65 protein-coding genes, 1 pseudogene and 1 riboswitch (1 of these 67 only partly in view) are annotated in these 56,322 nt (G+C 36.9%); of the genes and pseudogenes, 16 read left to right on the top strand and 50 right to left on the bottom strand.

Annotation, left to right across the window (positions count from 1 at the left end; all coding sequences use genetic code 11):
• A protein-coding gene (locus tag ACQVV1_RS23825) for a NifU family protein (RefSeq protein WP_000431159.1) crosses the window boundary here: on the top strand, positions 1-88 show its final stretch. Its footprint begins 149 nt before the window's first position; the window shows 88 of its 237 coding nt (coding positions 150-237); its start codon lies beyond the left edge, outside the window; its stop codon occupies positions 86-88.
• A 194-nt stretch (positions 89-282) separates the two neighbouring features.
• Positions 283-498 (top strand): hypothetical protein, encoded by a 216-nt coding sequence (locus tag ACQVV1_RS23820; protein WP_016136920.1) that lies wholly within the window; start codon positions 283-285, stop codon positions 496-498.
• Between the two features lie 57 nt (positions 499-555).
• On the opposite strand, the gene yutH is transcribed toward ACQVV1_RS23820, so the two are convergent.
• Positions 556-1,557 (bottom strand): spore coat putative kinase YutH, encoded by a 1,002-nt coding sequence (gene yutH, locus ACQVV1_RS23815; protein ID WP_242256502.1) that lies wholly within the window; start codon positions 1,555-1,557, stop codon positions 556-558.
• Between the two features lie 120 nt (positions 1,558-1,677).
• Here yutH and ACQVV1_RS23810 point away from each other — a divergent pair, with 120 nt between their 5' ends.
• Positions 1,678-2,169: a phosphatidylglycerophosphatase A family protein gene (locus ACQVV1_RS23810; RefSeq protein ID WP_000665104.1), complete on the top strand. Its 492-nt coding sequence runs from the start codon at positions 1,678-1,680 to the stop codon at positions 2,167-2,169.
• A 112-nt stretch (positions 2,170-2,281) separates the two neighbouring features.
• On the opposite strand, the gene ACQVV1_RS23805 is transcribed toward ACQVV1_RS23810, so the two are convergent.
• The 3 genes from ACQVV1_RS23805 to ACQVV1_RS23795 all read right to left on the bottom strand — a co-directional run bounded on the left by ACQVV1_RS23805 (position 2,282) and on the right by ACQVV1_RS23795 (position 6,609).
• Positions 2,282-2,761: a GNAT family N-acetyltransferase gene (locus ACQVV1_RS23805; protein ID WP_242256501.1), complete on the bottom strand. Its 480-nt coding sequence runs from the start codon at positions 2,759-2,761 to the stop codon at positions 2,282-2,284.
• Between the two features lie 502 nt (positions 2,762-3,263).
• Positions 3,264-5,837 carry an FtsX-like permease family protein gene (locus tag ACQVV1_RS23800; protein ID WP_431169595.1) on the bottom strand — a complete coding sequence of 858 codons (2,574 nt, stop codon included), beginning with the start codon at positions 5,835-5,837 and terminating at the stop codon, positions 3,264-3,266.
• A complete protein-coding gene (locus ACQVV1_RS23795) occupies positions 5,821-6,609 on the bottom strand; it encodes an ABC transporter ATP-binding protein (protein ID WP_242256497.1) in 789 nt (262 codons plus the stop codon). Before ACQVV1_RS23795 ends, ACQVV1_RS23800 begins: the two co-directional genes overlap by 17 nt.
• A gap of 197 nt (positions 6,610-6,806) precedes the next feature.
• Between ACQVV1_RS23795 and ACQVV1_RS23790 the strand changes: the two genes are divergently transcribed.
• Positions 6,807-7,388 (top strand): NAD(P)H-dependent oxidoreductase, encoded by a 582-nt coding sequence (locus ACQVV1_RS23790; protein ID WP_048534641.1) that lies wholly within the window; start codon positions 6,807-6,809, stop codon positions 7,386-7,388.
• 34 nt (positions 7,389-7,422) lie between these two features.
• Here ACQVV1_RS23790 and ACQVV1_RS23785 read toward each other — a convergent pair whose 3' ends face one another.
• From ACQVV1_RS23785 to ACQVV1_RS23770, 4 genes are all read right to left on the bottom strand, one after another.
• Entirely contained in the window at positions 7,423-7,953 is a 531-nt protein-coding gene (locus ACQVV1_RS23785) for a DUF5673 domain-containing protein (protein ID WP_242256495.1), read from the bottom strand.
• A 115-nt stretch (positions 7,954-8,068) separates the two neighbouring features.
• Entirely contained in the window at positions 8,069-8,833 is a 765-nt protein-coding gene (locus tag ACQVV1_RS23780) for a TIGR01457 family HAD-type hydrolase (protein WP_063537924.1), read from the bottom strand.
• 109 nt (positions 8,834-8,942) lie between these two features.
• Positions 8,943-9,575 carry a helix-turn-helix transcriptional regulator gene (locus tag ACQVV1_RS23775; RefSeq protein WP_000503346.1) on the bottom strand — a complete coding sequence of 211 codons (633 nt, stop codon included), beginning with the start codon at positions 9,573-9,575 and terminating at the stop codon, positions 8,943-8,945.
• Between the two features lie 79 nt (positions 9,576-9,654).
• A complete protein-coding gene (locus tag ACQVV1_RS23770; protein ID WP_000274001.1) occupies positions 9,655-10,095 on the bottom strand; it encodes a DUF86 domain-containing protein in 441 nt (146 codons plus the stop codon).
• A 147-nt stretch (positions 10,096-10,242) separates the two neighbouring features.
• On the opposite strand from ACQVV1_RS23770, the gene glpX reads away from it, so the two are divergent.
• The 3 genes and pseudogenes from glpX (at position 10,243) to ACQVV1_RS23755 (ending at position 12,367) form a co-directional block, all read left to right on the top strand.
• The gene (glpX, locus tag ACQVV1_RS23765; protein ID WP_000439090.1) at positions 10,243-11,214 is read left to right on the top strand and encodes a class II fructose-bisphosphatase; all 972 of its coding nucleotides are present in this window, start codon (positions 10,243-10,245) and stop codon (positions 11,212-11,214) included.
• Between the two features lie 16 nt (positions 11,215-11,230).
• Positions 11,231-11,497, top strand: a complete 267-nt coding sequence (locus ACQVV1_RS23760) for a DUF3055 domain-containing protein (RefSeq protein WP_000392613.1) — start codon at positions 11,231-11,233, stop codon at positions 11,495-11,497.
• A gap of 370 nt (positions 11,498-11,867) precedes the next feature.
• Positions 11,868-12,367, top strand: a pseudogene (locus tag ACQVV1_RS23755) (DUF1062 domain-containing protein).
• A 45-nt stretch (positions 12,368-12,412) separates the two neighbouring features.
• Here ACQVV1_RS23755 and ACQVV1_RS23750 read toward each other — a convergent pair.
• A complete protein-coding gene (locus ACQVV1_RS23750) occupies positions 12,413-12,724 on the bottom strand; it encodes a YutD family protein (RefSeq protein ID WP_002003766.1) in 312 nt (103 codons plus the stop codon).
• Between the two features lie 115 nt (positions 12,725-12,839).
• Here ACQVV1_RS23750 and ACQVV1_RS23745 point away from each other — a divergent pair, with 115 nt between their 5' ends.
• Positions 12,840-13,415 carry a YhcN/YlaJ family sporulation lipoprotein gene (locus ACQVV1_RS23745; RefSeq protein WP_063222124.1) on the top strand — a complete coding sequence of 192 codons (576 nt, stop codon included), beginning with the start codon at positions 12,840-12,842 and terminating at the stop codon, positions 13,413-13,415.
• Positions 13,416-13,453: 38 nt separating this feature from the next.
• Here ACQVV1_RS23745 and ACQVV1_RS23740 read toward each other — a convergent pair whose 3' ends face one another.
• A complete protein-coding gene (locus ACQVV1_RS23740; protein ID WP_242254733.1) occupies positions 13,454-14,185 on the bottom strand; it encodes a MerR family transcriptional regulator in 732 nt (243 codons plus the stop codon).
• A gap of 85 nt (positions 14,186-14,270) precedes the next feature.
• On the opposite strand from ACQVV1_RS23740, the gene ACQVV1_RS23735 reads away from it, so the two are divergent.
• A complete protein-coding gene (locus tag ACQVV1_RS23735) occupies positions 14,271-15,086 on the top strand; it encodes a YhfC family intramembrane metalloprotease (RefSeq protein WP_142332700.1) in 816 nt (271 codons plus the stop codon).
• 22 nt (positions 15,087-15,108) lie between these two features.
• Here the strand turns inward: ACQVV1_RS23735 and ACQVV1_RS23730 are convergent, their stop codons facing one another.
• Positions 15,109-15,555 (bottom strand): hypothetical protein, encoded by a 447-nt coding sequence (locus ACQVV1_RS23730; protein WP_373605299.1) that lies wholly within the window; start codon positions 15,553-15,555, stop codon positions 15,109-15,111.
• Positions 15,556-15,685: 130 nt separating this feature from the next.
• Between ACQVV1_RS23730 and ACQVV1_RS23725 the strand changes: the two genes are divergently transcribed.
• Together ACQVV1_RS23725 and ACQVV1_RS23720 are read left to right on the top strand one after the other, a co-directional pair.
• Positions 15,686-16,240, top strand: coding sequence for a histidine phosphatase family protein (locus tag ACQVV1_RS23725; protein WP_242254735.1), 555 nt, complete (start codon positions 15,686-15,688; stop codon positions 16,238-16,240).
• Between the two features lie 74 nt (positions 16,241-16,314).
• Complete coding sequence (locus tag ACQVV1_RS23720; protein WP_063222129.1) at positions 16,315-16,794, top strand: YbaK/EbsC family protein; 480 nt, start codon at positions 16,315-16,317, stop codon at positions 16,792-16,794.
• A gap of 20 nt (positions 16,795-16,814) precedes the next feature.
• Here the strand turns inward: ACQVV1_RS23720 and lipA are convergent, their stop codons facing one another.
• The gene (gene lipA, locus ACQVV1_RS23715; RefSeq protein WP_000166375.1) at positions 16,815-17,711 is read right to left on the bottom strand and encodes a lipoyl synthase; all 897 of its coding nucleotides are present in this window, start codon (positions 17,709-17,711) and stop codon (positions 16,815-16,817) included.
• A 189-nt stretch (positions 17,712-17,900) separates the two neighbouring features.
• On the opposite strand from lipA, the gene ACQVV1_RS23710 reads away from it, so the two are divergent.
• Positions 17,901-18,884: a M23 family metallopeptidase gene (locus ACQVV1_RS23710; RefSeq protein WP_063222130.1), complete on the top strand. Its 984-nt coding sequence runs from the start codon at positions 17,901-17,903 to the stop codon at positions 18,882-18,884.
• A gap of 36 nt (positions 18,885-18,920) precedes the next feature.
• On the opposite strand, the gene yunB is transcribed toward ACQVV1_RS23710, so the two are convergent.
• The 24 genes from yunB to ACQVV1_RS23590 form a co-directional block, all read right to left on the bottom strand.
• On the bottom strand, positions 18,921-19,652 hold the full coding sequence (yunB, locus tag ACQVV1_RS23705; RefSeq protein WP_242254738.1) for a sporulation protein YunB: 732 nt from the start codon (positions 19,650-19,652) through the stop codon (positions 18,921-18,923).
• 54 nt (positions 19,653-19,706) lie between these two features.
• Positions 19,707-20,009: a YunC family protein gene (locus ACQVV1_RS23700; protein WP_088098274.1), complete on the bottom strand. Its 303-nt coding sequence runs from the start codon at positions 20,007-20,009 to the stop codon at positions 19,707-19,709.
• Between the two features lie 65 nt (positions 20,010-20,074).
• The gene (locus tag ACQVV1_RS23695; protein WP_098555377.1) at positions 20,075-21,466 is read right to left on the bottom strand and encodes a bifunctional metallophosphatase/5'-nucleotidase; all 1,392 of its coding nucleotides are present in this window, start codon (positions 21,464-21,466) and stop codon (positions 20,075-20,077) included.
• Between the two features lie 570 nt (positions 21,467-22,036).
• The gene (gene sufB, locus ACQVV1_RS23690; RefSeq protein ID WP_001118824.1) at positions 22,037-23,434 is read right to left on the bottom strand and encodes a Fe-S cluster assembly protein SufB; all 1,398 of its coding nucleotides are present in this window, start codon (positions 23,432-23,434) and stop codon (positions 22,037-22,039) included.
• A 48-nt stretch (positions 23,435-23,482) separates the two neighbouring features.
• Positions 23,483-23,914 (bottom strand): Fe-S cluster assembly sulfur transfer protein SufU, encoded by a 432-nt coding sequence (gene sufU / locus ACQVV1_RS23685; protein WP_000009523.1) that lies wholly within the window; start codon positions 23,912-23,914, stop codon positions 23,483-23,485.
• The gene (gene sufS / locus ACQVV1_RS23680; protein ID WP_001020767.1) at positions 23,904-25,124 is read right to left on the bottom strand and encodes a cysteine desulfurase SufS; all 1,221 of its coding nucleotides are present in this window, start codon (positions 25,122-25,124) and stop codon (positions 23,904-23,906) included. The genes sufU and sufS overlap by 11 nt, the downstream gene beginning before the upstream one ends.
• Entirely contained in the window at positions 25,124-26,416 is a 1,293-nt protein-coding gene (sufD, locus tag ACQVV1_RS23675) for a Fe-S cluster assembly protein SufD (protein WP_000152177.1), read from the bottom strand. The genes sufS and sufD overlap by 1 nt, the downstream gene beginning before the upstream one ends.
• A gap of 15 nt (positions 26,417-26,431) precedes the next feature.
• Positions 26,432-27,217 carry a Fe-S cluster assembly ATPase SufC gene (gene sufC, locus ACQVV1_RS23670; RefSeq protein ID WP_000929163.1) on the bottom strand — a complete coding sequence of 262 codons (786 nt, stop codon included), beginning with the start codon at positions 27,215-27,217 and terminating at the stop codon, positions 26,432-26,434.
• Positions 27,218-27,456: 239 nt separating this feature from the next.
• Entirely contained in the window at positions 27,457-28,263 is an 807-nt protein-coding gene (gene metQ, locus ACQVV1_RS23665; protein ID WP_242254740.1) for a methionine ABC transporter substrate-binding lipoprotein MetQ, read from the bottom strand.
• A 72-nt stretch (positions 28,264-28,335) separates the two neighbouring features.
• The gene (gene metQ, locus ACQVV1_RS23660; protein ID WP_063222139.1) at positions 28,336-29,148 is read right to left on the bottom strand and encodes a methionine ABC transporter substrate-binding lipoprotein MetQ; all 813 of its coding nucleotides are present in this window, start codon (positions 29,146-29,148) and stop codon (positions 28,336-28,338) included.
• 23 nt (positions 29,149-29,171) lie between these two features.
• Positions 29,172-29,837 carry a methionine ABC transporter permease gene (locus ACQVV1_RS23655; protein ID WP_000359556.1) on the bottom strand — a complete coding sequence of 222 codons (666 nt, stop codon included), beginning with the start codon at positions 29,835-29,837 and terminating at the stop codon, positions 29,172-29,174.
• On the bottom strand, positions 29,830-30,855 hold the full coding sequence (locus ACQVV1_RS23650) for a methionine ABC transporter ATP-binding protein (RefSeq protein WP_199677985.1): 1,026 nt from the start codon (positions 30,853-30,855) through the stop codon (positions 29,830-29,832). Before ACQVV1_RS23650 ends, ACQVV1_RS23655 begins: the two co-directional genes overlap by 8 nt.
• A 177-nt stretch (positions 30,856-31,032) precedes the next feature.
• Positions 31,033-31,140, bottom strand: a riboswitch (SAM riboswitch).
• Between the two features lie 125 nt (positions 31,141-31,265).
• Positions 31,266-31,610: a hypothetical protein gene (locus tag ACQVV1_RS23645; RefSeq protein WP_098555379.1), complete on the bottom strand. Its 345-nt coding sequence runs from the start codon at positions 31,608-31,610 to the stop codon at positions 31,266-31,268.
• Between the two features lie 154 nt (positions 31,611-31,764).
• Positions 31,765-32,073: a thioredoxin family protein gene (locus tag ACQVV1_RS23640; RefSeq protein ID WP_002008881.1), complete on the bottom strand. Its 309-nt coding sequence runs from the start codon at positions 32,071-32,073 to the stop codon at positions 31,765-31,767.
• Between the two features lie 3 nt (positions 32,074-32,076).
• Positions 32,077-32,421, bottom strand: coding sequence for a toprim domain-containing protein (locus ACQVV1_RS23635; RefSeq protein WP_000640869.1), 345 nt, complete (start codon positions 32,419-32,421; stop codon positions 32,077-32,079).
• Between the two features lie 81 nt (positions 32,422-32,502).
• Positions 32,503-32,979, bottom strand: a complete 477-nt coding sequence (locus tag ACQVV1_RS23630; protein WP_431169592.1) for a hypothetical protein — start codon at positions 32,977-32,979, stop codon at positions 32,503-32,505.
• 56 nt (positions 32,980-33,035) lie between these two features.
• Positions 33,036-33,419 (bottom strand): glycine cleavage system protein GcvH, encoded by a 384-nt coding sequence (gene gcvH / locus ACQVV1_RS23625; protein WP_000026896.1) that lies wholly within the window; start codon positions 33,417-33,419, stop codon positions 33,036-33,038.
• A 41-nt stretch (positions 33,420-33,460) separates the two neighbouring features.
• The gene (locus ACQVV1_RS23620) at positions 33,461-33,826 is read right to left on the bottom strand and encodes an arsenate reductase family protein (protein WP_000218969.1); all 366 of its coding nucleotides are present in this window, start codon (positions 33,824-33,826) and stop codon (positions 33,461-33,463) included.
• 527 nt (positions 33,827-34,353) lie between these two features.
• The gene (locus tag ACQVV1_RS23615) at positions 34,354-34,596 is read right to left on the bottom strand and encodes a DUF3937 family protein (RefSeq protein ID WP_242254742.1); all 243 of its coding nucleotides are present in this window, start codon (positions 34,594-34,596) and stop codon (positions 34,354-34,356) included.
• A 623-nt stretch (positions 34,597-35,219) separates the two neighbouring features.
• On the bottom strand, positions 35,220-35,609 hold the full coding sequence (locus ACQVV1_RS23610; protein WP_141439223.1) for a hypothetical protein: 390 nt from the start codon (positions 35,607-35,609) through the stop codon (positions 35,220-35,222).
• Between the two features lie 116 nt (positions 35,610-35,725).
• Entirely contained in the window at positions 35,726-35,989 is a 264-nt protein-coding gene (locus tag ACQVV1_RS23605; RefSeq protein WP_088020159.1) for a DUF4176 domain-containing protein, read from the bottom strand.
• A 14-nt stretch (positions 35,990-36,003) separates the two neighbouring features.
• Positions 36,004-36,195 (bottom strand): hypothetical protein, encoded by a 192-nt coding sequence (locus ACQVV1_RS23600; protein ID WP_141439222.1) that lies wholly within the window; start codon positions 36,193-36,195, stop codon positions 36,004-36,006.
• 15 nt (positions 36,196-36,210) lie between these two features.
• Positions 36,211-37,059 carry a WXG100 family type VII secretion target gene (locus ACQVV1_RS23595; RefSeq protein WP_088020157.1) on the bottom strand — a complete coding sequence of 283 codons (849 nt, stop codon included), beginning with the start codon at positions 37,057-37,059 and terminating at the stop codon, positions 36,211-36,213.
• A 562-nt stretch (positions 37,060-37,621) separates the two neighbouring features.
• Positions 37,622-38,149: a hypothetical protein gene (locus tag ACQVV1_RS23590; RefSeq protein WP_088307956.1), complete on the bottom strand. Its 528-nt coding sequence runs from the start codon at positions 38,147-38,149 to the stop codon at positions 37,622-37,624.
• A 143-nt stretch (positions 38,150-38,292) separates the two neighbouring features.
• Here ACQVV1_RS23590 and ACQVV1_RS23585 point away from each other — a divergent pair, with 143 nt between their 5' ends.
• Positions 38,293-38,940 carry a phosphatase PAP2 family protein gene (locus tag ACQVV1_RS23585; RefSeq protein ID WP_242254747.1) on the top strand — a complete coding sequence of 216 codons (648 nt, stop codon included), beginning with the start codon at positions 38,293-38,295 and terminating at the stop codon, positions 38,938-38,940.
• Positions 38,941-38,996: 56 nt separating this feature from the next.
• On the opposite strand, the gene ACQVV1_RS23580 is transcribed toward ACQVV1_RS23585, so the two are convergent.
• From ACQVV1_RS23580 to ACQVV1_RS23540, 9 genes are all read right to left on the bottom strand, one after another.
• Entirely contained in the window at positions 38,997-40,010 is a 1,014-nt protein-coding gene (locus ACQVV1_RS23580; protein ID WP_000666170.1) for a PTS sugar transporter subunit IIC, read from the bottom strand.
• 22 nt (positions 40,011-40,032) lie between these two features.
• Positions 40,033-40,983, bottom strand: a complete 951-nt coding sequence (locus tag ACQVV1_RS23575; protein ID WP_431169591.1) for an L-lactate dehydrogenase — start codon at positions 40,981-40,983, stop codon at positions 40,033-40,035.
• A 242-nt stretch (positions 40,984-41,225) separates the two neighbouring features.
• Positions 41,226-41,477: a spore coat protein gene (locus ACQVV1_RS23570; protein WP_001002988.1), complete on the bottom strand. Its 252-nt coding sequence runs from the start codon at positions 41,475-41,477 to the stop codon at positions 41,226-41,228.
• Between the two features lie 13 nt (positions 41,478-41,490).
• Positions 41,491-41,676 carry a hypothetical protein gene (locus tag ACQVV1_RS23565; protein WP_001180555.1) on the bottom strand — a complete coding sequence of 62 codons (186 nt, stop codon included), beginning with the start codon at positions 41,674-41,676 and terminating at the stop codon, positions 41,491-41,493.
• A gap of 812 nt (positions 41,677-42,488) precedes the next feature.
• Positions 42,489-43,037 carry a TetR/AcrR family transcriptional regulator gene (locus tag ACQVV1_RS23560; RefSeq protein ID WP_071715985.1) on the bottom strand — a complete coding sequence of 183 codons (549 nt, stop codon included), beginning with the start codon at positions 43,035-43,037 and terminating at the stop codon, positions 42,489-42,491.
• A 3-nt stretch (positions 43,038-43,040) separates the two neighbouring features.
• Positions 43,041-43,763 carry an MBL fold metallo-hydrolase gene (locus ACQVV1_RS23555; protein ID WP_431169589.1) on the bottom strand — a complete coding sequence of 241 codons (723 nt, stop codon included), beginning with the start codon at positions 43,761-43,763 and terminating at the stop codon, positions 43,041-43,043.
• Positions 43,764-43,909: 146 nt separating this feature from the next.
• Entirely contained in the window at positions 43,910-45,694 is a 1,785-nt protein-coding gene (locus ACQVV1_RS23550) for an acyl-CoA dehydrogenase FadE (RefSeq protein WP_000416287.1), read from the bottom strand.
• 265 nt (positions 45,695-45,959) lie between these two features.
• Positions 45,960-47,132 (bottom strand): acetyl-CoA C-acetyltransferase, encoded by a 1,173-nt coding sequence (locus ACQVV1_RS23545; RefSeq protein WP_001206342.1) that lies wholly within the window; start codon positions 47,130-47,132, stop codon positions 45,960-45,962.
• Positions 47,133-47,153: 21 nt separating this feature from the next.
• A complete protein-coding gene (locus ACQVV1_RS23540) occupies positions 47,154-49,535 on the bottom strand; it encodes a 3-hydroxyacyl-CoA dehydrogenase/enoyl-CoA hydratase family protein (protein WP_431169588.1) in 2,382 nt (793 codons plus the stop codon).
• A gap of 235 nt (positions 49,536-49,770) precedes the next feature.
• Between ACQVV1_RS23540 and ACQVV1_RS23535 the strand changes: the two genes are divergently transcribed.
• Together ACQVV1_RS23535 and ACQVV1_RS23530 are read left to right on the top strand one after the other, a co-directional pair.
• Positions 49,771-49,917: a YuzL family protein gene (locus ACQVV1_RS23535; RefSeq protein WP_236803902.1), complete on the top strand. Its 147-nt coding sequence runs from the start codon at positions 49,771-49,773 to the stop codon at positions 49,915-49,917.
• An 87-nt stretch (positions 49,918-50,004) separates the two neighbouring features.
• On the top strand, positions 50,005-50,844 hold the full coding sequence (locus tag ACQVV1_RS23530) for a D-alanyl-D-alanine carboxypeptidase family protein (RefSeq protein WP_242254751.1): 840 nt from the start codon (positions 50,005-50,007) through the stop codon (positions 50,842-50,844).
• Between the two features lie 22 nt (positions 50,845-50,866).
• Here ACQVV1_RS23530 and ACQVV1_RS23525 read toward each other — a convergent pair whose 3' ends face one another.
• From ACQVV1_RS23525 to ACQVV1_RS23510, 4 genes are all read right to left on the bottom strand, one after another.
• The gene (locus tag ACQVV1_RS23525) at positions 50,867-51,784 is read right to left on the bottom strand and encodes a proline dehydrogenase family protein (protein ID WP_098555391.1); all 918 of its coding nucleotides are present in this window, start codon (positions 51,782-51,784) and stop codon (positions 50,867-50,869) included.
• A gap of 310 nt (positions 51,785-52,094) precedes the next feature.
• Positions 52,095-52,340 (bottom strand): YusU family protein, encoded by a 246-nt coding sequence (locus tag ACQVV1_RS23520; protein WP_063222157.1) that lies wholly within the window; start codon positions 52,338-52,340, stop codon positions 52,095-52,097.
• A 48-nt stretch (positions 52,341-52,388) separates the two neighbouring features.
• Positions 52,389-52,691, bottom strand: coding sequence for an MTH1187 family thiamine-binding protein (locus ACQVV1_RS23515; protein ID WP_001018860.1), 303 nt, complete (start codon positions 52,689-52,691; stop codon positions 52,389-52,391).
• A 77-nt stretch (positions 52,692-52,768) separates the two neighbouring features.
• Entirely contained in the window at positions 52,769-54,769 is a 2,001-nt protein-coding gene (locus ACQVV1_RS23510) for a methyl-accepting chemotaxis protein (RefSeq protein ID WP_242254753.1), read from the bottom strand.
• A 188-nt stretch (positions 54,770-54,957) separates the two neighbouring features.
• Here ACQVV1_RS23510 and ACQVV1_RS23505 point away from each other — a divergent pair, with 188 nt between their 5' ends.
• Positions 54,958-55,716, top strand: coding sequence for a TrmB family transcriptional regulator (locus ACQVV1_RS23505; protein WP_098555395.1), 759 nt, complete (start codon positions 54,958-54,960; stop codon positions 55,714-55,716).
• A 30-nt stretch (positions 55,717-55,746) separates the two neighbouring features.
• Here ACQVV1_RS23505 and ACQVV1_RS23500 read toward each other — a convergent pair.
• Positions 55,747-56,322, bottom strand: a 576-nt coding sequence (locus tag ACQVV1_RS23500) for a SpaA isopeptide-forming pilin-related protein (protein WP_431169587.1), incomplete at its 5' end; no start/stop codon positions are given.

Genomic DNA, 56,322 nt, shown 5'->3' with positions numbered 1-56,322 from the left:
AAGTTCTACAATCACACTAAAAGCTGGTATCGAGCGCGCGTTACTTGAAGAAGTACCAGGCGTTATCGAAGTAGAACAAGTATTTTAATCTAAAAGCGGAAGCGGCTCGTTCAAAGTCACTTGCTAAAAAGAGACCCCAATGGGTCTCTTTTTTTATTCAAATATCACTTATGCGTTAACATCATAAAACAAAATTGGAAATCCTTCTCAAAAAATGCGATAATTGATACTATATAATGAATCGTTCACACATATAAAGTAAAAAACATAGGGGGACGACACATGCCAAAAATGGGGAACACTTTTTTAACAATTCAAGAACTAGAAAAGAAAAAAGAGTATTTATTAGATCTTTCATCCGTTATACCAACATGGAATGCGAGCTATCAATTTTTATTTAAAGAAATCCAGCAAGAATTATTAAGTAAAGTAAATGAAAAACTCGAAAAGCATCAATTCGTTTTAAATATATGTGCAGATCAACAGGTAGGGGCATAATGTATTACATACAATTGTAGTATAAAAAAAGAGACCTCAATCGGTCTCTTTTTTATTTTAAGACAGCCAATCTAATTTCCTAATCCCGAGCTTATCGACTGGTAAACGAAGTGAGCCATAAAAATGCTTCATAAATTGCTCAGAGCGGTTCACATCGTGTAAAATGGCTTCTAAGCGATCTCTATATATGCTTTTTTGTTCTTCGTTTCCAGTTTGGTAATAGCGTTCGACTGTTTCAAAATAGTGAAGCGGGAACAAGAGTCTTGCAAATAATAGGCGCCAACCAAATGAGGATAGTGAATAATTTCGTTCGTAATCTGTAACAAATTGAACGATTGTTTTCTCCCAGTCTTTCTTTTTTTCTATCATCATATAGCGAATCAATTCTGCCATATCTCGAGTTGGGTGATCATACACCCAGTCAAAAGGAAGTTTGAGACGCTTCGTTTGATGCCATAATAAAGGTGTGAATCGTTCTTGGCAAATTGTTGCTGCATCAGTTAATTGCGGCGTATCATCCATTTCTGTATCAACAACATATTGAATTGCATTTTCTGCAACTCCTAAGTAATACGGGAAGGATTCAATAAACAATTGATCGAATACGTCTGTAGGGTGGTTCATCACTTGTGATTGCCAAAACTTTTCTAATTGATCGAGCCTTTTTTCCCATAACGCTTTCCATTCACCAATACGGCTTAATTGCTCAACTTCTTCTGGAAAGAATGCACCTCGTTTATGGAATATAGAAAGCTCACTTCCTAATGACGTAGCATGTCGTTCTAACGCACGCATACCTTTTAATAAGCAGTAATTTTGTTCTTCTATCTCGCTTACATAGTAGCCGTGTATAGTCGGAACGAAAGTCGCTACAGTTAAATCCCCTTGCTGGTTCATATAGTCACTGAGCTTTTTCATCTCTACAAGTACTTCTTCCTCCATTTCTCCAATTGGAACAAGTACATAAATTTTGTTGCGAATCCAAAAGCTTTTATAGGGGCCAAGGGGGATTAATTCTTTAACATGCATGTGATAATGCTCATAAATATGATGAATCATCGCAGTCGCCACCTATGGTTTTTCTTTATATATATGAGCTTGTGCTCGCCTTTCATTCCTATGCACATGATAAAGCAACGAAACGTATACAAATACTAAAAAGAAAAAAAGGTGATAAACATGAAAGAATCAAATCAACTACAAGAAAGAGCATTACAACTATTACAAGAACGCGGTGTAACAATTGACGATATTGCTGAGCTTGTTCATTTTCTTCAAAAAAAATATCATCCAAATTTAGAGATGTCAGAATGCCGTTATAACGTTGAGCGTGTATTATCAAAACGTGAAGTACAAAATGCACTGATTACAGGTATCGAACTCGATGTCCTTACTGAAAAAGGAATGTTAAGTCAGCCGTTACAAGATATCGTAAAACGTGATGAAGGCTTATACGGAATTGATGAAGTGATCGCACTTTCTATCGTTAATGTGTACGGTTCTATCGGTTTCACGAACTTTGGATATATCGATAAATTAAAACCTGGTATTTTAGAATACTTAAATGATAAATCATCTGGAAAGGTGCATACATTCCTTGATGATATCGTTGGCGGAATCGCTGCCGCTGCTTCAAGCCGCTTAGCGCACAGAGCTGAGCATTCGGAATAAAGTAAAACTTTAATCAGTGGGGGTTTTGTTCATCCCCCACTGATTATTAGCCTTCACCAATCAGGCTTTTACGGGCAGTTGATGTGGGATGAAATATGAAAGACCGTCAGTTTCATACTGACGGTCTTTTGTATTCCATGAGCATAAATTCTCTCCCGCGGCTTACAAAAATAGGGCCTTGTTGAAAACCTATGTGTTTATAAAGCGTAATCGCTCTTGTATTAAATGTCGCTACACTAAGTCGAAACGTTTTCGGCTTATATTCTTTAACAGCAAAGGCTATCCCAGCTTGAAAAAACATTTTCCCCAGCCCTTTCCCTGTTAACGCTGGCTTCATGCCAAGTCCGATATCAATTACATCTTCTCCACCATATAAATTTGCATCACTTCCACCGGGCACTTGTGCATTTTCTCCAAAACAAAAATAGCCGATAAACTCCCCATTATCGTTACAACAGCCATAATACGTTCCATCTAATAATTCTTCTATTACTTCTTTCTCACCTGAAAAATCATACAAATTATAAGGTTCTTCGTACGTCCACGTATTTATCTCATTTGCTTCTTCTACCGTTAACTTATGTATATCCATCCTTCTCTCCCCTTATCAAATATTCTATATATACTCATTCATTTTTCGTGCCTCATTTCCCTCTAATTGCAATATGCAGAATTACATACGCACAGCCATTAAACAAGTGGTACAATTTATTTGAATCGCTGTTGCTACACTTCTTGATTAGAGAAAAGGCGTTAACACGGAAATTAGCGTCTTATCAACCTCAAGCAATTGGCACATTTTGTCATCTTAAAAGACACTCGAAAGAGTGTCTTTTTTTCTATATCCAACAAGGACTTACTCATTTCAAAGTATAAATACATAAAATAATGTAAATCATTACACGCATAAATCACTTTCTAAAAGTTATAAAGTAGATTCAAAATAAAAAAGCACTCTTAACTAGAGTGCTTTTTACTTTCAAACAAGGAGGCTACATATATGGATAGTACTCTCGTATTTAACTTCGGCATTGGTATTGTCATCATTTTATTCGTCTTCTTTGTTCTTTGTATGAGCGGGGTATAGCAATCTTTTATGCTGATAACTCCTTTAAAGTATCACTTAATTTAAAATTTCTTAATTGTAATGACGCAATCAATGCTGCTCCTGCTCCAAGCACCACACTAGCAAAAGCTAATATGCAAACTTGATTATACGGAATGATAATAACCGTTAGATCTAAGCTTGATAACACAATATAACTAAACAAAATCCCGCCAAAAATGCCAATACAACCAGCTATCGCTCCAAGTAAAGTTCCCTCTAATAAAACGATCCGTCTCATTTGCTTCGGAATAGCTCCTACCGCACGAATCATACTAATTTCAGCACGTCTTTCATGTAAACTTGAGACAATCGCATTCATTAACCCTATACCAGAAATAATAAAAACAATTACGACTAACAAGCGAATTAACATCATCATTTGCGATAATAACTCCTCCTGTTCTTTTAATAACTCATGACTATTAATAACCTCTACATTCTCTTTATTATTTGTAATTTGTTTTACTTGCTTCTTAATCTCTTCAAATGATTGATTAGAATTTGTCATAACTTGAATTGCTTCATATCCTTGCACGTGAAACTTATCACGAACCCATTGTTCATTTACGAAAATGTCTAATCCTCTTCCCCTTAATCCTTGCTCAATAATCGAAACGACTTTAATCGTTTGTTTTTCTTTCCCTTTTCCTTGTACTTCAATCGTATCATGCAACTGAATCCCTAATGTTTTAGCAGTTCTCTTCGTAACGACTCCCTCACCATCTTTTAATGGCTTATTTAAATCTTGTCCTGTAATCACTTTCGCTTTTGTTACTTTTTGATAAGCAACAATATCATTCCCCACAACCTCTATCACATCATATTCAAAATCATCTTTCCTCACATTTTCATACCACTCTTGATCCGCTTTTTTAAAATCATAATTTATAAGTTTCGCTGTAAAGTCAGTAACATTTGCTACGCTCTCTTCTACACCATCAATTTTTTTAATCTGCTCCATCCAACTAAATGGTAATACTTCAGTACTTTGCGATTCTATTGGAATTCTTATTACTAAATCAGCCGGTAAATGTTTTTGTAACCCATCTTTCATGCCTTCGTAAATAGAGTTTATATACATCGTCCCAACAAGCGCTAACATAAAACCAAATGCTAATATAGCAACTGACACAGCTGCCTTATTCCGATAACGAATTACATTCCGGCTACTAATTGTCGTTTCAATTCGTAATATCATTTGAAGTGGTTTTGCAATTACTGGTGCTATCATACGAATAAATAACGGAATCGCAAATAACAAACCGACCGCAAATAACAGCGCACCTATCGCACTTGGATTAAAACCGATATACTGCTCTAATATGTTACCCGTGAGTCCAATAACAGTACCAATGATTAGAATGCTAAGGCTAAAAGCACTCCATCTCTTTTCTTTTTTCTCATTACTAGGAAGACCTGGCCGAAGTGCTTGAACTGGCGGAATCTTTCTAACCATGAAAGCAGGTATAATGGCCCCTATGATAGACATAACTATCCCTAATAAAAACGTAATGAGTAAAATCTCGCCTGAAATCGAGAATGATGCTTTCCCTGCTTCCTCAATATTCACCCATTTGTTAATGAATGATGCTGCAATTGTTTGCGTACCTGCTCCAAGAATAACTCCTGCTAGTGATCCGATTGCCCCAATACATAAAGCCTCTAATAAAACGACTAATATAATTTGATTTGGATTACTACCAAGTGCACGTAATAATGCCCATTGCTTAAATCGACTTCTGACAGATAAGAAGAAACTTCCCATTATTAAAAGGGCTACAACAAATAAGGCAATACCACCTAAACTAAAAATTAATGGCTTCAGTACATTTAGTCGTTCAAATGCCTTATCTACATAAGTACGTTGGTCCACCTTTATATTTTCAATCTTTTTATGTACATCAAAAGTAATTGCTTCTTTCACATTTACATCTTGTACTTTCACTTGAACGAGATTGAATTGATTTGGTAAATTTAATTCTTTTTGAAGCCAATGGATTGGAAAATAAGCACTATGTCCCATTGACGCCATTAACGGTGGATTTAAAATACCGACAACTTTCACAGTCTTTTCACCATGCTGCGGAAATGGCAGTTTAATCGTATCTCCTACCCGTATATTTTCACGATCTATATACCCTTTTGTCAGTGCTACTTCAGCACCTTCTTTCGGATATCGTCCTTCTAATATTTTATAAGAATGCATTTCTGGAGAATCTTGCTCAACACCCCAGTAAGATGGCTTTCCCGATAATTCTTTATAATGTGGAAAAGGATACGGTATAAGTGCTTTTGATATTTTTTCAGCATTTTCTAAGCCATCTATTCCTTTTAAACTTTCATTATTTAAATACATATCGTTTTTTATATAGCCAAATTGTAAATTATAATCTCCATACCGACTTACTACTTGTTCCTTCACACTTTGTTCTACTGATTGATTACCAAGTAATAACATCGTTGCTAACATAACACCTAAAGCTGCACCGAGAGCAATCAACATATTTCGCAGCCAATTTTGTTTCATCGATTTTACCGCGTATTTAATTACCCATCGCATCACCTTTACCTCCTACTTTAAAGTGACGATTCATAATCTCTTGAATGTGAGTAACTTGTTGCGGGATATTTCGAAATTTCCATCTTTTACTTTCAGCATGTTCATGAATCACTTCACCATCTAATAAGAAAGCAACTTTATCCGCATGGGCCGCTACGAATGGGTCGTGCGTTACAATGACAGCTGTTTGTCCTAGCTCATCACACGCATTGCGAAGTGCTGCGATTATATTTTTGCTATTTTCTGAATCTAATGCCCCTGTTGGCTCATCCGCTAATAGAATAGCCGGCTCATTTGCAAAAGCTCTTGCGATCGCAACCCTTTGCTGTTGCCCACCAGATAACTGTGCTGGTAAATGCTTTTCTTTTCCCTTCAATCCAACAAGTTCTAATAAACGAGTTGCTTTCACCGTTGCCTTCTTTTGCGAGACATTATCTAACAGTAACGGCAACCCTACATTCTCTTCTGCGCTAAACACTGGAATCAAATTAAACTGCTGAAAAATAAAACCGATTTTATGCCTTCTAAATAAAGCGAGCTCTTTTTCTTTTAATGTTGAAATCTCTGTACCGTCAACTCGAATACTACCTACCGACGGAATATCTAATCCACCTAACAACTGAAGTAAGGTCGTTTTACCCGATCCACTTGCCCCCATAATACAAACGAAATCTCCTTTTTGAATTTGAAGATTAATACCTTTTAATATCTTTACTTTACTATCCCCAATATCAAATGATTTTTCTAACCTTTCAATTTCAATAATATTCATCCCCATATCCCCTTCTCTCTCTATTTACCGATCTATATATTCTATTCAGAAATGCAAAATCCCTACTATTTTGTATTTTTTTGTCACACACTAATATTTCTCATGTCAGAAAAGTTGACTCTCATAATAAAAGTAACCATAATAGTTACACGAATACATAAAAGCTATTCACATATCCACAAATAGGAGGAAGAACAATGAAACATGTAATCGTTTATGCACACCCAAATACAGAAAGCTTCAACCATGCGATTTTAGAAACGGTAAAAAGTGAATTAGAAGGAAAAGGTCACGAAGTACGCGTTCGCGATCTATACGAATTAAACTTCAATCCAGTATTAGGCGCTTCCGATTTCATCTCATTTTCTCAAGGAAACACACCAGAAGATATTAAAGAAGAGCAAGAGCATATCTCTTGGGCTGATAGCATTACATTCATTTACCCAGTTTGGTGGGCGGGACTTCCTGCTATTTTAAAAGGATACGTTGACCGTGTATTTAGCCACGGCTTCGCTTATGCTTACGGTGAAAATGGTATCGAGAAGTTATTAAGCGGTAAAAAAGGCTTACTATTATCTACAATGGGAAATACGAAAGAAGCATACACAGCAGGCGGTATGTTTGACGCAATGAAGAAAACAGCTGATGTTGGTATTTTTGAATTTACAGGCATTGAAACAATTGAGCACACATTCTATACGAGTGTTCCTTCTGTGGATGATAATGTGCGTAAACAATATCTTGAAGAAGTTAAAGATGTTGTGAATCGTGCATTTTAATAAAAAAACTCCGGCTTTAACAACCGGAGTTTTTTTATTTCATCATTAATTTCGGAATATACCTTTGAAGAATGCTTTCTAATTCATTCATATCTTCCTGTCTAATAAGTAAATTCACATTGTCATTCATTTTTTCTCGCCCGCGATATAAAAATATATTTTCTTTTGGATTTTCCCATGTTGATGTTTTATAGCCTTTCAATTCTTCGTATGAATAAAAGTTTAGTCCGTCTACTACACCTTTTTCATATATTTGTACACTTTTAATAAGATGGATGGCTATTAAAGTCATAAAACAACTTGCTACAGCATGAATACCTAGCTGAATGAGAAACTGTTCAACTGTATCAATATCGCCACTTACGTATCGAGCATATATATACATACATTGTCCAATGAAATATGCTGGTCCAAGTAATGCAACCCAACGTCTTTTCACCCGAGGATACATTGCAATGCGTTTTCCTGCGCTTTTTTTCATTTCATTTATTTTATATATCTTCCATAGAATAAAAAACAAAACACATAATGTAAAAACAAACATAATACATGACATCCAGTACATTCTTATTCTCTCCCCTTACATCACTACATTTAAATTTTACATTTTATATACTTATAGTACATATGCAATTATGCATAAAAAAAACAGGTAACCTCTTCCGGTTACCTGCATTTCATTACATCTTCTCAATCCACTCCGTCAAGTTATGCACAACTTGCGTTGGTTGAACTTCATATTCTGTTAACTTCTCCACAGTTGTGACTCCTGTGTGGACAAGAAGAGTATGCATGCCAGCATTTACTCCTGCTAAAATGTCTGTATCGTAGTTATCCCCAACCATTAATGCTTCATTCTTTTCTATGCCAAGCACTTTCAAAGCTTGTTCCATAATGATTGATTCTGGTTTTCCGATAAAGATTGGATCCACACCTGTTGATACTGCTACAACTGATGTTAATGAACCGTTACCTGGTAATAATCCGCGCTCAGTCGGAATGGCAATGTCTCCATTTGTGGAAATAAACGTTGCGCCGTTACGCACAGCAAGACAAGCTTTTGCTAATTTTTCATATGTGATGTCACGATCTAAACCGACAACAACGAAATCAGGATTTTCATCCACAAGTTCAAATCCTTTTTCCACAAGTGCATCATGTAAGCCTTCTTCACCAATCATATATACAGTTGCGTCTTGTTTACGTTCGTAAATGAAGTTTGCTGTTGCCATACTCGTTGTGAATACTTGCTCTGCTTTCGCTGGAATATCGAAACGAACAAGCTTTTCTGCCACTTGTTCTGGTTTGCGAGTTGAATTATTCGTAACGAATAAATATGGAATGCCGCGCTCTCCTAATGCTTTTACGAAGTCGCTCGCTTCTTCAATTTGTTCTTCTCCGCGATACATCGTACCGTCTAAGTCAATTAAGTAACCTTTATACATCGATTATGTCTCTCCTTCTATGCTAACGTTCTCACCTTATCATACCACTCTTATATTACCCGCTTTTTGCAAAGAAAAAAACGCTTTACCTTAAAGCGCCCCATAACGTTCATTTTTTCTCTTTTACTTGGTAAGAACAACTACAATCGCCCTCGCACATGTTTGCTAGCGTCTTTACATCTGCTCCTGCAAATAAACGCTTATACATTTCTTTTTCATCTTCACATACTTGCGGGAATCTCTCGGCAATTTCCTTTAACGGACAGTTTTGTTTTTCAATTACAAAAGAGTTCTCTCCGTCTCTCTTAATTTGAACCATATAACCATTTTTCTCTTGCATAGCTGCTATCTCTTGCACTTTATATGCTAAATTCTTTTGATTACTCACTCTCTTTTGCAACTGTTCTTCCATTCGCTTCGTTCTCTCTTTTAAAACGTAACGAAGTATTTTCTCATCACCCATTCGAGCTAAATCTTCTAGCATATCAATCGCAAATTGCTTATACTCCTTCGGGAATGTATCTTCTCCCTTTTCGCTTAATCCATACAAATAAGTTGGTCTTCCGACATGTTGTCTTACCATCTTAGAATAGATTAAACCATCTTTCTCGAGATTACTTAAATGTCTACGGATTGCCATTTCTGTAATCTCTAAAACGTCAGCCAGTTCCGCTACCGTGTGCTCTCCCTTTACTTTCAACAATTGCACAATTTCATCTTTCGTCGTACGTGCTTCCCCCATGCTTCAACCTTCTCCCTTTTCTTTCTCACATACAATATAAGATCCCCAAAAAGGTACCTTGGGGATCTTATAAGCATAATTATTCTGGTACAAATGCAGATACAGGCCCTAATTCCTTTTCTAAATAACTGCGAATATTTGCTGGGTATTTCTCTACCACTGCAATATGTTTTTGAATCGTCTTATATAATTCATCATGATTCATTTGAATATAATCTTGCGTAAGCATTTTTCGAAGAAGGATAATTTCTTTCATTCCTTGTCCATCTTCTGCACTTATCACTCGCTCGTCCATTAAAATATCAATAATATCTTCATAGCTTCCTGGATCGCGCATAATAAATCCATCAATCATCGCATTCCCTACATCTAATACACAATCAATAATTAGATGAGCTATACGTTCTAATGCGTAAAATTCAAACTCGGTTTCATATATCTTTTTCTCTTGAAATGTACTTGTTGCTCGTTCTAAACATACTAGCATTTGTTCTATTTTCTTTCTGTCTACAAAATACATGAATGTCACCTACCTGGAAATTAAAGCATTTACATTTTAATTGTAACGCTTTCTTCTGAAAAAATCGACAATTTTTCGAATTCACCTTTTCTCCGTTATTTGTTATAGTTATATTTGTATGATTTTTGAAATTGGAGGAATGGAATCTTGGAACGTGAACTCGCACTAGAAATTGTCCGTGTAACAGAAGCAGCAGCATTAGCATCCGCACAGTGGATGGGCCGCGGAAAGAAGAATGAAGCAGATGATGCAGCAACTACAGCAATGCGTGATATGTTCGATTCAGTAAACATGGCAGGTACAGTTGTAATTGGTGAAGGAGAACTTGATGAAGCACCGATGTTATATATTGGTGAAGAACTAGGAACAGGTAACGGTCCAGAAGTAGATATCGCCGTTGATCCATTAGAAGGTACAAACATCGTTGCAAAAGGTCTTGCAAATGCAATGGCAGTTATCGCAATCGCAGATAAAGGAAACCTTCTTCATGCTCCTGATATGTACATGGAAAAAATCGCGGTTGGTCCAAAAGCAGCTGGTAAAATTAGCTTAGATGATCCAATTGAAAAAACAATTGAAATTGTAGCAGAAGCTAACAATAAAAAGATTCGTGACCTAACGGTTATCGTTCAAGAACGTGAACGTCATCAAGATATTATTGATCGTGTTCGTGCTAAAGGTGCACGCGTAAAATTATTTGGTGATGGTGATGTTGGTGCGTCAATCGCAACAGCACTACCTGGAACGGGTATCGACTTATTCGTAGGTATTGGCGGAGCTCCAGAAGGCGTTATTTCTGCAGCAGCATTAAAATGCCTTGAAGGTGAAATGCAAGCTCGCTTAGTTCCAATGAACGAAGAAGAAGAAGCTCGTTGTCGTGAAATGGGATTAGAAGACCCTCGTCAACTTCTTATGTTAGACGATTTAGTATCTGGTGATGATGCAATCTTCTCAGCAACTGGTGTATCTGCTGGTGAGTTATTAGATGGCGTGAAATTCCTAGGCGGAGATTTAGCTGAAACATACTCTATCGTAATGCGTTACAAAACAAGAACAGTACGATTCATTAAAACGCATCACCATTTAGATCATAAGCCACACTTAAACTTAGATATTTAATAAAGGAGCCATGTGTATGGAAGAACGTTTCTTTCTGTACGACGATACTGTCGCTACAAAAACGCGTTTCGTTAGCTTTATGGGAGAAAATGAGCGTCATGATTTAGCGCTTTTATACTCTGATCGTCATTACGGTAAAACAATTGTCCTTGATATGCAAAGTAATAAATTTGCAATCATCGGTCCTGACGATTTAAACGAACCAGGCTACTTAGAGCACGCATTTTCTATGACTGAAGAAATTGCAGAAGAACTACGCTCATTTTTATTTGAACTTATATAATTTATCTCAAACACCAGCTATTTTAGCTGGTGTTTTTTCACTTTGAGTATTTAGAATTTTCAAACCTTTATGTTATAATGAAGGATAAATCTATTTGGATAGAAAGGACGTTATCTACGTATGCCAACAACTACTTTGTAATGGACCAGCAATTGGATAGCATTACTCTCAAAAAAGCTCCGTGCTTTTTCAAGGGAGTAGTCTGCCCATTCCCATTACAAAGGAACGTAACGCATCTGTAGTATGATGTTTACGGAGGTTCCTAAGGGGACCTCCTTTTATTTTTGTCTTTTTCTCATGTCTTCATACTACAAGACATCCAAATAGCTGTATTACGTTCCTTTACCACTACTATAAGAGGTGAAGGAAAATGCAGAAAGTACAACTTTCTTGGAGTTTATATGAAAACGAGCAAAACACAATCGAAAAATATTGTAAAAATTGCAGACGCTCTACCCTATTTACTGACACGAATATTCGTAGGCATAACGCCAACGGAAAAAACATATACCGCTTTGCCATTTATAAATGTCCAAAAGACCATACGTGGAATCAAAAACTTCGTATTTATAAAGCATTTACTGATCACGTTGAAACAGTCGATATGACGCAGCAGGATCAACCAGAAACAACTACTACCACTTCTCCATTACGCAACATAAAGAAAGTGGCATAGCCGAAATCACGATCGTATTAGACGTCGTTTTCGGTTCCCACCGCATCGATAAAGCCTTATCCACATATATTTCCGACTGGAGCCGTACACGCATTGTGGATAAAATTAAAAATGGGGATATTCAATTAAACGGAAAACAAATGAAATCAAATACAATACTTTCTGAAGGCGATCATATCTCGATTTGTTTATAAGCGAGAATATGTAAAAAATCCTCTTACAATCGTAAGAGGATTTTTTTATTTCTTCACTTTTCGTAATACGAAGTGTGCACAACCGAAGTTACAGTACTCGTATAAATACTCTGATAAAGTACTAATTTTCGTATCATATGTCGAACGTTGGTTACTATCATCAAAGAAACCGCGCAATCTAAGTTGCTCATAACCCCAGTCCCCAACGATGTAATCATATTTATTTAAAATTTCTGCATAACGCTCTTTAAATGCTTCTTCACTAAAACCATCACGAAAGTTTTTAATTACTTCGTACTGAACATTATTAATGCTCACCGTAGCATGCATCTCTTGCTCTTGCTTTTGCTCCATCATTAACTTCCTCTCTAAGCATTCTTCTTTTTATCGTATCACAAAGCATACCAACCAACAATTTCAAATACAAAAAATTGAAAATTAGTGCATGCTATGGAGAAGGAGGTGATACATCGTGAAAAAACAAATTATACTTTCTCTCCTCACTCTTTCCTTATTTGCAGGCTGCCAAACAAACAAAGCCGAAATGGAACGTGAAGAAGGAAGTCGTGTTCTTGTTTCTAATAAAAACGACATGTATCATACGGAAAATACAAATACACGGCTTACAAGGGTCGGCTATTCATCTAAACAAAAACATGAAGTATCTAACAAACAAGTAGGAGCCATTAACCGCGAGAAAGTCGCTGAAATGATTACAAGCATGACAGTCAAACTTCCCGACGTTGCAAATGCTGCTACGCTCGTTACCGATGATGAAGTATTTGTTGTATACCGTGCAAACACAACAGATCCAAAACTCGTAGCAGATCAAGTATATAAAACTGCTTTGTCCATCGTCCCTCGCTATTATAAAGCATATGTATCAACAAACCAAAAGTTGATCTCTCAAATTCAAGGCCTTCAATCTGGTGCATTAAATGATACAGAATATACGCAAAGCCTCGATATGTTAAAGCGTGAAATGAGTAAAAATCCTCATTTGAACAATACAGAGAATCAAACTTTAAATAATATGATAAAAAAATAAAGAAGGTGGAGAAAACCTCCACCTTCTTTATTTTTTTACTATTTCTTACGATCTGCATAAACCTCCATCGCATCACACATAAACTGCGCTAACCCTTCGCCAAACTTATCGATATTTTTCGTAAAGCGCTCATCAGCGACGTACATTTGGCCGAGGCCCTTAAAAGCATCTAATGAGTATTCACCGAAGTTTTGCAAGTAATCGTACCATACTCCAATTGCTTCCTGCGCCTCTTTAGAATCAGGTGCGCCGTGTCTAAGCACCGCTAAATTTCTGTAAATAGTATTAAACTCTTCTTGATTATCTTTTGACATACCTTTCGCATATTCATTGGCTTTATCTACAGCTGCGTCTCCCCATCTTTCACGCGCTTCTTCTTCGTACGGATTATGGCTGAAATCGAAGCCTTCAAATTTCTCTTTATTCGTCATTTCAATCTCTCCTTTTGTATGCTGAATTGTTTTATCAATCGTCGCAATCACTTTATCTAACCTAGCACGCTTTTCAAGAAGCATTTTCTTATGAAGCTGTAGCGCTTCTTCACGATCAAATGATGGACTCATGATAATTTTTTTAATTTTTTTCAAAGGGAAGCCTAGCTCTTTAAAAAATAAAATTTGCTGCAATGTCTCTAAATTTTCATTGGAATACAGACGATATCCAGACTCTGACGTCTCATCTGGGGTTAACAACCCAATTTCATCATAATGATGCAGTGTGCGCACACTAATTCCAACCAAATTAGCTACTTCTTTTACCTTCATTGTCATGTGTATCTCCCCCTTAGTACATACGATAAAGTATGACGCAACGTTAGAGTCAATAAGTAAATTCATTTTCTTTATAAAATATTTCATGCATAATAGATATGTACATATATTAGAAAGCGGTGAAAGTATGGTTTCAAATACTGTAATTGCCAGCATCATCTTTCAACTCATTGTCTCGATTCTGGTCCCAATTATTGTACTCGTTTATTTCCGTAAAAAATATAATATTAATTGGAAAGTGGTTGGCGTTGGTGTTCTTATCTTTATCGGATTCACCCAAATTCTCGAAACACCATTCCACCTATTTATGCGCGGTAATCCAGCAATCGCTCCAATTTTAGAAAATCCATTTGTCTTCGCACTTTATGGCGGACTAACTGCTGGTATTTTTGAAGAATTAGGACGCTTCGTTGCCTTTTTCTTCTTACTAAAAAAATATCAAGAATATAAAGATGGCTTTGCTTACGGAATTGGTCACGGCGGGATAGAATCTATTTTAGTTGGCGGATTCTCTGCATTCCAAGCACTTATATTTGCGAATTCAATTAACAGCGGTAGCTTCGCTCAAATGGTTGAAAAAATGCCAGAACTAAGCCGACTACAGGACTTGTTAATTCAGCAACCTGCCTACTTATACTTCCTTGGTAGCTTCGAAAGAATTATGGCACTCGTGCTGCAAATTGCCTTTACAATGCTTGTCTTATACGCAGTAAAACAGAAGAAATATATCTTCCTTGTGTACGCTGTATTATTCCACGCATTTGTAGACTTTTTCGCGGCACTTTACCAAACAAAAACAATCAACATTTTTGTTGCAGAAGGAATTACCCTTCTCTTCACAATTGGTGCTGTCATTCTTATTCGTAAAATGAAAGAGAAATTAATGAGTGTACCGGAGTAAAAATAACCCACCAATTGGTGGGTTATTTTTTGTATGGATTACCACAATGATGATAACTTTTACCTGCTCGCAGCTCCCTTTTTGTTTCTGCATCTATAACAATGTACTTATGTAACTCTTCTACTTCATTTTGAGAAAAGGAAGCGAAAAAATAAACTTGGCGATCAGGGTGAACAAAAGAATCTTGAAGCACCACTTCACTCCGACAACCCACGGCTGTTTTTTGTCGGAAAGAAGATTCTTCATAGGGCACTTCTTTAAATAAGACTTTTTTTCGAATACTATATGTTGCATTGTTGTATTCTCTATAAATTTTCTTATCTAATTGTTCGTAAAACACACGCTCACTCACAAATGACTTATTTCGATTACTTGGATAATCTAACTTGTGATTGGATTGTGCATATGTTGTGGACAATTGCGTAAGAAAACAAATCATGAATACGATACATATCATTTTTTTCATCATTGCACCTCAATTTTTTATTATCCACATTACTTTTCCACATGCTTAGATCACTATGCCATTTCCAATAAAAAGGGATTTTTTTCACATTTGTCGAAGTATATAGCGTCAACTTGAAAGATGGGGATGAATTATGAAGAAAATTATTGTAATACGACATTGTTCAGCTACTGGACAAAAACGTGATGCTGAATTAACAATTGACGGAAAGAATCAAGCAAACATCCTTGCTACATTCCTCTTAGAAAACCAACCACAAATAGATCATATTATTTCAAGCCCATTTGTGCGAGCTATCGATTCTATTCGGCCCTATGCGCTCCAAGCTAACTTGTCTATCCAAGAAGATGAACGACTAACGGAACGCATATTAAGCGACGTTCCAATGGACGATTGGATGCAAAAACTAGAATCTACTTTTACAAATATAGATATTGCCTTTTCAGGCGGAGAGTCAACAAAACAAGCAACGGACCGTGCTATATCGCTTATCCAAGACGTTTTAAAATTAACCCATACTACAACGCTACTCGTTACACATGGAAACTTACTTACGCTCATTTTAAAGTACTTTGATCATACGATTGGCTTTAATGAATGGAGAGCTTTAACGAATCCTGATATTTACGAAATTACAATCGATGAACAATGTGCCCTAAAACGATTATGGGAAGCACCGTCCAAGTAATATCTCTTTCGAACACATTCAGTTGACGCCACGAGAAGAAACTGTACTAACAATAGGAAGGGGTATCACTGCATATGTACGAAGATGTACTTGCTTTACTACATAAAACAAATGCTTCTTATGAAAAGTTTGAACACGAACCAGTACTCGATTATGAAACAGATCGTATCGTACGTGAAAGGCTTGGCTTACAAGGTACTCCAAGTAAAAGCTTATTTTTAAAATCAAAGTCTGGAGATTATTACGTATTTTTCACGCTAGAGGGCACAAGGCTCAACCGAGGAGAAATGAAAGAAATAACAGGAGAACGCTTATCTCTTTGTTCTCCTATTGAACTAAGGGAAGAGACCGGCTGTACGCCAGGATGTGTAGCTCCTTTCGGGTATTCACAAAATGTAACAATTATTGTGGATAGCGCTATCTATACTTACAATAAAGTTTTAATTACACCTGGTGTACCTGAATTTACAATTGAATTATCCACAGAGGAATTAAAAAAGATTTTATTAACATGTTCAAATACTGTTTTGGAGTACAAACAAAAAGAGAGCTAATCGTTAGCTCCCTTTTTTCATTATTTTGCTTCTGCTGTTTTTTCTTTCGCAGAACGAACTTGCTCGTCCGCATGGTAAGAAGAACGCACAAGTGGGCCAGCTTCACAGTGGCTAAAGCCTTTGCTAAGTGCAATTTCTTTAAGCTCTGCAAATTCTGCTGGTGGGTAATATTTAAGAACTGGTAAATGCTTCTTAGATGGTTGTAGGTATTGTCCAAGAGTTAAAATATCCACATTGTTTGCACGTAAGTCATCCATTGCTTCAATTAAATCTTCTCTCGTTTCACCTAAGCCCACCATAATGCTCGATTTAGTTGGAATATCAGGCTGCATTTCTTTCGCTCGGCGTAAAAACTCTAATGAACGGTCATATTTTGCTCTAGCGCGAACTCGGTTAGATAATCGACGTACTGTTTCAATGTTATGGTTTAAAATATCTGGTTTTGCATCCATTAACATTTTTAAGTTTTCTTCTACTCCACCCATATCAGATGGTAATACTTCAATTGACGTAAATGGATTTTTACGACGAACAGCGCGTACTGTTTCAGCAAAAACAGCTGCTCCGCCGTCTTTTAAATCATCACGTGCAACCGCTGTTATAACAACGTGCTTTAAGCCCATTTGTACTACAGAATCTGCTACGCGTTCTGGCTCTTGTAAATCAAGCTCCGTTGGTAAGCCTGTTTTAACCGCACAGAAACGACAAGCGCGTGTACAAACCGCACCTAGAATCATAAATGTTGCTGTTTTTCTTACAGCCCAGCATTCATGAATATTCGGACATTTCGCTTCTTCACAAACTGTATGAAGATTCTTAGAACGCATCATTTTCTTTAAGCCTGTATAGTTTTCATTCGTGTTTAACTTAATTTTCAACCATTCGGGCTTGCGCTTATATTCTGTTTGTTTTGTCATGGTTATCAACTCCGCACAATATGAAATAGTTTACCGTGTTCGCTTCTTTCAATGTAACATATCTATTCTAACGTATGAAAGCGATTTGCTCAAATGAAGATTCTAAGATTTTTTCCAATCGTTCCCTATAATGAAATACTCCGTATATCCCACACTAAAAAGAGTGATGTTGTGAAAGGAGTCTATTTCATGCTTCGAAAAATTTCTCTTTTGCTTTCGATTTGCTTTCTTCTCCACCAAAACATCGCTTACGGTGAAGATAATCAGCAAAGCATATACGAAAAGCGCATGGCACTATATAAAGAAACCGAGCAATCTTCAGGCATTCCGTGGTATTACTTAGCTGCAATGGATCAATATGAAAGAAATATACGGAGCGTAAGAAAAGATATTCCGAAAAAACCAGATGCCATCATTTCCCTTTATTTCAAACCAGAAATATGGGCTGGACCTGTTAATGGTAACGATACCCTTCCCCATACAATTTCTCTATTTGGCGGAATCGGTTTAGATGGGGACAAAGATGGATTTGCAAATGCAAATAACGACCGTGACCTTCTGCATACAGCAGCAACGGTTTTAAAGAAACAAGGAACGTCAGAAGAACGTATTAACATTATGCTTTGGGAATATTATAGACGTGCGAAAACAGTTGATTTAATTACCGAGTACGCCCAAATTTATAAACATTATGGACGTATTAATTTAGAAGGAAATGCTTTTCCCCTTCCGATTCGTAGTGACCATAGCTACCGTAGTACTTTCGGCGCTGGAAGAAGTTTTGGGGGAAGAAGAGTTCATGAAGGAACCGATATTTTTGCAGGCTATGGCGTACCAGTAAGATCCACTTGCTATGGCATTATTGAAACAAAGGGCTGGAATCGCCTTGGCGGATGGCGCATCGGCATTCGTGACCTTCATAATAATTACCATTATTACGCTCATTTAGGCGGGTTCTCAAAAGAAATACAGCTCGGACAAATTGTCGAGCCCGGAAAAGTAATCGGATTTGTTGGTAGCACCGGTTACGGCCCTCCCGGCACAGCTGGAAAATTCCCGCCCCACCTACATTTTGGCATGTATAAAGACAATGGTTATACAGAATGGGCTTTCGATCCATACATGCATTTAAGTCTGTGGGAACGAAAAGAACGCGCGAATACAAAACGATAACCGTAGCACATTGCTACGGTTATTTTTCATTTACAGCTAACTATCCGTTTTCTTTTTATCAGGTACAACAACACTTCCGCTTCCGTAATAAGTAGGCACTTCCCCTTGAACGATACGCGTCGCAATCGGAACATCTTGTTTTACTTTTATTTCTTTCGTATGAAATGGAATAATGACTTGCAACGTGACTTCCATCTCCATAATAATTTGAATCGCTGTCGTATTGATCCCGTGCGGTTCAATTTTTTGTTTAATATCCGTATTCACATGACCAATCGTCGTGAAATCAATTGGAATATCGGGTCCTATATTTCCAAGAAGCGCATTATCCGTTACACGACCAAAAGGCACTGCCATCGTTGCCCCATTTTTTTCAGAAATACCTAGCTCCTTCAAATTTCCTTGTTCTACTTGCTGTAAATATTTTTCTATGTATGTGGTCGTTGACGTTACGATTTCATTTACTTGCTTTGTATTTAAATTAATTGTGGATACTTTCCCGTTTTTATCATTTTGTACTTTCATTAATGAATCGACATCGAACCCTTCATTAATTCTATCTTTTACTGCCTTCGTCATAACCGCTGTCGCCATTTTATGCGTCTCTACTTCCCCATATTTAATTAATGTCGGCTGAATGCTACTATTCACAATCCATAATCCTTGCACGAGTAATATGACAAAAAGAATAAACGACATAAGCAGTATGTGGCGAAAGGAAATAGGTCCCCTTCGAAACCGCGAATTTTTCGAACGAAATATACTCATAAAAAAACCTCCTTCTTATATCATTTCTATGCAAGAAGGAGGGACGATATATGCTTATCTCATTTTTAATAACGCTTCTTTTCCGATTGTGCCAGCCGTAATACCTAAAACTTCGGCTTCAATCGTTACTGATTCTAGCGGTGCTTCAAGAAGTTGTTCAATCGTTCTTACACCAACCGCACGGCCAGCAATAATACCTCGATCCCCTAACTTCTCATTTAAAAGACCTACATCTAATGCACCGCACATAATATATCCTTTATCGCTCATTACAGCTAGCAAATTTGTCTTTGGAAGTTTGACGCTAACCGCAATAAACGTATAATTATCGATTATAATTGGCTCCACATTAACCATAGTTCACACTCCTCTCTTTCTTATCTGTATGACAAGAGAAAAATGAGTGTTACAAGTTAACTAGCCTATAGTTTGACAGAAGATGTATGAGTTATTAACATGTCTGTTAACACATCTCTAAGTAGTTCTGGCATATAATATTGTTTGTCAGAAAGTGTGGATAGCTCTGGGTATAAGTAGCCAAATGTAAACATATCAATCGTTCCTACTGTATATATACGATCTAATTCCAGCGATTCCCCGTTAATTAATACATCTTCGAGTAAAATTTTATTCCCAGGAATCTTATCTGGAATGACTTCTACACCAGCGTAAATCATTTTCCCCATCACTTTTCCGCGAAATCCAAATCCTTTTACCTCAAGGTTCTCCATATTCGGGCGACGTGCTTTCAAAATAACTTCCCTTAACGTTTTCCCGGGCACTTTTAATAGACATGGATTAATTGGATGTGGACAAATTCTGTGAATATCTCCGCGCGTCACAACACCTTCTTCTAACCCTTCAAGAAGTACACCAGCGTTCACCATTCCAATCTCTGCACCGCACCACGTTTTCAGCGCATTTGCTAACATGTGCGAAAATGATGTCTCATGAAACCAATCAACCGGTAATGATTCCTTTAAATGAACGACAGGCTCTTCCATAATATGTTTACTTTCTTCCTGCAGCATTTCAATTGTGGATAACGGCTTACTATAAGCTCCTAAACGTTCTGTCTTAATCGCTCTACCGTCTTTTTTCAACAGCTTCTTCGTCTCTTTATCCACAGTAAGCTGAACGTGCCCAACGTAACGTCCCCACTTTTCACAACAACAAAGTAACGTATTATTCATAAGAACACCACGCTCAAATAAATGATGCGTATGTGCCCCTAAAATCACATCTATATCATAATGCTCTGCCATATACTCATCCATACTTTTTCCAAGGTGAGACAGGACAACCGTAATATGAGCCTCATCTCGCACTTCTTCTAAAATAGACTCTAAATGCTTAATTGGATCTTCAATATGCCAATCTAACATTTGATAAAACTCTGGATACGCAACCGTTAACCCGATCAAGGCAATCGTAATCCCATCTGTCGTTGTATGTAATTTATAAGGCTTTGCCCACTCTGGACGTACACCTTCTTTTTCAAATAAATTCGCAACGAGCACCTCAAATCCAGCATCATCATATAGACGATTCAAATGCTCCTTCGCTAACGTAATTCCTTCATTATTTCCGATCGTTACATAATCATATAACGCCTCATTTAAAAGCTTCGTATTGCCAAGCCCATTTGTCGCTTCCGAAATACTATGAAAACGATCCACATGATCGCCGATATCAACCGTCAAAACGGTCTCTCCCGCTTCCTGTCTTCGCTTTTTCTCCCCTTGTACAAACCGAGAAATTTGCGGCCAATTTTCAAAATGACTATGTATATCGTTTGTATGATAAAGGTGGATGATTGTTTCTTTATTTATATTCAGAGAAAAAACCTCCTCTCAGTTCCTTACTGCCATTTACGCTACACGTACGCAATAATCCTGTAAATACTTTTCGTCTTTTCTTGCTATTTTACATTGTACTCGCATTGTGAGAAAAAGCAAAAGATTGCCCTTTTTAATATGAAAAACTTTTGCTTTTTCTAGTTGGTGTGAAAGGATTTTAGATGGTTTTGTGTGGGATTCAGGTAGTGTTGGATTTGGGCAGTGTTGGATTTGTCAAAAAGTTTAACAAAAGGTTCGTAGGGCGTTTTTCAATTGGATTCACCAGTGGATTTGTCAGTATCTTGGCCTTACTTCCAGTCGGTCTCTTTTTATATAAAATGGTGCGGGGTATATGAAGAATTTCTTTTGTCGTAATTTGTTGATAAGTCGATATTCCTTGTCGAATCGTCGATATATTGAAATAATCGTTGATATATTCCGAGTTGTGGTCGATATATTCAGTTGGAAACCCCCTTGGGTATCCTGACTCCCCCCAACACAACATAAAAAAGCGCCCTGCACAGCAGGGCGCTTCCACTTTAAATATTAACCGATAGAACCTTCCATCTCAAACTTGATTAGGCGGTTCATTTCAACTGCGTATTCCATTGGAAGTTCGCGAGTGAATGGCTCGATGAAGCCCATTACGATCATTTCTGTAGCTTCTTGCTCAGAAATACCGCGGCTCATTAGGTAGAATAATTGTTCTTCTGATACTTTCGATACTTTCGCTTCATGCTCAAGTGAAACGTAATCGTTTTTGATTTCGTTGTAAGGAATTGTATCAGATGTAGATTGGTTATCCATGATTAACGTGTCACACTCGATGTTAGAGCGAGAGTTTTTCGCTTTTGGTCCGAAGTGTACGATACCACGGTAAGTTACTTTACCACCATGCTTCGCAATCGATTTAGAAACGATTGTTGAAGATGTGTTTGGTGCTAAGTGAATCATTTTCGCACCAGCATCTTGGTGTTGGCCTTTACCAGCAATCGCGATAGATAATGTTAAACCACGAGCGCCTTCGCCTTTTAAGATAACTGCTGGGTATTTCATCGTTAATTTAGATCCGATGTTACCGTCAATCCATTCCATCGTTGCGTTTTCTTCACAAACGGCACGTTTTGTAACTAGGTTGTATACGTTGTTCGCCCAGTTTTGGATTGTTGTATAACGGCAATATGCATCTTTCTTAATGATGATTTCTACTACCGCACTGTGAAGTGAGTTAGTCGTGTAAACAGGTGCTGTACAACCTTCTACGTAGTGTACGTGTGCGCCTTCGTCTACGATAATAAGCGTACGCTCGAATTGTCCCATATTTTCAGAGTTAATACGGAAATACGCTTGAAGTGGTGTATCAACTTTAATACCTTTTGGAACGTAGATGAATGATCCACCAGACCAAACTGCAGAGTTTAATGCAGAGAATTTGTTGTCTGTTGGTGGGATTACTTTTCCGAAATGCTCACGGAAAATATCTTCGTTCTCTTTTAATGCGCTATCTGTATCTTTGAAGACGATTCCTAGAGCTTCTAGGTCTTCTTTCATGTTGTGGTATACAACTTCAGATTCGTACTGTGCAGATACACCAGCTAAATATTTTTGCTCAGCTTCTGGAATACCTAATTTATCAAATGTTGCTTTAATTTCATCAGGTACTTCATCCCAAGACTTCTCAGATTTCTCAGATGGTTTTACGTAGTACGTAATTTCATCGAAATCTAAGTCGTTTAAGTCGCCGCCCCATTGTGGCATTGGCATTTCATAGAACTTATCCAGTGATTTTAAACGGAAGTCTAACATCCACTGTGGTTCTTCTTTCATACGTGAAATCTCTTCAACGATTTCTTTTGTTAAACCGCGTCCAGCACGGAAAATCGAAACGTCTTTGTCTTTGAAACCATATTTATAATCGCCGATATCTGGCAGTTGCTTCGCCATGTTGGTGTGTCCCTCCTTAGATAACCTCGTTTTTAGGAACCTGTAACATTACTTATCTTCGTTTAAGCCCTTTTCTAACGCTTTCCACGCTAATGTTGCACATTTAATACGTGCAGGGAACTTGCATACGCCTTGTAATGCTTCAATATCTCCTAAATCAATGCTGTCATCGTACTCTTTTCCTAGCATCATGTCAGAGAAAATTTTAGAAAGCTGAAGTGCCTCTTCAATTTTCTTACCTTTTACTGCTTGTGTCATCATTGAAGCTGAAGACATTGAGATAGAACATCCTTCTCCTTCAAACTTCGCCTCTTGTACAATACCTTCTTCTACTTTCATCGTAAGTTGAATACGATCGCCGCAAGTTGGATTGTTCAAGTTAACGGTAACACTATCTTCTAACACGCCATGGTTACGAGGATTTTTGTAATGATCCATAATAACTTGACGATATAACGTATCTAAATTATTAAATGACATTTGTGAAATACTCCTTTGTCTTGATTAGCGATTCAACAAATGTATCAATTTCTTCTTTTGTATTATATAAATAGAAGCTCGCACGTGCTGTTGAAGAAGCTTTCAGCCACTTCATAAGCGGTTGTGCACAGTGGTGTCCTGCGCGAACCGCAATACCTTCTACATCTAATACAGTCGCTACATCGTGAGGATGTACGTCTTCAATATTAAATGTAACAAGACCAGCACGATGCTTTGGACCATAAATTGTAACGCCGTCTACTTCTGATAGTCTTTCTAAAGCGTATTGCGCTAATTCATGCTCATGCTTTTCAATATTATCAAGACCAATTTCTTCTAGGAAATCAATTGCCGCACCAAGTCCGATTGCATTACCGATAATCGGTGTACCTGCTTCAAACTTCCACGGAAGCTCTTTCCAAGTAGATTCTTGTAAATCTACGAAATCAATCATTTCACCGCCAAATTCAATTGGCTCCATATTGTTCAGCAATTCTTTCTTACCATATAATACGCCGATACCTGTAGGTCCGCACATCTTATGAGCAGATAATGCGTAGAAATCACAGTTTAAATCTTGTACATCTACTTTCATATGAGGTGTACTTTGTGCACCATCAACGACCATAATTGCACCGTTTTCGTGTGCGATTGCTCCGATTTCTTTTACAGGGTTAATCGTTCCAAGTACGTTTGATACTTGCATAATAGAAACGATTTTTGTATTCGGTGTAACTGTTTGACGAACATCTTCTAAAGAAATTGTACCGTCTGGTTGAAGCGGAAGGTATTTTAACGTTGCACCAGTTTTCTTAGCAACTTGTTGCCACGGAATGATGTTACTATGGTGCTCCATGTAAGAAATAACGATTTCATCGCCTTCTTTTACATTTTCAAGACCATAGCTAGCCGCTACTGTATTTAATGCAGTTGTCGTTCCGCGCGTGAAAATAATCTCTTCCATTGATTTCGCGTTAATAAACTTGCGAACTTTCTCGCGTGCACCTTCATACGCGTCGGTAGCTTTCGTACCGAGCGTATGAACACCGCGATGCACGTTAGAATTATATTCTTTATAGTAACGTTCTAACGTTTCAATGACTTGAATTGGTTTTTGAGAAGTTGCTGCACTATCGAAATAAACAAGTTGTTTGCCGTTCACTTTTTGATCAAGAATTGGAAACTGTTTGCGTATTTCATGAATATTCATTAGCGAACTTTCCTTTCAATTACCTCAACAAGCTGTGCCTTTACTCCTTCAATTGGAAGCTCATTAACTACAGGTGCTAAGAATCCATGGATGACTAAACGTTCTGCTTCGCGTTTTGGAATACCACGGCTCATCAAGTAGTATAGTTGGTATGGATCTACGCGGCCTACTGAAGCTGCGTGACCTGCCATTACATCATCTTCGTCGATTAAAAGAATTGGGTTTGCATCACCGCGAGCTTTTTCATCTAACATAAGAACGCGAGAAGATTGTTGTGCATTTGATTTAGATGCACCGTGTTCAATCTTACCAATTCCGTTAAAGATAGATGTTGCACTATCTTTTTGTACACCGTGTTTTAAAATCCAACCTTCAGAGTGTTTACCGAAGTGAACAACTTTAGTTGTAAAGTTTTGTGTTTGGTTACCACGGCCAATTGTTACTGTTTTCGTATCAGCATATGAACCGTCGCCCATTAAGTTCGTAACGTTCTCTGAAATTGTGTTTCCGTCATTCATAAGGCCTAGAGCCCAATCAATACGGCCGTCGCGTCCTACAACGCCGCGGCGGTTAACGTAAGTTGTTACGTCTTTTGCTAATAGATCAACCGCACCGAATTTCACTTGTGCGCCTTGTTCCACGATTACTTCTGCTACGATATTTGCAATACCTTTAGCATTTTCATTTGCAACGTAGTTTTCTACATAAGTTGCAGTACTGTTCGCATCAGCTACGAATAATACGTGGTTATATACGTTAGCTTCTTCGCCGTCTACTAAGAATACAGCTTGAAGTGGAGTTTCAAGAACAACGTTTTTCGGAACATATACGAATGCACCGCCGTTGATTAATGCAGCATGAAGTGCAGTTAGACGATGCTCGTCTACTTTCACGCCATCTTTCATTAAATACTTTTGTAATAGTTCAGCATGCTCAGTTGCAGCTGTTACGATATCTGTGAAAATAACACCTTTTTCTTTTGCTTCGTCTGCTAAAGAAACGAACGCAGTTGTACCAGTACGTTGCACTAATACGCTGTTATTTTCATCGATTAAGTTTTTCACTGCTTCTGGAAGCTCTGTTAAAGAACTTACAGGCTCTTGCTTAGCAGCGTCGCCTTTTCCGATAAAGTCCCATTTTTCAATTTTCGTTTTATCAGGCGTTGGCATTGGAAGTTCAGTTGCTTGTGCAAGAGCTTGTAAGCGGAACTCAGTCAACCAAGCAGCTTCGTTTACTTCGCTTGCGCGTTGACGGATTGTTTCTTGATCGAAAGGTAATGTACCGATTGTCATGTTTATGCTCCTCTCTTACGCTTCTTGCTCTGTTGTTTCGTCTTCAATACCTAATTCTTTTTTAATCCAGTCATAACCTTCAGCTTCTAGACGTTGTGCAAGCTCAGGGCCACCAGATTTAACGATACGACCGTTCATCATAACGTGAACGAAGTCTGGAGTGATGTAGTTTAATAAACGTTGGTAATGCGTAATCATTAGGCAACCGAACTCTTCACCGCGCATTTGGTTAATACCTTTAGATACAACTTTTAATGCATCGATATCAAGACCAGAGTCGATTTCATCTAAGATTGCGATTTTTGGCTCAATCATCATTAATTGAAGAATTTCGTTACGTTTTTTCTCTCCACCAGAGAAACCTTCGTTTAAGTAACGTTGTGCCATTTCTGGATCCATTTCTAGGAATTCCATGTTTTTATCTAATGTACGGATAAATTTCATAAGAGAAATTTCATCGCCTTCTTCACGACGTGCATTAATTGCAGAACGTAAGAAGTCAGCGTTTGTAACTCCGCTAATTTCACTTGGATATTGCATTGCTAAGAATAGACCTGCTTGTGCGCGCTCGTCTACTTCCATTTCTAATACATCTTCACCGTCAATGATGATGCTACCTTCTGTTACTTCATACTTTGGGTGACCCATAATTGCAGAAGATAAAGTTGATTTACCTGTTCCGTTAGGTCCCATAATTGCGTGGATTTCTCCACCTTTTACTTCAAGGTTTACACCTTTTAAAATTTCTTTGCCGTCAATTGATACGTGTAAGTCTTTAACCGTTAATGTAGAACCAGCCATCTCAATACCTCCATTAATCCTATATATACATTTTAAAAATTCCTAAAACGTTCATATTCTCATTTTATTCTCATTCTAATTTTATATCAAATAAAATGATATCGCAAACGACGAAAAAAAGTAACAATTTTTTCACAAATGTATATAAGTATTTCCTTTTCACCTTTCTATGATACACCTTTCTTCTTATTTATATAAAGAAAAAAGGACTGGAAAATTACCAGTCCTTTCCTTCATATTTATTCACTTACTGGCAGTACAGCACCTTTATATTCTTTATTAATAAAATCTTGAATTTCTTTTGAATGCAGTACTTCTACTAGCTCTTTAATTTCTTTTTTCTTCTCGTCACCTTTACGAACTGCAATAATATTTGCGTATGGAGAGTCTGATCCTTCAATCGCAATTGCATCCTTTGTTGGATTTAAATTTGCATCAATTGCGTAGTTTGAATTAATGAATAAAGCATCACCTTCATTATTTTCATATAACTTTGGTGAAAGTCCAGGTTCTACATCTGTTTTAAATTTTAAGTTTTTCGGATTTTCTACAACATCTTTTACTGTCGCCTTAACAACATCTACACCGTCTTTTAATTTAATAACGCCGCCTTTTTGTAATAACGCTAACATACGGCCACGCTCCGCTACGTTATTACTCATAATCACGGTTCCACCATCTGGTAAGTCTTTTAAGCTTTTATATTTCTTAGAATAAATGCCCATTGGCTCTAAATGGATTTTTCCTGCGTTTACAATTTTATATCCTTTTTCTTGGATTTCTTTATCTAAATACGGAATGTGCTGGAAATAGTTCGCATCTAAATCCTTATCCGCCAACGCTTTATTCGGTAACACATAGTCTTGGAATTTTTTAATTTCTAATTTAATACCTTTTTTCTCTAATATTGGCTGTGCTTTTTCTAAAATAACAGCGTGCGGCACGTTAGAAGCTCCCACAACAAGCTTATTTTCCTCTTTTCCTCCACAAGCAGCTAATGTAAATACAGACAGCGCTGTAACAACTGACAATAGAATCTTTTTCATATGATGTCCCCTTCTCCTGTATAATTATGTAGTTATAAAAAGGGCTGGCATACACCAACCCTTACACAGCAATTATTCTTTTACAGGAACAACTGCCCCTTTATATTCTTTATTAATAAAGTCTTCAATTTCTTTAGAGTGTAATACTTCTACAAGAGCTTTAATCTCTTTCTTATCTTTATCGCCTTTACGAACAGCTACTACGTTTGCGTACGGTGAATCATTTCCTTCAATGGCAATTGCATCTTTTTCTGGATTTAACTTCGCATCAATTGCATAGTTCGAGTTAATTAAAACAGCGTCGCCTTCTTTATTGTTATACACTTGTGGTAATAAACCAGGCTCGATATCCGTTTTGAATTTTAAGTTTTTCGGATTATCTGCAATATCTTTTGGAGTTGCTTTAACGGGATCTACTCCATCTTTAATTTTTAAAATGCCCTCTTTTTGTAAAATTGCTAAACCACGTCCATGGTCAGCAACAGAATTACTCATAATAATTGTTGCACCGTCTGGAAGCTCTTTTAAGCTCTTATATTTTTGAGAATATACACCAATCGGTTCTAAATGAATTTTTCCTGCCACTTCAAAATCATATTTTTTATCTTTAATTTCTTTTTCTAAATACGGAATGTGCTGGAAGTAGTTTGCATCTAAATCCTTATCCGCTAACGATTTATTTGGCAACACGTAATCTTGGAATTTTTTCACTTCTAATTCAATTCCTTTTTTCTCAAGTAACGGTTTTGCCTTTTCTAAAATTTCAGCGTGCGGTACGTTAGAAGCCCCCACAACTAGTTTCTTTTCATCTTTATCTTTCCCGCCACAAGCAGCTAACCCCAAAATAGAAGTTGAAATAAGTGCTGTAAGTAATAATTTTTTCATTTGAAACATCCTCTCGTTTTTTATTATCTTTTATCTATTCGAGTCGTTACACGATCACCAATCCACTGAATGAAAAATACAACTAGTAATACACAAATTGTCGCAACGATTGTTACGTCATTATTTCCTCGTTGGAACCCTTCTAAATAAGCAAGTGTTCCAAGGCCACCAGCACCAACAACTCCCGCCATTGCTGTATAGCCTACTAAAGCAATTGTCGTAACTGTAATACCAGACACTAATGCTGGTAACGATTCTGGAATTAGCACTTTCAAAATAATTGTGCTTGTTTTTGCTCCCATTGCTTTTGAAGCTTCAATTACACCTTTATCAATTTCACGAAGGGCAATTTCAACCATTCTTGCGTAAAACGGTGCCGCTCCAATAATTAAAGCCGGAAGTGCAGCACTCGCTCCAAGAATTGTTCCAAGCAGAATCTTTGTGAATGGGATTAATAAAATGATTAAAATAATGAACGGTATCGAGCGGAAAATGTTTACGAACGCTCCAATCGCCGTGTTAACCGCTTTGTTTTCCCATAAATTATCTTTCGCTGTCATAAAGAGTAACAATCCTAAAATGAGTCCTAAAACAAATGTGGCAAGAGCTGCGATTGCCGTCATATATAACGTTTCACCAGTTGCTTCTAACATTTGATTCCAATCAACGTTTGTGAGTAACTTATCCATGTGCAATCACCTCCAGCTCTACTTGATCTTGATGTATTCCCTCTATTGCTTGCTGAATCGCTGTTTCCTCACCATTTAAATGAACAACTAAACTACCGTAAGAGCCGTTATTCGTTTGTGCGATATTTCCTTGCAAAATGCTAACTTCTATATCACTGCGCTGCATTAATCTTTGAAGCACTGGTCTTTCTACAGCCTCACCGATAAACTGCAAACGAATTACTTTTCCATCTGGATACTTTTCAATTAAACTTTCAATCGTTTCATTTGTATCTTCAGAATCCGTTAACTGCTGTACAAATCGTTTCGTAATGTCTTTCTGCGGATTACGGAACACATCAAGTACTGGACCTGTTTCTACAATCTTTCCTTTCTCCATTACCGCAACACGATTACAAATCTTTCGAATTACGTGCATCTCGTGTGTAATGAGTACAATTGTTAAACCGAGACGCTTATTAATATCTAATAATAAATCTAGAATTTGATCTGTCGTTTCTGGATCAAGAGCTGACGTTGCTTCATCACATAAAAGTACTTTTGGATTGTTAGCTAATGCTCTTGCAATCCCAACGCGTTGCTTTTGTCCTCCGCTTAGCTGGGATGGATACGCGTCTCCTCTTCCTTCTAAACCAACAAGATGAATTAATTCATCAACACGTTTTCTTCTCGCCGCCTTATCGACACCTGCAATTTCAAGTGGGAACTCGATATTTTCACGTACAGTTCGTGACCAAAGTAAGTTGAAGTGCTGAAAAATCATTCCAATTTCTTGCCTTGCCTTACGAAGTTCGCTTCCTGTAATGGCTGAAATGACACGATTTGCAATTGTAATTTGGCCAGAAGTTGGTTTCTCTAGCTGATTGAATAATCTAATTAAAGAACTTTTTCCAGCGCCACTATATCCGATAACACCAAATATTTCACCTTTATCTATTTTTAAATTGGCATTATCTACAGCAGTGACATCACCGCTTTTTGCTTTATATATTTTCTTTACATTTTCTAATAAAATCATGATGTTCACCCCTTTTTGTTTGGACATACTCCGCAATTTTTTATTTTTGATGCGTGTAGTCCACCGTTATCACTACTTTTATTATTTGAATGTCCTCCACATTCAAACAACAAAAAAACCTTTCCGCTTTAGAGAAGCAGAAAGGTTTATATGCGTATATAACAACATTATCCCTCTCTCTCATCTCTCAAAGCATTTGCTTTGCAGGAATTGGCACCATTTCAACATAAGTTGACGGTTGCCGGGCTTCACAGGGCACAGTCCCTCCACCTCTCTTGATAAGAGAAATCAGATTACATTTTCGTCTGATTTGTAATTTATGAAATTGTCTATATTTTATGAATTGAATTGTATCAATATCCACACACCATGTCAACAGAAATTTTCGTAAAAAATGAAACTTCAGAATTTTAAGCACCTACTGACATTGGTTTACATATATGAAACATCGATTCAACCAATAGCATCGTTCGATACGTTCCCGAATATTGCACTCGTCCATCATTCATTAGCATTTGCAATCGTACATTGCCGTTCACCAATTCTTTTATATCTTCCTCATCTACACAAACGATCTGCTCCGTTCCTCTTTCCTCATGTAACAGCTCTATATAATCTCTTGAAATTTGTAACGAACAACTTTCATCTCCAAAGCGGAAATTAACAGTTTTCTCTCCTTGTCTTAAAAGCGGCTCTAAATGATATTGACCATTAGCGTAATTTACAAATGATTGCAGCAAAGAATATAATTTCACCCTAAATCACATCCTTCATATCACTTTCTATTACACATACCATTCCCTCTCACTAAAGAGCAATCCTGTTACTTTCGCTCGACAAATACTGTAATCACCCTGCATCTCGACATATTTCCCAAGAAATATGTCGAGGCGGCAAAAACTTTGCCGCCTACTTTAATTCCGTATATAAATATTCAACTGAATGAAATGCATATATCTTCTTCATGAGTGTCCCATTTTCAAAAACAAGTAAACACGGTACACTTTCGATTCCATACTCTTTCGCTAAATGCGGAGCATAATTTAAATCTAACATCCCAATTTTCAGATCCTCAATTGTCATCTCAACAACCGTTAACATCTTTTTTGCTAATTGGCATGTTCCACACATTGGAGTATATACATATAGCACTGTTTTTTCTTCGTTCTCTATTAAGGCTGTAGCTTCGGCTCCTGTCCAGTCAATCACTTCTATCATTCCTTACCGTAAATATTCTGTATAAACGTCAATGTCAGCTCCCCATAATACATTTGCTAAGTGTGAAGATGGCGCAGTTGCCACTTCTCGGTACGAGCGATCAATATAAATATGCTCTGCTTGCGGAAATTCTTTTCGAAATTGTTTCCTTAACTTTTCTCCAGCATCATCAGCATCCACTAGCACATACACTTCCTTATCAAAAAACTGATCAACGAGCTCATCCATTTTCGACAAACCAATTGTACCATTTGTACAAACAATTTCCACCGGTTCACGAATAATAGATTCAATCTTTCTTCTATCTGATGTACCTTCTACAATAATGACTTTTTCTACATAAATCATATGTCATCACCCGATCACCATATACTATACAACCTTTAACTTAGTATATAGTATATTCGTTATTTTCATGTTGTTTCCTGTTTATTTTTGCAAAAGAAAAGCGCAAGCGGCTCGTTTAGAACAGGAGGGCATTGGAACTCCTGAACTAGAGGCGCCTTTTGCCTCAAGTGAAGGAGTGAAATGACCGACTGTTCTAGCCGCTGGAGCTGGATCATAATGAAAAGCGCAAGCGGCTCGTTCAGATTGTGAGTGGGATGGAGCTTCTGACGTAAAGGCGCCTTTTGCCTTGCAGGAAGAAGCGAAACCACCGAACAATCTAGCCGCTGGAGCTGGATCATAATGAAAAGCGCAAGCGGCTTGCTTAGAACAAGAGGGCATTGGAACTCCTGAACTAGAGGCGCTTTTCGCCTCAAGTTCAGAAGTGAAATGACCGACTGTTCTAGCCGCTGAAGCTAGACAAAGAAAAGCGCAAGCAGCTAGAACTGCATAAAACTTAAACGAAAAGTTTTTCCAAAAACGTTCTCCTACACGATAATTAGTATATGATTTTACGTTCATTATTTTACATAAAATAAAAAAGGACAGCACAAAGGCTGTCCTTTAGTCGACTATAATTAGTCTTGGTTTGTCATTTCTGCATATTTTTCAGCAGTTAATAACTTTTCAACTTGGCTTGCATCAGAAAGTTCAACTTTAACCATCCATGCACCCTCGTATGGAGATTCGTTAACAAGTTCTGGTTGGTCACTTAATTCTTCGTTTACTGCTACAACTTTACCGCTTACAGGTGCGTATAACTCAGAAACTGTTTTAACAGATTCTACGCTTCCGAATGGCTCGTCAGCTTCGATTGTTGCACCTACTTCAGGAAGTTCAACGAATACGATATCGCCTAGCTCACCTTGTGCAAAGTGAGTAATACCGATAACAACTTCATTACCTTCAGTTTTTACCCATTCGTGTTCTTCAGAGTAACGTAAATTATTTGGAATGCTCATGACTGTACCTCCAGTGAATGTATTAATTATGTAAAAATACCTTATTGGTACTTTTTCCACACACTTTCAAACTGCTCTTCGTTAAAACCAAGTGTTACATTCGTTCCATTTGTTACAATTGGACGTTTAATCAACATGCCATCAGATGCTAAAAGCTCGTACATTTCGTCTTCGCTTGCATCTTTCAACTTATCTTTCAGACCAAGTTCACGGTAACGCATTCCACTTGTATTAAAGAATTTTTTTAATGGTAATTCACTTTTTTCATGTAAATTACGTAAATCTTCTTTTGATGGTGGATTTTCAACAATATGAATCATCTCATATGCTACATCGTTTGCCTCAAACCATTTCTTTGCTTTTTGACATGTGCCACACTTTGGATATGAATAAAATGTTACTGTCATAAATTCACCTACTTTTTTACTAACCTTTACCTTTATCATATAGAAAACGTTTTATTATTTCAAACGATTATTCGCTAAACTTTTACTTATTTCGTGATAAATTTTAATAATCCTGCGAATTTTCCTTATTTTCCCGCCATTTGTTAAGAAAAAATAAATATATAAATTTTTTTGATTCTTTCCCAATTCCTCGCTGAACATATATCTTAAACAAACGTTTGATTAACTCCCTATTTTTCTTTGTTCACCCTTGAGCTGCAACAATTTCTCCCTACCGAACATATGCCTTAAACAAACGTTTGATTAACTCCCTATTTTTCTTTGTTCACCCTTGAGCTGCATCGGTTTCTTCCTACCGAACATATATCTTAAACAAACGTTTATTTAACCATTTCATCCTGTAGTCACAAAACCTGGAAAACTTTAAATAACAAAGGCGTACAGATGAAAGAAACTAACGATTTTGGCCGTAATAGTGAGAGTATTCCATGATGTTGAAGAAATTACCGCAAAGAAAAAAGACGCATCTAAATTGATGCGTCTTTTTGCGATGTTTCTTTTGTGAAATCATATAAAGCAATTGCGCCTAAAATAACCAATATACTTTCAGGGGCATCTAACAAAATAGTTCTCAAAGTTTCTGGTATTACCCATTTAATACCTGCCGCTGATTCAAGATATGTTTGAAAATAACTGATTGTAAAATCAATTCCAAATAAACATACAAGCAATGTTAGACCAATTCGAATTAATTTCTTGTTTGTAAACATGTAACACCTCTCAAAATTCACTGGATATTTCTGATTTTAGTTCTTTATATACAAAAATCCCTATATTTAATTTTAACATACAAAATATCCAAATAAATACAATATGCATATTTGCATATTTCTTGCGTATTGAGGAATTACTGTTAATAAAAAAGCCCTACTAGTGTAGGACAAAATGGCTTTAGCAACCCCAACAAATAATCGCATAAATAACGAAATTATTTGAACCACTGTATAGTCAATCCCCGCCCTTGAAATACGGGGAAATCCCTGTTCCTGGCTACTAACCCTAATGAATAACCCACCGCATAACACTACAACGGATGGATACTATTGAGCTCATAATTAAGAAATTACTACAAAGAAAAGCCATGAATAAACATGACTTTCATAGCATAATCACTTCTATATTCAATACAAATTAAAGTGAATTATATTTCTTTACTTTTAAAGGAATAGATATTACATATAAATCTATTACATAAGTAATAATCAAAATCCCTTTTCCTTCATCAGCAAATTTTGCTTGCAGAAACTTTTCTGAAAATTTCCTTTTTCCCCATCTCTTTCGAAGGTATTCGAATCCTAAGAACATAATAATAGCCCAATACTCATTAACTTAACTACTTTTCTTTTTTCCATGATATTTCAAATTCTCCACCATGTTCTTCTGTTATAATTTTAACTTTATATGTATCATCTTTAGACACTTTAATATTATTTTTACTGTTTCCACTATTAACTTCCAGTATTGTATTATCATTTGAATCCAAAACATAAGCCTTTATGGTTCCTTGCTTAGTTTTATCATCAAAGGTAAATGTCCAGCTTTCACCTTTTTTTACATCCATATCTTGAGTTGCAAAACCTGTGAAACTTTTATACTTTCCATCTATACTATTTGAACCTCCATGAACCTTACCACCAACAATCGTTCCCTCTCTTGTAAAACAACCACTAAGAACCACCAAACATAGAACAAATAATAATATATTTTTAATAGTTTTCAACATCATTCCCCCTTATCCTCACAATAAATATCCTCCTATTTACATTCAAAAAAACTATAATAACTATAATATACCCTAGTGAATATATTATAATTATTATAGTTGTAAAATCAATAATGCTATTTCAAATCTTCACGCAACTTCATTTCATCTTCATTTACATATCCAGTAAAAATCACTTCTGATATATGTTCATGATTAAAAAACATATTATATTCGGTGGAAATATTTCCGATAGGATAATAACAAGCTACATAATCCCAAGTTTTCTTAGTTTTTGAATCTTCTTGTTTTCTACCATATATCATCAATGGTTGTTCCCATGTTTTAAATTTCACAACTGAACCAATCGGAAGTAATGTATCTTTCTCTATCTTCTCCATTTTAATTCACCTCTTTACTTAATAAAAAATTTACCTATTTTATATAAAATTAAAAAACTAATAGGAACTGTAATTAAATATATCAATGAAAAGATTATTTTTTCTTTTAAATTATATGTAGCATCAAACATTGTAAAAATAATAGTACCAAAAAAACAAATAACAAAAAGAATTGTTAAAAATTTCTTCAAACTTTCTAAAGTCATACAAGATACTCCTTTTTACTTTATCTCTACTTCAACACCTGTACCCACAGGACTAGCTCCAGGCCCCCAAGGGAAATTCACTTTAAATCCACTTGAACTTACCTTTAGTGAACCACCGGCTTGTCCAAGTGAGGCTGAACCACCAAGATGTAAATCATGATCTGTAAATGGTATAGGTATATCTATACCCGCTTCATATTTTGCTAAAGAGGCCTCCGCCCCAAGTTCAAATCCATTTTTATCTATTTTAGCAGCAACTTCCGCGTTCGCCATGCTTAAACTTGCTTCTCCTTTTAAATCTCTTCCATCAATATTTACTGAACCTTCAATACCTACTTTTACAGTGTTATATGAGGCACTGCCTCCAATAATTGCTCCAGCTTTCAATTCACCACCTATAGCTTTAGCATATAACGGGCCACTTCTTTCATTATATAAATAGCCTTCTTTAGACTTGGTACTTAACAAATCAGTTATTGATTGTAAATTAACTTTATTATTAATTCCTAATCCAGCACCTAATCCAGCAGCACTTAACCCAGCAGCACTTAACCCTGTACCACTTAATCCGGTAGCACCACTAGTCATATTAACTCCATTATTATCTGTTGTTTCAAATTTAAGGGCAATACGCACTAATTCTTCTTCAATATTTTTCAAATGACTATTAAAAGACTCATAAGCTTTGGTTAAAGTAGGCAAATCATTATAAAAAGATAAACTTGAAGCTCCTATCCATCTCATTTGAAGATTCAACAATTCTGAAAGAATCCTATTATGACGATCAGTTGCTTCAGCGCTAGCGTATTTAAAATTTTTTGCTCTATTTCTTAATTCCTCTGGAGTAACCTTGATCTCTCCCATTTATACCCCCCCTTATTCCTATCGTTCCTAATTTAACATTAGAATTACACATTCATATAATTACTGTTTTTCCCAAAAAAATCAAGTTGAAAATTATATTATTTAGAATTTTTAATGATTATATTCCATGATAGTTAGGGAATTCCAGCACATAAAAAAGCAATCTACATATCTTTAGCAATTTTATAAACAACGGAATCATTTGAACCACTATATAACCGATTCCCGCATGCGAAATAAAGGAGAATCCTCGTTCCTGGCTCTACCTATCATAATAAAGCTAAAGCTGCTTGTATACTCGCTCACAAACCAATACCAATCGTAAGGGAGAGTGATGTGGAACTAACATTATCATCCCTTGATAAAACGAGCTAATACTTGATGCACTTCATTAAATTTTATAATTTTATATCTGCAATTGCTGATATAAAATTATAAATCAGTCTCATTACAGCCGCGAATGCATCTCGCATACGTCGTAAAGCTTTCGTGAGCTTCCCAATCATATTGTTATATGTGCTTCTGCATAAAAAATAAGAAGCCTAATTCATAGGCTCCTTCATCATCTATTCAAATAATCTGCAATGGTTTGAAATACGACGATGTACATATTATGAATACTTTCTTCAGTATTTCCACCATTCGATAAACCAACTGCCCATTGTTGTCCTTCACCACTTCCGATATTGGCAAACCCTTGCGTATACATAGCATTTACATCTTTTCGGGCACTGTTATACTCTATCCCTTTTGTAATAAAAATCGAATATGATTTATCTTGTAAACCGATAAAAAACACTGGTTTCTTTAGCGATGAAAATACATTTTTATACTGATCTGTTGAGGCTTCTTGAAAGTGAGCTTTCATTATTAGAAAACCATCTACTTCCTTAGATTTCTTTTCCAGTTCCCCTAACTTCATTTCCTCAAACTTTACATTCCTAAACGTATCTTTCGGTTTTTCTCCAACAACTCCAATTACGAGTGCTCTTCCGTTATATTCTAATTTCTCTCCTTCTTTATCCTTTGCACACCCAGCACTCGCTAGGCATATCAATATAAAAACTAAGAAATACGATAAACGCTTCATTTAGCACCCTCCCCTTCTTTTCAGTCAAGTGACAAAAACGTAAGGTGAATTCAAGAAAATGTAAGCAAAATCGATAGCCCAAATTGCGTTTCTATATTATAATCAATTGAATTTACTTACATTACTAAACATAGGAGATTATCATGAAGAAATTTAAACTTTCATCTTTTCTTCCGTTAAGTTATATACTTCTACTCGTACTCGTAAGTCCCCTTTACGATGTATTAAATAAATCGGCTGTACACGCAGTAGATGTCACAACTGTAGTAGATGATTGGATTCCATTTGTGAAAGCATTTATTATCCCTTATTTACTTTGGTTTCCTTACTTATACGGCGCACTTATTTATTACTGCTTTGCAGATCGAAAGCAATATTATGTCACTTTAAGTAGTGTCATTCTTGGAAAACTTGCTTGTTTTTCTATTTATTATTTTTGGCAGACAACTGTACCACGTCCAACCGTTGTTGGATCAGACGTGTTTTCCGAACTAGTCCGCTATATTTATAGTATCGATCAACCGGTAAACTGTTTCCCAAGCATTCACGTTCTTACTACATTTGTCATTATGCTAGCTGCCTTTAAACGTAGAGAACAACATGCTTTTGAATATTACATCCTTACCTTCTTCGGTACGCTTATTATTTTATCAACGCTATTTACGAAGCAACATGCATTTGTAGACGCCATTTCTGGAATGACGCTTGCAAGCATACTCTACTTCGGCGTTCAGCTGTTGTTAGCAAAAGAAACCGTACGTGTTCCAGTAAAACATAATCATAAAATGTAAAAAGCAGACTGTGGCTTCTCAGTCTGCTTTTCTCTATATAAAAGGAGATTTTCAAGTTAAGATTGCGGTACAGTCATATCACCAGAGTGAATACGACCTGCTTTTTTAAGAGCAATGTAAAGTATATAAGAAACAGCTACTGGAATGACGATATAAGTGATTACCATCGCCGGGACAACTTCCCATCCCTCACTGGAAATTAAATTAATTGGTGCGATAAGAGAACTTAATCCAAGACCTGCAATTTCTTTTCCTGCTTCCAGTTGGAAAATTAATGCTGATACTGGACCAACTATTGCACTGGCGACGACAGTTGGGACGAGAATCATTGGATTTTTAGTGATATTTGGCAACTGTACTTTTGGAGTACACAGAGCTTGAGCTAATATACCACCTAAATTATTTTCTTTCGCTGAGATGACAGAGAATCCGATAAACTGAGCAACGCAGCCTGCAAGAGCAGCACCACCTGCAACACCGTCTAAGCTAAGTGCAATCGCTAACGCAGCTGATGAAGCTGGTGAGATAAGTAATAGTCCCCAAACGACTGCAATGACGATAGAAGCGATAAACGGGCTACCAGCTGAACTATCTTTAATGAATGCTCCAACTGCATTTAAAACAGGAGTAATATTATGAGATAACCAAATGCCGACTAAACCAGAACCTAATATTGCCGCAAATGGAACGAGCATCATATCTAACGCAGTTTTTCCACTTAAACGTTTACCAATATATACAGCTAAAGTCGCTGTTAATAATGCACCGATTGGCTCACCTGTTTTAATAATTAGACCTGCTTCAGTAATTGAAATGGATCCGGCACCAATTGCTCCAGCTACCATAGCCGAGAAAATTACAAGACCGTTTGCACCGAGCATAAAAGCAATTCCAGCACCAATGGCTGGTGCCATAAGTGATTTTGCAACAACTCCGATTGTAATAAGCAACGGAATATCAACAATTCTTCCTATATTTTCGATTAGTAAACCAATTCCAAGGGATACGAAAATACCTTGTGCGATTCCAGCTGATGCTTTAAATACACGAGACATTATATATTCCTTCATTTGTTTCACCTTCTCCTATAAGTTAGTAGCTAATTGTTTTCATATAATCACGTAAAATGTCGTTTGATTTTGCGAATCGAGATTCTTCATCCTCTGTTAAATTTAGTTCTACAATTTCTCTTATACCATCTCTAGTAATAATAGCTGGTACTCCTGTACAAATATCATATTCACCATACTCACCATCTAAAATAGCTGATACAGCAATGACACGATGATCATCGTTAAAGATTGAGCTCGCAATATATGCTAAAGAATTTCCGATTCCGTAATAAGTAGTACCTTTACGTTTATAAATTTCCCATCCGGCTTTTGCAGTCTTCTCAACAATTTCATCTAAATCTATTTCACCAAATCGTTCTTTTTGTTCTTCTAAGATTTGCAGAATTGGTTTTCCACCAACAGTTACGTGTGACCAAGCAACCATTTGAGAATCACCATGTTCCCCTAATGAATACCCGTGAATACTACGAGGATCTACATGTAACATTTCAGATAAAATTGTTCGTAAGCGAGAAGAATCTAGTGATGTACCAGTACCGATTACACGATTTCTAGGTAATCCAGATAATTTCCACACTTCATATGTAATAATATCAACTGGGTTCGATGCAAGTAAGAAAATACCATCAAATCCACTTTCCATTACGCCGCCAACAACACTTTCCATAATCTTCGCGCTTGCTCCTAAAGTATCTAAGCGACTTTGCCCTGGTTTTGGTGCTGGTCCTGCTGTAATAATAACGATGTCCATATCTTTGCAGTCTTCATAGCTTCCTGCATATACTTTTGTTCTTGTATTTGTAAAGTTAATGCAGTGTGATAAATCCATTGCTTCCCCAACTGCACGTTCATGATTTATATCAATTAATAATAGCTCTTCGCAAATGCCTTGATTGACAATGGAATATGCACAACTTGATCCAACTAATCCAGTACCGATAATTGCAATTTTTCTTGTATGTCTTTTCATAGCAATCTCTCCTAATTGATCATATAATCTATTTCTTTTGTTCTTTACACCCTTAATTATAGAGATTCCCACGATAGAAACCATGGATACTTTGTGAAATATTGAACAAAGTTTTTGTCCTTTTTGTGAATTTTTATATTCCATTTTCGTCATATTTGTTACAACTGGAAAAATATTTATTATGTATTTATTGACATATACAAAAAGAAAACGAGCGAATAAATTCACTCGTTTTCTTTTCCTTATTGTTCCATACTTAATTGACTTTTTAATTGTTGTACAATCATTGGATTCGCAGGTGCTGCTGGCTTATAATAACTCTTTTGCTTTGCGTACTCGTACATATTACGTTGACGCATCTCATCCTGATTACGAATTTGAATTAACGTTTGGTGTAACTGTTCATTATCAGACTGAGCAATATAATTTGCATAACTTGTTAAACTTGCATTTAATCCTGCTAAATAATCATTTACCATATCTTTTTCATTCATCTTTCTCTTCCTCCTATCCTAGGAAAGTCATTAATTGCTGTTTCGTATTTCGTGCATCTTGTGCATCTTTTTGTAGCATTTGTTTCAGTTGTGGATCCGTACACGTCTGTGCATACTGCTCCAACTTGTTAATAATTGTTGCGTGTCCACCAATTAAATGACGTAAGTTTTCTACTTCAAGCTCTGTTAAGTTTTGCATAGGATACTCCTACCTTTCTTCTTTCATTCTCCTTTAGTATTCTGTTCTTTTTAAATCGTATTCATGAAAAAGCTCTCTTACATTTCAAATCAGTCACATCTATTTATAAATACAAAAAAATGTTATACTTACAGAAAAATACAAACATTCAAAAGCTACCCTTATAATAACAGCATAATCCTCAAACAAACCATGGTAGGAAGGTGTGCTCATACAAAAATATGTTAAAGTTATCTTCTTTATCATTTACGCAATCCTCTATGTAAAACTGTTGATTGATATATTAACTTTAAAGCCATTACTCACTTCTATTCCTTTACATATGTTATTTCTCATTTGTTTTTTATTCATTGCGCTTAACAACTATAAAAACCGTAATACTACGTTTTTCTTAGTATTTATTAGTGCAACTCTATTAGTAAGTATTAGTTTCATTAAACGTATTCTTATATAAAGGAGCAATAAATATGAAAACACATGACTTCCTTACAGAAATCCAGAAGGGCTCTGAGCCTAGTCCATATCAAGATCCTATCGTATTCAGTTTCGTTTGCTTTTTCTTAGCCATATACACATTTTTCAAACCTGCAAAATAATATCATTTAACAAAAAAGAGCCTCTAAACCACTAGAGCCTCTTTCTCATCTAATATCTTCTTTTCAAAACTACGATAGTTAAAGCATAAGAACAAAGTACTCCTGCTAATAAAAATGCATTTGCTAATTTATACTGTTCGCCTGTTAACGAATATAGATTCCCAATTAAAAAGATAACTAAAAAATCACTTCTAAGGTTTTTGTTTGCCTCGCTTCTTATTCACGTAATCCTTTAATAAACGTTTCCAACAATACATGTAAACTTGTATCTAAATCTAATGGCAGACCAAATCCGCCCTGCTGTTCAATCGACGCAAATCCATGACAAATACTTCTGAATCCGCGTGTCGCATGAAGTGCATTCTCTCCTTCTAAATCGTACTGTTGTAAGACCTGAAGACAAAGCTTTACAATTCCGTCACCTGCTTTTCTTACTTCTTCATCTCGTAAAAAAGTTGCTTCATACAGTCCAGGATGTTTACGTACGAATGCTACATACGCTTCTCCTAAAGCATGAATTGCTTCATCCATATGTTTATCCTCGGCCGCTTCTTCCAGCTTGTTATGCAGCTGTCGTATTCCGTAAATACCAAGATGTTTACGTACATCTTGTAACCCTTTTACATGATTATATAGTGAGGGAGAACGTATCCCTAACCTTTGCGCTAATGAAGCTAACGTTACTTCTTGTATTCCATTTGCATCTGCTATTTCTGCTGCTGTTTCTACAATTTTTTGTAATGTAAGTCCGATTCTGGGTGACATAAATTAACCCTCTTTCCTACTTTCTATATTCCGCTTCGCTTCTTTAATAGCAAGCTCTATGAAAGCCCCTGGATCGTTTATCATTTTTCCATGTCCTGCCGCAAGCAAGGAAGGCTCATATTCTCTTAACTTCTCTGCACTTTGTAATGATATGTCTTTGCTCCACGTTGCCATCGCCGGAAACGGAAACCAAAATTTCATTTGTCCTGAAACAGCCATACCTCCTCTTGTTTGAAATGCATCCCCAACAATAAGAGCTTTATTTCGTATATCAAGAAACGACATGGATCCTGGCGTATGTCCCGGTGTCATAATCGCAAGAAGCGATCCCACTCGGTCGCCATCTTCTAATAAAACATCAGGTGCCGTTTTCACCTTTTTAGGTACACCGCCTTTTATTGGCGTATTTGGTTCATCCTTTTGTAACGTCGTATCGCCTTCTAACAGCTTTGCGTCCCGCTTAGAAATATAGACTGGAACATTAGGCAGTACTTCCTTTAATGCGTCTAATGCACCGATGTGATCATCATGCGCATGTGTTAATACAATATTCGTAATTGGTTTCCCTATTTTTTCAACCGCCTGTAAAATTCCTTTTGCGCTATATGGCAAAGCCGCATCAATTAAAGTTAAACCATCTTCTTCCTCGACAAAGTAACAATTCACAGGAAACACTCTTGGCAAAAATGACAATTGATATACCGTTTTTTCATGTATCACTCTCATATTTCCAGCTCCCTTTTCACAAAACTAATACTATTAGTTTTATTATACTAATGGCATTAGTTTTATGTCACTAAAAATTTCATTTTTTCAAAAAAAAAAAAAAAAAGAACAGTAGTCGTATAAACGACTACCGTTCTTTAAAGGTATTAAACTGTGTAACGCTCATCTTCTAAAATTTTCGCAGCAATTTCACGTTTCTTCGGAATTACGTTAAGTGGTGTGTGGCGAGTTAATTTACGTAATGATGATAACATCATGCGCAGCATGTCGCCGTTTTCAACTGCAATAAGTGTTTCTTTCGCATCTGCTTCGATTTCGTTGAATGCTTCTTGGCAGAATACCTCAGTGTATAACACTTTTTGTTTATTCTTTTCAAGACCAGTTGTTTTAATTGCTTTTTCTGTACGAAGAACAGCTGACTCCATTGCGTATAGATTGCTTACGATGTCAGCGATATTCACAAGGATTTCTTGCTCTTTATCTAATGCTTTACCATATTTTTGAGCAGCTAATCCAGCTACCATTAAGCCGATTTTCTTCGCATTAGTTACTAAATATTTTTGAAGTGCTAATGGCTCATCGCCTACTTCTTCTGGCATCATCATCATTAACTCTTCTTGTAATTTTTGTGCTTTTTGAAGAAGTGGTAATTCACCTTTCATCGCTTTACGTAAGAACGTACCTGGTACGATTAGGCGGTTAATTTCGTTTGTCCCTTCGAAAATACGGTTAATACGAGAATCGCGGTACATTCTTTCAATCTCGTACTCTGCCATAAATCCGTAACCACCGTGAATTTGAACACCTTCATCTACTGTATAATCTAGTACTTCAGAACCGAATACTTTATTTAAAGAGCACTCGATTGCATATTCAGCGATAGAAGCTGCTACTGCTTTACCATCTTTTACTTCTTCTTCAGATAATGTGCTCATGCGGCTTTCGAATAACCCTACTGTACGGTATACAGAGCTTTCAGCTGCATATGTTTTTGCTGCCATATTCGCAAGTTTCTCTTGAATTAATGGGAAGCGAGCGATTGGTTGTTTGAACTGTTGACGTTGGTTTGCATATTGTGCTGAAATTTCTACTGCACGTTTCGCAGATCCAACTGTACCAACACCTAATTTATAACGGCCGATATTTAAAATGTTGAACGCGATAATATGACCTTTACCGATTTCACCAAGTAAATTTTCTTTCGGTACTAATGCATCTTCTAAAATTAACGTACGAGTTGAAGAACATTTAATACCCATTTTCTTCTCTTCTGGACTTGTAGATACACCAGCATATTCTTTTTCTACGATAAATGCCGAGAAGTGCTCACCATCTATTTTTGCGTACACGATAAATACGTCAGCGAATGCAGAGTTTGTAATCCACTGTTTTTCACCATTTAATACGTAATGTGTACCTTCTGCATTTAAACGTGCAGTTGTTTTTGCACCTAATGCGTCAGATCCTGAACCTGGCTCAGTTAATGCGTATGCAGCTAATTTTTCACCAGTTGCAAGTAATGGTAAATACTTTTTCTTTTGCTCTTCGTTACCGAATAATACGATTGGTAACGATCCGATACCTACGTGAGCACCGTGAGTAATTGCAAAACCACCAGCGCGAGAGAATTTCTCTGCGATTAACGCTGAGCTTACTTTATCAAGTCCAATTCCGCCGTACTCTTCTGGTACGTCAGCGCCTAATAAACCAAGTTCCCCAGCTTCTTTTAAAAGACGAACAGAACGATCAAACTCATGTTGCTCTAAATATTCAAGCTCTGGAAGAACTTCATTTACGATAAAGTCCTCTGTCGTTTTTGCAATCATTTTATGCTCAGATGAAAAATCTTCTGGCGTAAACACTTGATCAATCGTAATCTCATCTACTAAAAAGCTACCGCCTTTAACCGCATTTCCTACTGTTTTTTCCATGAAAATTTCCTCCTTCATATTTTCATAAGCCGCTTCTCTCATTTTGAAAGAAGCTGGCTCTCCCGTTTATTTTTTATAAATCTTTGTTGCTTCCATTCTTTGCATTGGCAGCGTCTCGTTCTGAGCAAGCCACCTGCACTTTTTATAATCCAGTTCCAGCGGCTAGAATGTTCGGTGGCTTCGCTTCTTCCTGCGAGGCAAAAAGCGCCTCTACGTCTGAAGCTCCATCCCCCTCACATTCTGAGCGAGCCGCTTCCACTTTTTTTTATAGTAATTCAAACACTCCCGCTGCTCCCATTCCGCCGCCGATACACATTGTTACGATACCGAATTGTTCGTTGCGGCGTTTCATTTCGTGAATAAGAGATAGCGTTAGTTTTGCTCCTGTACAGCCAAGTGGATGTCCAAGTGCGATTGCACCACCGTTTACGTTTACTTTTTCTTCATCTAATCCAAGTTCACGAATAACTTGGATGGATTGAGAAGCGAATGCCTCATTTAACTCGAATAAGCCGATATCCGATAGTTCTAAGCCAGCTAGTTTTAAAGCTTTTGGAATGGCAGCAATTGGGCCGATTCCCATTACTTCTGGCGGTACGCCAGCTACTGCAAATGAACGGAATTTCGCAAGTGGCTTCATACCATCGCTCACTGCTTTTTCACGGTCCATTAATAGTACAGATGCTGCACCGTCACTCATTTGTGAAGAGTTACCTGCTGTTACAGAACCGCGAACGTTAAATGCTGGACGTAATTTACCTAAAATGTCTAGTGTCGTCTCTGCTCTTACACCTTCGTCTTGTGCGAAAATGATTGTTTCTTCTTGCAGTTTGTTATTCGATCCAACAGTACGTAATGTTACATCTACAGATACTGTTTCATCAGCAAAGTTACCTGCAGCTAATGCTTTCGCAGCACGTTGATGACTTCTTACTGCAAATGCATCTTGCTCTTCACGAGAAATTCCATATTTCACAGCAACTTGCTCTGCTGTATGTCCCATACCCATATAATATTCTGGAGCTGCTTCTACAAGGCGACTATTAGGACGAACAACGTGTCCCATCATTGGAACTAAACTCATTGATTCCGCTCCGCCTGATAATACCGCTTCCGAGTGACCAAGCATAATGCGCTCTGCTCCGTAAGCGATACTTTGTAAACCTGAAGAACAGTAACGGTTAATTGTAATGGCTGGAACATCGTAAGAAAGTCCTGCTAATCCGCCTATATTACGAGCCATATTTAAACCTTGCTCTGCTTCTGGCATCGCACAACCGAAAATTAAATCATCGATTGGCCCTTCATAATTCGCACGCTTTAACGTTTCTTTTACTACTAACGCCCCTAGATCGTCAGGACGAACTGTTTTTAATGAACCCCTCTTTGCTTTTCCAATTGGTGTTCTTGCTCCCGCAACAATGACAGCTTCTCTCATGAACGATATCTCCCCTCGTTATTAGTTACGTAATGGCTTTCCTTTTACAAGCATGTGCTGCATTCTTGCTTGTGATTTCATCTCACTTACTAAGCTAATAAATGCTTCACGTTCTACATCTAATAAATACTGCTCATCAACTTCTGTTCCGTACGGCACTTTTCCGCCTGCGATGACATATGCAAGTTTCTTCGCAATATGAAGGTCGTACTCTGAAATGTAACCAGATAAATGCATTGCTTCTGCACCAAGTGCAAGAGTTGCATATCCTGTTTCACCAACAACCGGTATTTTTTTGCGGATCGGCGCTTTATAACCAGCTTCATATAAAGCAAGTGCTTTCTGTTTCGCATCGTATAGTAAGTGATCACCATTCACACTAATACCGTCTTTATCACCTAAGAAGTTATGAGAAACCGCTTCTTGTCCTGAAGTTGAAACTTTCGCCATTGCGACTGTTTCGAACACTTTATTTGCAACTTTTTGCAGATCAAACTCTACGCCGTTTGCCATTTTATTTAAGTGTTTAATGTATAGCTCTTTATTACCGCCTCCGCCAGGGATTAAGCCAACACCAACTTCTACTAAGCCCATATACGTTTCACTAGAAGCTTGAATGCTCGCTGCTGGTAAACATACTTCTGTACCTCCGCCAAGCGTCATACCGTATGGTGCTGCTACAACTGGCTTAGAAGAGTACTTAATTTTCGTCATTGCATCTTGGAAGTTTTTCACAACCCACTCAATTTCAAAGTAGTTGTCATCTTGTGCTTCCATTAAGATCATTGCTAGGTTCGCACCAACGCAGAAGTTCTTCGATTGGTTACCGATAACAAGACCTTTATAATTCTTTTCTACTTCATCAACAGCGTAGTTAATCATTTGCGTAATATCCATACCGATTGCATTGCTCTTCGAATGGAATTCTAAACAAAGGATGCCGTCGCCTAAATCAATTAAGCTCGCTCCGCTATTTTTCTTTAATACGCCATTTTTCGCTTTTAATTGCTTAAGAGAAATCGCCTTTTTATTACGTTCGATTAGCTTATATTCGCCATTATCGTAATAGTAGCTATCGCCGTTATCATGTTTATAGAAAGTAGTGAAACCTTTCTCTAACATTTCTTTCACCCAAGCCGGAACAACTGCGCCGTTTTCTTCCATCTTTTGAACAGACTTTTCAACGCCAATTGCATCCCAAACTTCAAATGGTCCTTGTTCCCAGCCAAAGCCCCACTTCATCGCTTGGTCAATTGCAACGATATCGTCAGCAATTTCTTTATGAAGTTTTGCAGAGTATAAAAGAGTTGGTGTAATGATGTTCCATAACAACTCTCCTGCGCGGTCTTTCGCATATACAAGCGCTTTCAATTTATTCGATAAACCTTTTTCTTGTTTACTTAACTCGATAGAAGCAGCTTTTAATTTTTTGCGAGCTTCGTACTCCATCGTTTCAGGATTTAATTCTAAAATTTCTTTTCCTTGCTTTAAGAAGAAGCCTTGACCTGTTTTGCTTCCCAGCCATTTTTTATCAAGCATGTCATGCATGAAAGCTGGTACTTTAAATACATCACGCTCTTCTTCTTGTACGTTTTCATATACGTTATTTGCAACGTGTACGAATGTATCTAAACCGACAACATCTAATGTACGGAACGTTGCGCTCTTCGGACGACCAATAAGTGGGCCTGTTACAGAATCAACTTCCCCAATGCTATAGCCGCGTTTTACCATCTCTTGAAGAGTTACTAATAAACCGTACGTACCGATGCGGTTTCCAATAAAGTTTGGTGTGTCTTTTGCGATAACAACGCCTTTTCCAAGAATGTCTTCGCCAAATAGTTTCATGAAGCTTAATACTTGTGGATCAGTTTCTTTCGTCGGTATTACCTCTAGAAGTTTTAAATATCGTGGTGGGTTAAAAAAGTGTGTGCCTAAGAAGTGTTTCTGGAAGTCGTCTGAACGACCTTCTGCCATTTTTTCAACTGAAATGCCTGACGTATTCGAGCTTACAATAGAACCTGGTTTACGAACAGCATCTACTTTTTCAAATAGTGTCTTTTTAACATCTAAGTTCTCAACTACTACTTCAATAATCCAATCTACATCGGCAAGACGCTCAAGATCATCTTCTAAGTTACCTGCTTCAATCAGTGCTAGATTTCCTTTCACTGTCAGAGGAGCTGGTTTTTGCTTTAATAGTTTTTGCAATGCTGTATTACTAAAACGATTTCTCACACTTTTATGTTCTAATGTAAGTCCCTTCGCTTCCTCTTCTTTCGTAAGCGCAGGTGGTACAATATCAAGCAATAATGTCGGAATACCAATATTAGCTAAGTGTGCCGCAATCCCCGAACCCATTACGCCTGAACCTAGAACAGCAGCCTTTTTAATTTGGAACATCCAATTCTCCCCCTATTCTTGAATGAATGCTCATTCAATTTTTCGACATAAGTCGCAATCAATGAGTGAGCCTCTACTAATAAATATATGATACAGTTTGAATTTTCGCAATATATTTATTGATAAAATTTTCTGAAATAAATATATTTCTTTCATTTGGCTATGCTATATATGTATTTTCTTCACTCAAATACACTTTCCCTTTTTATAATCTGACGAAACTGGAGGAATATATATGGCAAAACTTAAGAAGAACCCTTCAAAGGCTGGAATTAGTGCAGCAAGTGTGACAGGAAACGCTGGTCCAACTGATCAAGGCGTAGAAAAAGGACGTCAAGGTAATAACCAGCAATATAAGAAGCATAATATGGGCGAAAAATAACGCTATATTTTTGGGCAGAGAACGTGGCATAATGGGTAATGGCTGCTTTTTCTGCCCAATTTATTTGTAACAAATGAGGGAATTATATTGAAAAGAACATTAGTTATGATTGTAATGATTGCAACATTATTTACAGGGATGATTTTCTTCTCTTATGCACAAAGACAACAAACTGTAAGAGCCGATCAACCTAGTATTACTGGGCAATACGGAATTACAATCGATGCAGACACAGGTGAAATTTTGTATGGAAAACGGGAAGATGAACGCTCTTATCCGGCTAGTATAGCCAAAATGATGACAACCCTTCTCCTACTAGAGAATGTAAAAGAAGATGAAGAAATTACAGTTACAGAAAACGCGATTAAAACAGAAAGTCAAAGTAAGAAAATTAAGCTTCGTGCTGGGGAAAAATTAAAGCGTGATGAGGCATTAAAACTTATGCTTATCATTAGTGCAGACCCAATAGCCGAGTCAATTGCAGAACATATCGCAGGATCAAAAAATGAATTTGTGAAAATGATGAATGCTAGAGCGAAGGAACTTGGTACAAAACATGCGACTTTCAAAAACGCAAGTGGTGCTGATGCACTAGGAAACAAAGTATCACCATATGACATTGCTATGATTACGAAAGAAGCATTAAAGTATCCAGTTGTTTTAGAACATATGAATTCAACACGTACAACTCTACATACTTCAGAACGCTCTCCCAAAATCGCAAACTATGGACGAGAAGAACTATATGACGATCCATATGCAATTGGAAGTAAAAGCGGTCTATCAGCACTCGGAAAATATACAGTCGTAACAGTGGATGAAAAAGACGGTAAACGCGTCATTAATGTTGTATTATCTTCTACTCGCGCGCAACTATATCCTGATACGAAGAAAATGGCACATTACGCATTTCAGCAATTAAAATAACCAAGGAGTATTTTCTCCTTGGTTATTTTTTAACCATACCTTTTAACACGAACGCAACGTTTGCTGGGCGCTCTGCTAGACGACGCATGAAGTAGCCATACCAGTCGTTTCCATAAGGTACATAAACACGCATTTTGTAACCTTCTTTTACTAGCTCAAGTTGACGCTCATTACGAATACCATATAACATCTGGAATTCAAATTGGTCTCTTGGGATGTTGTGTTCTTCGGCAAGTTTTTTCGTATATTCAATAATCGCTTCGTCATGTGAAGCAATTGCAGTATAATTTCCATTTAATAAGTGCATTTTAATAATTTTTTTATAGTTATCATCTACATCTTTCTTATCCGGGAACGCTACCTCTTCAGGTTCTTTATAAGCTCCTTTTACAAGACGTAAATTAGGACTATAAGCATTTAATTCTTCCATATCTTTTTCTGTACGATACAGGTAAGCTTGAATAACAGTACCAATATTATCGTATTCAGACTTTAACTGCTTAAAGATATCAATCGTCTTCCCGCAGCGTGTATAATCTTCCATATCAATTGTAACAAACACACCATTTTCTTGTGCAGCTTCCAAAATACGGCGCATATTGTTCATTACGATTTCATCAGAGATATCTAATCCCATAGAAGTCATCTTTAAAGAAAGCTGCGAATCCAAACCTTCTCTTCCAATTGCACGGATCGCTTCAATCGATTGGTTAGCCATTTCATTTGCTTCCGCTTCATTATCAACGAATTCCCCTAAATAATCGATTGTTACACAAAGACCTTGCTTGTTCAATTGTTTAATAGCTGCTGTCGCTAATTCAATCGTCTCCCCTGCGACAAAGCGACCTGCTCCAAAACGTAAACCGTACTTTTTAGCCAGTTTTGTTAGCGCTTTATTTTTAGATAAGAAAAGAAACGAATTTCGCATTAATTGTTCCATGTAATTCACCCCTATGACTTAATTTATCTGTTTTTTACCCCTCTTCAAAATTATATCATTGTTTAAAATTATTGGATACAAATAATTATTTAGATAATTTATAAAATACTATAAAAACATTTAAAACCCTATATTCTCGCTTCTTAATATGAAGGGAATATTTTTCGACATTTAGAAAAATAGAGTTTAATAGGCACAAAATAAGCATGTCGAAAATATTCGACATGCTTATAAAACCCTTTATATTCCATGTAAATTATATAAAGATATTATTAAAGAAAACTTGAGGTAACATTCACCTCAAGTTTTCTCACTGCTCATTTCTCTTCTCTTCATTCATTTTTTTAATATCCGTAATTAGCTTCACCATCTCTTCTTTCGCATCTGGATACGTCTCATTCCAGTGCTTTACTAAAGCCGGCATCGTCTTAGCTATGTAAGAATACAGTGCCCACTTCTGTACCTGTTCTTTTCTCTCTTCATTGCTCTCTCCGAGTAATAGTTCCGTGTATTTCTCTAACAACCCGTCAAATTGTTCGTTAAACTTTTCACTCATCTTATCTACCTCCTATATGAAAAAAGCAGCGAAGATCGCTGCTTTTCCTTATAATTTTGATCGAACAGAGTTTAATTTCTTCTCCATTGTGCTTACTTTATCACGGCGATCATCGATACGAATTGTTGTTGCAACGCGCTGTGCACCTTTCGTATATGGAACTTCATGCATTTGTTGAATTACTTCTAGAATGACAGGAAGATCTCCTTCAATAATTGTATTCATTGGTGTTAATTGATACTTCACACGATCTGCATTTTTCTCAAGCACCTTTTGTACTTCTGCTACATATTCACTAACACTTGGATTACCTGTTCCTACTGGAATAATCGATACGTCAACAATTGCCATAGTAGTTTTCCTCCTATAATTGCTTCTTATATATCCATTATCTATTTTACCGAAATACGCATCATTTTACTAATTTGTTATTCCTCTATTTTAAATTGCTCAACCAATCTTTCTAAGTCTCTCATATGCTCCGTCAAGCTTTCCATCGTATGAGCTACCTTTTCTAGATGATTCACTTGTGATTCAGTTGCAGCATTTACTTCTTCCGAAACAGCTGCACTTTCTTGACTCGTACCAGCAATTGTATGCATTACCGCTGTAATTTCTCCTTGTTCGTGACCAATGTTATGTACCTCTTCTACAATTTGTTCCACTGAAGTACTAATCGTATTGACAACTGACATAATTGTACGGAACTCCGCCTCTGCTTCTGTCGTAACATTATTTTGTATATCCGCAATATCTTTTAATTTACTTACAACTTCTACAACTCGCCTTACCTCTACTTGTACATCACCAATCATCGTCGCAATTTCTACTGTTGCTTCTTTTGATTGTTCCGCTAATTTCCGAACCTCTTCAGCAACGACAGCAAAGCCTTTACCTTGTTCACCCGCACGTGCCGCCTCGATTGAAGCATTTAAAGCAAGTAAATTGGTTTGATCCGAAATACCTTTTATAAGCTCTACTACATTTTGAATCGATCCAACTCTTTGCTCTAACTTACCAGATGCTTCTTCTGTGTGAACAACAATCGAAGATGATTGGCCCCTTGTACGAACTAAATTACGCATCGTATTTAAGCCTTGCTTAGATGCCTCTTCAGCTTTGCCAGCCACGTCTTTTATGTCACCGACTGAATTATTCATTTGTTCCACTGACTGCGCCATATTCTCGAGCTGCTCTGAAACTTCATCTACACTATTAGCAAGCGTAGAAGCTCCTCCGCTCACATCATCCATTGCACCTGACACTTCTCTACTAGCGGCTACAGTTTCATTCGTTAAATAATGTAGATTGCTCGTTGATTGTTGCACTGTTGATACACTATTTTTAATTTTACTTACCATTTCATTCATTTGCTCAACCATATGATTAAAATGGTTCGTCAGTTCTCCAACTTCATCCTTACTTGTCACTTTCATTTGCAATGTCAAATCACCTTCTGCTACTTTTTGAACGTGATTCGTTAATAGTTGCAGCGGTCTTGCTAATCTTCTTGAGAACAAGTATGAAGCTGCGATTCCAACTAATAAGCTAATACATGCCATTATAATGACTGTATTTCTCGTACTATTTAATAGCCCATCAATCGTTTCTTTCGGGTAAAAAATTCCTATCTTCCATTTCATCAAATCAAATGACTGACTATATGCAACTACATCTTCACCTTTTAATGTAGTGACAGCATATTTTGTTACATCTTTATTTAAACTCTTCACAAGTGGCTCTTTCGAAACATCTTTCCCGACTTTCTCTGGGTAAACAAGAGCCATATTTTTATCATTTATAATAAACATTTCTCCGCCATTATTGTATTGAATATTATGAAGTAACTTCTGAATTGTTCCGAGCGATACATCCATTGCAACAACACCTATTACAGATCCATCTTGAGCTGTAATTGCCTTAGAAACCCCCACACTTAGCTTACCTGTAGCAATTTCATACATAGGTTGTCCCCAGTGAACCTTCTTCACATCAGCTTCTGAGTCTTTATACCAAGGTCTTGTCGTTGGATCATAACCTTCTGGCACTTGTCCACCTTCAGCAAGATTGGCACTTAATGTTTTTTTATCTTTCGTACCAATATATAAGTCTAAAATGCCAGGATGATTCTTTTTATACTCCGAAAACTCTTTCGTCAAAAAAGCTTCCTCTTCTGGAGTAACTCCGTCTTGAAGCATATTACGAACCATCTCACTGTTCGCATAATACCCCATATCTTCATCCGTTCTTTGAACAAATGTTGTAAGTTGCTCTGTCACAAGATCCATCGTATTTTGAGAATACTGGTCTAAGGAGCGCACTTCCTTCTCTTTCTGTAATTCATACATAGCTGTACCCAATATTACGAACATCATAGAAATAAGTACCGAAAATACTACCGCAATTTTTAAACGTAAACTTCTTAACATATCCCCCAAAGCATCCCCTTCGCATTGAATTTAAATCTTATTAATCATTATATTAAGTATAATAGATAAAATTAAAAAATTGAAACTAATTCTCACCTCAATCTGAGTAGAAAACCTACTACTACTTGTGCAAAAACAAATAGTTCATTATCCTTAAACTATATAATCTCATTCGTTCGGAGGGAACTATGTTACAAAAATTCGGTTTCTCACAATATGAAAGCCAAGCTTACGAAGTTGTCGTATCAAGCAACGAGCCATTAGATGCTACAACGATTGTGAAGCATTCTGGCGTTCCAAAAGCCAAAATATATGAAGTGCTTGCACGCCTAATCGATAAAGGAATGGTAATGGATTCCGTTTCAGAGAAGAAGAAGATGTATACAGCATTACCACTCAAGCTAGCAATTGAAAAGTTAACGACAGAATTTCAATCCAATATTAAAGAATTAGAGACAACTATATCGAAAAAATCATTTACAGATGATCGTGTATGGAGCTTAAAAATGCAATCTTCTATTCGCGTTCAAAGTAAAGAACTCATCGAAAATGCAAAAGAATCGATCCGCATTTCAGCTTGGAACGATACTCTTTTAGAATATCTTCCGTTATTAGAAGAAAAGGCAAAACAAGGGGTCAAAACCGAGTCCCTTATCGTCGGAAACGTAGAAACAGACTTAGAAAACATGCATTTTCTAATCCCAGCTGAAGAGCCTAACGCGCTAGAGCGCTACTTACTACTCATCGTTGACGACCGTGAAATTTTATTTGCTGGTGTAGAGCAAGAGTCATGGCAAGCAATGAAAACAATGTCACAACCTTTCGTGAAGTTCTTTACAGAATTTTTCTATCATGACGTTGCACTTGCGAAGATTACCCAGAAACACCATGATCTCTTTATGGAAGATGAGGAAATTAAGAGTTTGTTGATGAAGTTGAGATACTAAAAAAACGCCTCTATTACAAGGCGTTTTTTTCTACATTTCTTTTCTATTTTTCATCCTTAACACATAAGCACCCGCAATAATAAAACCAATTCCTAAAACGAATAAAGCGGTAAATTCATTGCCGACGCCGCCAGTAGCTGGTAAACGCACTTCATTATGAGTATTTGGTTGTTGCATTGGCTTCACATCAGTGGCAGGTTTCACTTCTTCATTCGGTGTTGGCTTATTTGGCTTAGAAGGAAGCGATGCCTTTTCTTCTTTCTTATTTTTCACAATATGTTTAATAATTTCTCCATCCTTTTTTATTTCAAATGCGAATGTCTCTTCATTTATTACATATCCATTCGGCGCTATTGTTTCTTTATACGTGTACTTTCCGTATGGTAATTTGAATTTCGCTATACCTTTTTCATCCGTTTTCCCTTTTACTACTTCTTTTCCTTGTTCGTTGTAGATTGTAAATTCTGTATTTGGCAGTTTCGTATTCCCATCTGCTACATCTACTTTCGTTATTTCTAACTCACCTTCTACCTTCTTATCTTGAACGATATGTTTAATAATTTCTCCATTCTCTTTTATTTCAAATGCGAACGTCTCTTCATTTAT

It is taken from the genome of Bacillus basilensis, from assembly GCF_050630465.1.
Classification (GTDB): Bacteria; Bacillota; Bacilli; order Bacillales; family Bacillaceae_G; genus Bacillus_A; species Bacillus_A basilensis.
The sequence above is the reverse complement of the archived record's forward strand: the minus strand, read 5'-3'. Positions and strand labels throughout refer to the sequence as shown.

Bases quoted from the DNA above. Each gene is read 5' to 3' on its own strand.
- ACQVV1_RS23595 (WP_088020157.1), bottom strand. From the start codon at position 37,059: ATGGGAGAGATCAAGGTTACTCCAGAGGAATTAAGAAATAGAGCAAAA.
- ACQVV1_RS23775 (WP_000503346.1), bottom strand. From the start codon at position 9,575: ATGGGGGAAGCACGTACGACGAAAGATGAAATTGTGCAATTGTTGAAA.
- ACQVV1_RS23610 (WP_141439223.1), bottom strand. From the start codon at position 35,609: ATGTTGAAAACTATTAAAAATATATTATTATTTGTTCTATGTTTGGTG.
- ACQVV1_RS23630 (WP_431169592.1), bottom strand. From the start codon at position 32,979: ATGAACGTAAAATCATATACTAATTATCGTGTAGGAGAACGTTTTTGG.
- sufS (WP_001020767.1), bottom strand. From the start codon at position 25,124: ATGAATATTCATGAAATACGCAAACAGTTTCCAATTCTTGATCAAAAA.
- ACQVV1_RS23605 (WP_088020159.1), bottom strand. From the start codon at position 35,989: ATGGAGAAGATAGAGAAAGATACATTACTTCCGATTGGTTCAGTTGTG.
- sufB (WP_001118824.1), bottom strand. From the start codon at position 23,434: ATGGCGAAGCAACTGCCAGATATCGGCGATTATAAATATGGTTTCAAA.
- ACQVV1_RS23525 (WP_098555391.1), bottom strand. From the start codon at position 51,784: ATGGAACAATTAATGCGAAATTCGTTTCTTTTCTTATCTAAAAATAAA.
- ACQVV1_RS23720 (WP_063222129.1), top strand. From the start codon at position 16,315: ATGTACGAAGATGTACTTGCTTTACTACATAAAACAAATGCTTCTTAT.
- ACQVV1_RS23640 (WP_002008881.1), bottom strand. From the start codon at position 32,073: ATGATAGAAGTGATTGACTGGACAGGAGCCGAAGCTACAGCCTTAATA.
- metQ (WP_242254740.1), bottom strand. From the start codon at position 28,263: ATGAAAAAGATTCTATTGTCAGTTGTTACAGCGCTGTCTGTATTTACA.
- ACQVV1_RS23700 (WP_088098274.1), bottom strand. From the start codon at position 20,009: ATGGTTAATGTGGAGCCAATTATAATCGATAATTATACGTTTATTGCG.
- ACQVV1_RS23635 (WP_000640869.1), bottom strand. From the start codon at position 32,421: ATGATTTATGTAGAAAAAGTCATTATTGTAGAAGGTACATCAGATAGA.
- sufC (WP_000929163.1), bottom strand. From the start codon at position 27,217: ATGGCTGGTTCTACATTAACGGTTAAAGACTTACACGTATCAATTGAC.
- ACQVV1_RS23800 (WP_431169595.1), bottom strand. From the start codon at position 5,837: ATGCGATGGGTAATTAAATACGCGGTAAAATCGATGAAACAAAATTGG.
- ACQVV1_RS23515 (WP_001018860.1), bottom strand. From the start codon at position 52,691: ATGGCAATTGTTGACGTATCGATTATTCCAGTAGGAACAGGTAATCCA.
- ACQVV1_RS23650 (WP_199677985.1), bottom strand. From the start codon at position 30,855: ATGATTTTATTAGAAAATGTAAAGAAAATATATAAAGCAAAAAGCGGT.
- ACQVV1_RS23575 (WP_431169591.1), bottom strand. From the start codon at position 40,983: ATGAAAAGACATACAAGAAAAATTGCAATTATCGGTACTGGATTAGTT.
- ACQVV1_RS23615 (WP_242254742.1), bottom strand. From the start codon at position 34,596: ATGTTTACAAACAAGAAATTAATTCGAATTGGTCTAACATTGCTTGTA.
- metQ (WP_063222139.1), bottom strand. From the start codon at position 29,148: ATGAAAAAATTATTACTTACAGCACTTATTTCAACTTCTATTTTGGGG.
- gcvH (WP_000026896.1), bottom strand. From the start codon at position 33,419: ATGAGCATTCCAAATAATTTACGTTACTCTGAAGAACACGAATGGGTA.
- ACQVV1_RS23760 (WP_000392613.1), top strand. From the start codon at position 11,231: ATGGAAGAACGTTTCTTTCTGTACGACGATACTGTCGCTACAAAAACG.
- ACQVV1_RS23585 (WP_242254747.1), top strand. From the start codon at position 38,293: ATGAAGAAATTTAAACTTTCATCTTTTCTTCCGTTAAGTTATATACTT.
- ACQVV1_RS23810 (WP_000665104.1), top strand. From the start codon at position 1,678: ATGAAAGAATCAAATCAACTACAAGAAAGAGCATTACAACTATTACAA.
- ACQVV1_RS23750 (WP_002003766.1), bottom strand. From the start codon at position 12,724: ATGATGGAGCAAAAGCAAGAGCAAGAGATGCATGCTACGGTGAGCATT.
- ACQVV1_RS23580 (WP_000666170.1), bottom strand. From the start codon at position 40,010: ATGAAGGAATATATAATGTCTCGTGTATTTAAAGCATCAGCTGGAATC.
- ACQVV1_RS23555 (WP_431169589.1), bottom strand. From the start codon at position 43,763: ATGAGAGTGATACATGAAAAAACGGTATATCAATTGTCATTTTTGCCA.
- ACQVV1_RS23730 (WP_373605299.1), bottom strand. From the start codon at position 15,555: ATGATGAAAAAAATGATATGTATCGTATTCATGATTTGTTTTCTTACG.
- ACQVV1_RS23535 (WP_236803902.1), top strand. From the start codon at position 49,771: ATGGCAAAACTTAAGAAGAACCCTTCAAAGGCTGGAATTAGTGCAGCA.
- ACQVV1_RS23540 (WP_431169588.1), bottom strand. From the start codon at position 49,535: ATGTTCCAAATTAAAAAGGCTGCTGTTCTAGGTTCAGGCGTAATGGGT.
- sufD (WP_000152177.1), bottom strand. From the start codon at position 26,416: ATGACAATCGGTACATTACCTTTCGATCAAGAAACAATCCGTCAACGC.
- ACQVV1_RS23550 (WP_000416287.1), bottom strand. From the start codon at position 45,694: ATGGAAAAAACAGTAGGAAATGCGGTTAAAGGCGGTAGCTTTTTAGTA.
- ACQVV1_RS23795 (WP_242256497.1), bottom strand. From the start codon at position 6,609: ATGAATATTATTGAAATTGAAAGGTTAGAAAAATCATTTGATATTGGG.
- ACQVV1_RS23790 (WP_048534641.1), top strand. From the start codon at position 6,807: ATGAAACATGTAATCGTTTATGCACACCCAAATACAGAAAGCTTCAAC.
- sufU (WP_000009523.1), bottom strand. From the start codon at position 23,914: ATGTCATTTAATAATTTAGATACGTTATATCGTCAAGTTATTATGGAT.
- ACQVV1_RS23565 (WP_001180555.1), bottom strand. From the start codon at position 41,676: ATGCAAAACTTAACAGAGCTTGAAGTAGAAAACTTACGTCATTTAATT.
- ACQVV1_RS23805 (WP_242256501.1), bottom strand. From the start codon at position 2,761: ATGGATATACATAAGTTAACGGTAGAAGAAGCAAATGAGATAAATACG.
- yutH (WP_242256502.1), bottom strand. From the start codon at position 1,557: ATGATTCATCATATTTATGAGCATTATCACATGCATGTTAAAGAATTA.
- ACQVV1_RS23655 (WP_000359556.1), bottom strand. From the start codon at position 29,837: ATGGATAAGTTACTCACAAACGTTGATTGGAATCAAATGTTAGAAGCA.
- lipA (WP_000166375.1), bottom strand. From the start codon at position 17,711: ATGACAAAACAAACAGAATATAAGCGCAAGCCCGAATGGTTGAAAATT.
- ACQVV1_RS23820 (WP_016136920.1), top strand. From the start codon at position 283: ATGCCAAAAATGGGGAACACTTTTTTAACAATTCAAGAACTAGAAAAG.
- ACQVV1_RS23725 (WP_242254735.1), top strand. From the start codon at position 15,686: ATGAAGAAAATTATTGTAATACGACATTGTTCAGCTACTGGACAAAAA.
- ACQVV1_RS23735 (WP_142332700.1), top strand. From the start codon at position 14,271: ATGCATAATAGATATGTACATATATTAGAAAGCGGTGAAAGTATGGTT.
- ACQVV1_RS23740 (WP_242254733.1), bottom strand. From the start codon at position 14,185: ATGACAATGAAGGTAAAAGAAGTAGCTAATTTGGTTGGAATTAGTGTG.
- ACQVV1_RS23710 (WP_063222130.1), top strand. From the start codon at position 17,901: ATGCTTCGAAAAATTTCTCTTTTGCTTTCGATTTGCTTTCTTCTCCAC.
- ACQVV1_RS23510 (WP_242254753.1), bottom strand. From the start codon at position 54,769: ATGTTAAGAAGTTTACGTTTAAAAATTGCGGTAGTATTTTCGGTACTT.
- ACQVV1_RS23590 (WP_088307956.1), bottom strand. From the start codon at position 38,149: ATGAAGCGTTTATCGTATTTCTTAGTTTTTATATTGATATGCCTAGCG.
- ACQVV1_RS23620 (WP_000218969.1), bottom strand. From the start codon at position 33,826: ATGACAGTAACATTTTATTCATATCCAAAGTGTGGCACATGTCAAAAA.
- ACQVV1_RS23545 (WP_001206342.1), bottom strand. From the start codon at position 47,132: ATGAGAGAAGCTGTCATTGTTGCGGGAGCAAGAACACCAATTGGAAAA.
- ACQVV1_RS23780 (WP_063537924.1), bottom strand. From the start codon at position 8,833: ATGTATAAAGGTTACTTAATTGACTTAGACGGTACGATGTATCGCGGA.
- ACQVV1_RS23785 (WP_242256495.1), bottom strand. From the start codon at position 7,953: ATGTACTGGATGTCATGTATTATGTTTGTTTTTACATTATGTGTTTTG.
- yunB (WP_242254738.1), bottom strand. From the start codon at position 19,652: ATGAGTATATTTCGTTCGAAAAATTCGCGGTTTCGAAGGGGACCTATT.
- ACQVV1_RS23600 (WP_141439222.1), bottom strand. From the start codon at position 36,195: ATGACTTTAGAAAGTTTGAAGAAATTTTTAACAATTCTTTTTGTTATT.
- ACQVV1_RS23570 (WP_001002988.1), bottom strand. From the start codon at position 41,477: ATGAATGAAAAAGATATGGTAAATGATTATTTAGCAGGATTAAATGCA.
- ACQVV1_RS23505 (WP_098555395.1), top strand. From the start codon at position 54,958: ATGTTACAAAAATTCGGTTTCTCACAATATGAAAGCCAAGCTTACGAA.
- ACQVV1_RS23770 (WP_000274001.1), bottom strand. From the start codon at position 10,095: ATGTATTTTGTAGACAGAAAGAAAATAGAACAAATGCTAGTATGTTTA.
- ACQVV1_RS23520 (WP_063222157.1), bottom strand. From the start codon at position 52,340: ATGAGTGAAAAGTTTAACGAACAATTTGACGGGTTGTTAGAGAAATAC.
- ACQVV1_RS23560 (WP_071715985.1), bottom strand. From the start codon at position 43,037: ATGTCACCCAGAATCGGACTTACATTACAAAAAATTGTAGAAACAGCA.